58 protein-coding genes and 1 tRNA gene (2 of these 59 cut by a window edge) are annotated in these 57,671 nt (G+C 30.9%); 34 read left to right on the top strand and 25 right to left on the bottom strand.

The features are described 5' to 3' along the window. Both L988_RS04345 and L988_RS04340 read left to right on the top strand, forming a co-directional pair. Window positions 1-759 carry the 3' portion of an aminotransferase class I/II-fold pyridoxal phosphate-dependent enzyme gene (locus L988_RS04345; RefSeq protein ID WP_047381950.1) on the top strand. Its footprint begins 1,593 nt before the window's first position, so only the last 759 of its 2,352 coding nucleotides appear in the window; its start codon lies beyond the left edge, outside the window; the stop codon is at window positions 757-759. A gap of 16 nt (window positions 760-775) precedes the next feature. Continuing rightward, on the top strand, window positions 776-1,621 hold the full coding sequence (locus tag L988_RS04340) for a MurR/RpiR family transcriptional regulator (RefSeq protein ID WP_047381948.1): 846 nt from the start codon (window positions 776-778) through the stop codon (window positions 1,619-1,621). A gap of 27 nt (window positions 1,622-1,648) precedes the next feature. Here the strand turns inward: L988_RS04340 and L988_RS13600 are convergent, their stop codons facing one another. Then, entirely contained in the window at window positions 1,649-1,786 is a 138-nt protein-coding gene (locus L988_RS13600) for a hypothetical protein (RefSeq protein ID WP_156110638.1), read from the bottom strand. A 182-nt stretch (window positions 1,787-1,968) separates the two neighbouring features. On the opposite strand from L988_RS13600, the gene L988_RS04335 reads away from it, so the two are divergent. Further along, on the top strand, window positions 1,969-3,300 hold the full coding sequence (locus L988_RS04335; RefSeq protein ID WP_047381946.1) for an APC family permease: 1,332 nt from the start codon (window positions 1,969-1,971) through the stop codon (window positions 3,298-3,300). A gap of 25 nt (window positions 3,301-3,325) precedes the next feature. Here the strand turns inward: L988_RS04335 and L988_RS04330 are convergent, their stop codons facing one another. From L988_RS04330 to L988_RS04305, 6 genes are read right to left on the bottom strand one after another with little or no spacing between them, the layout of a single operon-like run. Continuing rightward, the gene (locus L988_RS04330) at window positions 3,326-4,327 is read right to left on the bottom strand and encodes an electron transfer flavoprotein subunit alpha/FixB family protein (protein ID WP_047381945.1); all 1,002 of its coding nucleotides are present in this window, start codon (window positions 4,325-4,327) and stop codon (window positions 3,326-3,328) included. A gap of 22 nt (window positions 4,328-4,349) precedes the next feature. Next, a complete protein-coding gene (locus L988_RS04325) occupies window positions 4,350-5,135 on the bottom strand; it encodes an electron transfer flavoprotein subunit beta/FixA family protein (RefSeq protein ID WP_047381944.1) in 786 nt (261 codons plus the stop codon). A 19-nt stretch (window positions 5,136-5,154) separates the two neighbouring features. Next, window positions 5,155-6,300, bottom strand: coding sequence for an acyl-CoA dehydrogenase (locus L988_RS04320; RefSeq protein WP_047381942.1), 1,146 nt, complete (start codon window positions 6,298-6,300; stop codon window positions 5,155-5,157). A gap of 20 nt (window positions 6,301-6,320) precedes the next feature. Continuing rightward, window positions 6,321-7,529, bottom strand: coding sequence for an acetyl-CoA C-acetyltransferase (locus tag L988_RS04315; protein ID WP_047381940.1), 1,209 nt, complete (start codon window positions 7,527-7,529; stop codon window positions 6,321-6,323). Window positions 7,530-7,552: 23 nt separating this feature from the next. Then, on the bottom strand, window positions 7,553-8,218 hold the full coding sequence (locus tag L988_RS04310) for a 3-oxoacid CoA-transferase subunit B (RefSeq protein WP_047381938.1): 666 nt from the start codon (window positions 8,216-8,218) through the stop codon (window positions 7,553-7,555). Further along, a complete protein-coding gene (locus L988_RS04305; protein WP_047381936.1) occupies window positions 8,219-8,869 on the bottom strand; it encodes a CoA transferase subunit A in 651 nt (216 codons plus the stop codon). Between the two features lie 263 nt (window positions 8,870-9,132). On the opposite strand from L988_RS04305, the gene L988_RS13220 reads away from it, so the two are divergent. Continuing rightward, the gene (locus L988_RS13220) at window positions 9,133-9,705 is read left to right on the top strand and encodes a TetR/AcrR family transcriptional regulator (protein ID WP_052191683.1); all 573 of its coding nucleotides are present in this window, start codon (window positions 9,133-9,135) and stop codon (window positions 9,703-9,705) included. 38 nt (window positions 9,706-9,743) lie between these two features. Here L988_RS13220 and L988_RS04295 read toward each other — a convergent pair whose 3' ends face one another. Together L988_RS04295 and L988_RS04290 are read right to left on the bottom strand one after the other, a co-directional pair. Then, window positions 9,744-10,583, bottom strand: coding sequence for a 3-hydroxybutyryl-CoA dehydrogenase (locus L988_RS04295; protein WP_047381934.1), 840 nt, complete (start codon window positions 10,581-10,583; stop codon window positions 9,744-9,746). A 19-nt stretch (window positions 10,584-10,602) separates the two neighbouring features. Beyond that, the gene (locus L988_RS04290; protein WP_047381932.1) at window positions 10,603-11,382 is read right to left on the bottom strand and encodes an enoyl-CoA hydratase-related protein; all 780 of its coding nucleotides are present in this window, start codon (window positions 11,380-11,382) and stop codon (window positions 10,603-10,605) included. A 297-nt stretch (window positions 11,383-11,679) separates the two neighbouring features. On the opposite strand from L988_RS04290, the gene L988_RS04285 reads away from it, so the two are divergent. From L988_RS04285 to L988_RS04240, 10 genes are read left to right on the top strand one after another with little or no spacing between them, the layout of a single operon-like run. Continuing rightward, window positions 11,680-13,176: a Na+/H+ antiporter NhaC family protein gene (locus L988_RS04285; RefSeq protein WP_047381929.1), complete on the top strand. Its 1,497-nt coding sequence runs from the start codon at window positions 11,680-11,682 to the stop codon at window positions 13,174-13,176. Between the two features lie 28 nt (window positions 13,177-13,204). Further along, a complete protein-coding gene (locus tag L988_RS04280; RefSeq protein ID WP_047381927.1) occupies window positions 13,205-13,591 on the top strand; it encodes a hotdog domain-containing protein in 387 nt (128 codons plus the stop codon). Window positions 13,592-13,593: 2 nt separating this feature from the next. Beyond that, window positions 13,594-14,412, top strand: a complete 819-nt coding sequence (locus L988_RS04275) for a 3-keto-5-aminohexanoate cleavage protein (RefSeq protein WP_047381925.1) — start codon at window positions 13,594-13,596, stop codon at window positions 14,410-14,412. Between the two features lie 12 nt (window positions 14,413-14,424). Then, entirely contained in the window at window positions 14,425-15,459 is a 1,035-nt protein-coding gene (locus L988_RS04270) for a zinc-binding dehydrogenase (RefSeq protein ID WP_047381923.1), read from the top strand. A gap of 51 nt (window positions 15,460-15,510) precedes the next feature. Then, complete coding sequence (ablA, locus tag L988_RS04265; RefSeq protein ID WP_047381922.1) at window positions 15,511-16,752, top strand: lysine 2,3-aminomutase; 1,242 nt, start codon at window positions 15,511-15,513, stop codon at window positions 16,750-16,752. Window positions 16,753-16,785: 33 nt separating this feature from the next. Then, window positions 16,786-17,808, top strand: a complete 1,023-nt coding sequence (locus L988_RS04260) for a hypothetical protein (protein WP_047381920.1) — start codon at window positions 16,786-16,788, stop codon at window positions 17,806-17,808. Beyond that, window positions 17,798-19,132 (top strand): hypothetical protein, encoded by a 1,335-nt coding sequence (locus L988_RS04255; protein WP_047381918.1) that lies wholly within the window; start codon window positions 17,798-17,800, stop codon window positions 19,130-19,132. The genes L988_RS04260 and L988_RS04255 overlap by 11 nt, the downstream gene beginning before the upstream one ends. A gap of 12 nt (window positions 19,133-19,144) precedes the next feature. Beyond that, window positions 19,145-20,704, top strand: a complete 1,560-nt coding sequence (locus tag L988_RS04250) for a lysine 5,6-aminomutase subunit alpha (RefSeq protein ID WP_047381916.1) — start codon at window positions 19,145-19,147, stop codon at window positions 20,702-20,704. Continuing rightward, entirely contained in the window at window positions 20,704-21,492 is a 789-nt protein-coding gene (locus tag L988_RS04245; RefSeq protein WP_047381913.1) for an OAM dimerization domain-containing protein, read from the top strand. The genes L988_RS04250 and L988_RS04245 overlap by 1 nt, the downstream gene beginning before the upstream one ends. Window positions 21,493-21,499: 7 nt before the next feature. Continuing rightward, the gene (locus tag L988_RS04240; RefSeq protein WP_047381910.1) at window positions 21,500-22,309 is read left to right on the top strand and encodes a PhzF family phenazine biosynthesis protein; all 810 of its coding nucleotides are present in this window, start codon (window positions 21,500-21,502) and stop codon (window positions 22,307-22,309) included. A gap of 24 nt (window positions 22,310-22,333) precedes the next feature. On the opposite strand, the gene L988_RS04235 is transcribed toward L988_RS04240, so the two are convergent. From L988_RS04235 to L988_RS04220, 4 genes are all read right to left on the bottom strand, one after another. Continuing rightward, window positions 22,334-23,542 carry a dicarboxylate/amino acid:cation symporter gene (locus tag L988_RS04235; protein WP_047381908.1) on the bottom strand — a complete coding sequence of 403 codons (1,209 nt, stop codon included), beginning with the start codon at window positions 23,540-23,542 and terminating at the stop codon, window positions 22,334-22,336. Window positions 23,543-23,644: 102 nt separating this feature from the next. Then, window positions 23,645-24,238, bottom strand: a complete 594-nt coding sequence (locus L988_RS04230) for an amino acid ABC transporter ATP-binding protein (protein ID WP_052191682.1) — start codon at window positions 24,236-24,238, stop codon at window positions 23,645-23,647. Next, on the bottom strand, window positions 24,238-24,864 hold the full coding sequence (locus L988_RS04225) for an amino acid ABC transporter permease (RefSeq protein WP_047381907.1): 627 nt from the start codon (window positions 24,862-24,864) through the stop codon (window positions 24,238-24,240). The genes L988_RS04230 and L988_RS04225 overlap by 1 nt, the downstream gene beginning before the upstream one ends. Further along, window positions 24,864-25,625, bottom strand: coding sequence for an amino acid ABC transporter substrate-binding protein (locus tag L988_RS04220; protein ID WP_047381906.1), 762 nt, complete (start codon window positions 25,623-25,625; stop codon window positions 24,864-24,866). The genes L988_RS04225 and L988_RS04220 overlap by 1 nt, the downstream gene beginning before the upstream one ends. A gap of 383 nt (window positions 25,626-26,008) precedes the next feature. Between L988_RS04220 and L988_RS04215 the strand changes: the two genes are divergently transcribed. Both L988_RS04215 and L988_RS04210 read left to right on the top strand, forming a co-directional pair. Then, window positions 26,009-26,254, top strand: coding sequence for a glycine zipper 2TM domain-containing protein (locus L988_RS04215; protein WP_052191681.1), 246 nt, complete (start codon window positions 26,009-26,011; stop codon window positions 26,252-26,254). An 18-nt stretch (window positions 26,255-26,272) separates the two neighbouring features. Beyond that, complete coding sequence (locus L988_RS04210) at window positions 26,273-26,719, top strand: hypothetical protein (RefSeq protein ID WP_047381904.1); 447 nt, start codon at window positions 26,273-26,275, stop codon at window positions 26,717-26,719. Between the two features lie 19 nt (window positions 26,720-26,738). Here the strand turns inward: L988_RS04210 and L988_RS04205 are convergent, their stop codons facing one another. Continuing rightward, window positions 26,739-28,679, bottom strand: coding sequence for a GGDEF domain-containing protein (locus tag L988_RS04205; RefSeq protein ID WP_047381901.1), 1,941 nt, complete (start codon window positions 28,677-28,679; stop codon window positions 26,739-26,741). A gap of 123 nt (window positions 28,680-28,802) precedes the next feature. Here L988_RS04205 and L988_RS04200 point away from each other — a divergent pair. Further along, window positions 28,803-28,889 (top strand) — tRNA-Leu (locus L988_RS04200). A 233-nt stretch (window positions 28,890-29,122) separates the two neighbouring features. On the opposite strand, the gene L988_RS04195 is transcribed toward L988_RS04200, so the two are convergent. Next, window positions 29,123-30,001, bottom strand: coding sequence for an SPFH domain-containing protein (locus L988_RS04195; protein ID WP_047381898.1), 879 nt, complete (start codon window positions 29,999-30,001; stop codon window positions 29,123-29,125). A gap of 17 nt (window positions 30,002-30,018) precedes the next feature. Continuing rightward, the gene (locus L988_RS04190) at window positions 30,019-30,426 is read right to left on the bottom strand and encodes an NfeD family protein (protein WP_047381897.1); all 408 of its coding nucleotides are present in this window, start codon (window positions 30,424-30,426) and stop codon (window positions 30,019-30,021) included. A 187-nt stretch (window positions 30,427-30,613) separates the two neighbouring features. Here L988_RS04190 and L988_RS04185 point away from each other — a divergent pair, with 187 nt between their 5' ends. The 14 genes from L988_RS04185 (at window position 30,614) to L988_RS04130 (ending at window position 43,510) form a co-directional block, all read left to right on the top strand. Further along, window positions 30,614-32,467 carry a metallophosphoesterase gene (locus L988_RS04185; protein WP_052191680.1) on the top strand — a complete coding sequence of 618 codons (1,854 nt, stop codon included), beginning with the start codon at window positions 30,614-30,616 and terminating at the stop codon, window positions 32,465-32,467. Window positions 32,468-32,554: 87 nt separating this feature from the next. Further along, on the top strand, window positions 32,555-32,692 hold the full coding sequence (locus L988_RS13595; RefSeq protein WP_156111921.1) for a hypothetical protein: 138 nt from the start codon (window positions 32,555-32,557) through the stop codon (window positions 32,690-32,692). A 71-nt stretch (window positions 32,693-32,763) separates the two neighbouring features. After that, on the top strand, window positions 32,764-34,008 hold the full coding sequence (codB, locus tag L988_RS04180; protein WP_047381895.1) for a cytosine permease: 1,245 nt from the start codon (window positions 32,764-32,766) through the stop codon (window positions 34,006-34,008). Next, window positions 34,002-35,261, top strand: coding sequence for a cytosine deaminase (codA, locus tag L988_RS04175; protein ID WP_047381893.1), 1,260 nt, complete (start codon window positions 34,002-34,004; stop codon window positions 35,259-35,261). Before codB ends, codA begins: the two co-directional genes overlap by 7 nt. Before the next feature lie 463 nt (window positions 35,262-35,724). Then, on the top strand, window positions 35,725-35,982 hold the full coding sequence (locus L988_RS04170; RefSeq protein ID WP_047381892.1) for a hypothetical protein: 258 nt from the start codon (window positions 35,725-35,727) through the stop codon (window positions 35,980-35,982). Between the two features lie 17 nt (window positions 35,983-35,999). Continuing rightward, window positions 36,000-36,383: an ankyrin repeat domain-containing protein gene (locus L988_RS04165; protein WP_047381890.1), complete on the top strand. Its 384-nt coding sequence runs from the start codon at window positions 36,000-36,002 to the stop codon at window positions 36,381-36,383. A gap of 129 nt (window positions 36,384-36,512) precedes the next feature. After that, window positions 36,513-37,805 carry a sugar ABC transporter substrate-binding protein gene (locus L988_RS04160; RefSeq protein ID WP_047381888.1) on the top strand — a complete coding sequence of 431 codons (1,293 nt, stop codon included), beginning with the start codon at window positions 36,513-36,515 and terminating at the stop codon, window positions 37,803-37,805. A 12-nt stretch (window positions 37,806-37,817) separates the two neighbouring features. After that, window positions 37,818-38,693, top strand: coding sequence for a carbohydrate ABC transporter permease (locus L988_RS04155; protein WP_047381885.1), 876 nt, complete (start codon window positions 37,818-37,820; stop codon window positions 38,691-38,693). Next, window positions 38,693-39,508, top strand: a complete 816-nt coding sequence (locus L988_RS04150; protein WP_047381882.1) for a carbohydrate ABC transporter permease — start codon at window positions 38,693-38,695, stop codon at window positions 39,506-39,508. The genes L988_RS04155 and L988_RS04150 overlap by 1 nt, the downstream gene beginning before the upstream one ends. 189 nt (window positions 39,509-39,697) lie before the next feature. After that, the gene (locus tag L988_RS04145) at window positions 39,698-40,414 is read left to right on the top strand and encodes an outer membrane beta-barrel protein (RefSeq protein WP_052191678.1); all 717 of its coding nucleotides are present in this window, start codon (window positions 39,698-39,700) and stop codon (window positions 40,412-40,414) included. Between the two features lie 114 nt (window positions 40,415-40,528). Further along, a complete protein-coding gene (locus L988_RS13590; RefSeq protein WP_156110667.1) occupies window positions 40,529-40,702 on the top strand; it encodes a hypothetical protein in 174 nt (57 codons plus the stop codon). A gap of 22 nt (window positions 40,703-40,724) precedes the next feature. Further along, window positions 40,725-42,269, top strand: a complete 1,545-nt coding sequence (locus L988_RS04140) for a glycine betaine ABC transporter substrate-binding protein (protein WP_047381881.1) — start codon at window positions 40,725-40,727, stop codon at window positions 42,267-42,269. 88 nt (window positions 42,270-42,357) lie between these two features. After that, window positions 42,358-42,726: a hypothetical protein gene (locus tag L988_RS04135; RefSeq protein WP_047381879.1), complete on the top strand. Its 369-nt coding sequence runs from the start codon at window positions 42,358-42,360 to the stop codon at window positions 42,724-42,726. A gap of 97 nt (window positions 42,727-42,823) precedes the next feature. Beyond that, complete coding sequence (locus tag L988_RS04130; protein WP_047381875.1) at window positions 42,824-43,510, top strand: type 1 glutamine amidotransferase domain-containing protein; 687 nt, start codon at window positions 42,824-42,826, stop codon at window positions 43,508-43,510. Window positions 43,511-43,566: 56 nt separating this feature from the next. Here the strand turns inward: L988_RS04130 and L988_RS04125 are convergent, their stop codons facing one another. From L988_RS04125 to L988_RS04095, 7 genes are all read right to left on the bottom strand, one after another. Continuing rightward, window positions 43,567-43,758: a YwbE family protein gene (locus tag L988_RS04125; protein ID WP_047381874.1), complete on the bottom strand. Its 192-nt coding sequence runs from the start codon at window positions 43,756-43,758 to the stop codon at window positions 43,567-43,569. Window positions 43,759-43,826: 68 nt separating this feature from the next. Further along, complete coding sequence (locus L988_RS04120; protein ID WP_047381872.1) at window positions 43,827-45,074, bottom strand: TolC family protein; 1,248 nt, start codon at window positions 45,072-45,074, stop codon at window positions 43,827-43,829. Between the two features lie 19 nt (window positions 45,075-45,093). Beyond that, complete coding sequence (locus tag L988_RS04115) at window positions 45,094-46,215, bottom strand: ABC transporter permease (RefSeq protein ID WP_047381871.1); 1,122 nt, start codon at window positions 46,213-46,215, stop codon at window positions 45,094-45,096. Continuing rightward, window positions 46,208-47,029: an ABC transporter ATP-binding protein gene (locus tag L988_RS04110; protein WP_047381869.1), complete on the bottom strand. Its 822-nt coding sequence runs from the start codon at window positions 47,027-47,029 to the stop codon at window positions 46,208-46,210. Before L988_RS04110 ends, L988_RS04115 begins: the two co-directional genes overlap by 8 nt. Next, on the bottom strand, window positions 47,026-48,156 hold the full coding sequence (locus L988_RS04105; RefSeq protein ID WP_052191677.1) for an HlyD family secretion protein: 1,131 nt from the start codon (window positions 48,154-48,156) through the stop codon (window positions 47,026-47,028). Before L988_RS04105 ends, L988_RS04110 begins: the two co-directional genes overlap by 4 nt. Window positions 48,157-48,311: 155 nt before the next feature. Next, a complete protein-coding gene (locus L988_RS04100; protein ID WP_047381867.1) occupies window positions 48,312-49,649 on the bottom strand; it encodes a sodium-dependent transporter in 1,338 nt (445 codons plus the stop codon). 25 nt (window positions 49,650-49,674) lie between these two features. Beyond that, window positions 49,675-51,072: a tryptophanase gene (locus L988_RS04095; RefSeq protein ID WP_047381865.1), complete on the bottom strand. Its 1,398-nt coding sequence runs from the start codon at window positions 51,070-51,072 to the stop codon at window positions 49,675-49,677. Between the two features lie 214 nt (window positions 51,073-51,286). Between L988_RS04095 and L988_RS04090 the strand changes: the two genes are divergently transcribed. Then, complete coding sequence (locus L988_RS04090) at window positions 51,287-52,780, top strand: ABC transporter substrate-binding protein (RefSeq protein ID WP_047381862.1); 1,494 nt, start codon at window positions 51,287-51,289, stop codon at window positions 52,778-52,780. A gap of 20 nt (window positions 52,781-52,800) precedes the next feature. Continuing rightward, window positions 52,801-53,865 (top strand): M42 family metallopeptidase, encoded by a 1,065-nt coding sequence (locus tag L988_RS04085; protein WP_047381860.1) that lies wholly within the window; start codon window positions 52,801-52,803, stop codon window positions 53,863-53,865. 52 nt (window positions 53,866-53,917) lie between these two features. Here the strand turns inward: L988_RS04085 and L988_RS04080 are convergent, their stop codons facing one another. Further along, window positions 53,918-54,904: a 2-hydroxyacid dehydrogenase gene (locus L988_RS04080; protein WP_047381858.1), complete on the bottom strand. Its 987-nt coding sequence runs from the start codon at window positions 54,902-54,904 to the stop codon at window positions 53,918-53,920. Window positions 54,905-54,923: 19 nt separating this feature from the next. Beyond that, window positions 54,924-55,967, bottom strand: coding sequence for an AEC family transporter (locus L988_RS04075; RefSeq protein WP_047381855.1), 1,044 nt, complete (start codon window positions 55,965-55,967; stop codon window positions 54,924-54,926). Between the two features lie 223 nt (window positions 55,968-56,190). Between L988_RS04075 and L988_RS04070 the strand changes: the two genes are divergently transcribed. After that, window positions 56,191-57,671 carry the 5' portion of an ATP-binding protein gene (locus tag L988_RS04070; protein ID WP_047381852.1) on the top strand. Its footprint extends 73 nt past the window's final position, so only the first 1,481 of its 1,554 coding nucleotides appear in the window; its start codon is at window positions 56,191-56,193; the stop codon falls past the right edge of the window.

Below are 57,671 nucleotides of genomic sequence, written 5' to 3'. Positions count from 1 at the left end.
ACATTTGGAGAGATGACTTATATAGATGTAGAAAAACAAAGAGAAAACTTCAATGAGTGGTCATTAAAGTATAAAAATACTATATTAAACACTTGTGAAAAGTTAGCTACAGCAGTAAATGCAGCAGTAAGAGATGGGTATAGACCAATAACTGTTGGTGGAGATCACTCTATCGCTTTAGGATCAATATCTGGAGTTGCATTAGAAAAAGAGGTTGGAGTAGTATGGATTGATGCTCATGGAGATATGAATACAGATGAAACAACAATGTCAGGAAATATTCATGGAATGCCTCTTGCACTTTTACAAGGAGCTGGAGATAGAGATTTAGTTAACTGTTTCTATGAGGGTGCTAAAATAGAAAGCAAGAATGTTGTAATCTTAGGTGCTAGAGATCTTGATGTAAAAGAGAGAGAAGTAATTGAAGAGCTAGGAGTTAAAGTAATTCCTTACGATGAGGTTGTACATAAAGGATTAGAAAATGTTTTAGATGAAATTAGAGATTACTTAAAAATTGATAATATTCATATAAGTTTTGACGTAGATTCAGTTGATCCTGAGTTTGCACCAGGAGTAAGTACACCAGTAAGAAACGGATTTACACCTGAGGAAATGTTTAAAACATTTAGATTCTTATTTAAGAATTACTCTATCACATCGGTAGATATAGTAGAGTTTAATCCAGTAAATGACAAAAATGAAAAAACGATGAATTTTGTAAATGATTTAACGGAGTTTGTATTAAATCCAAACGTATAGTTTATAGAGGTGTGAGATGAAAAAGGCGGTATTAGCTAATTTAGAGCAGAATTATTCAACGTATAGTAAAAGTTTTAAAAAAATTGTAGATTTTATAAAACATAACCAGAGCATAGTTTCATTTATTTCTATAAATGAGTTAGCTAAGGAGACAGGAACTAGTCCGGCTACAATAACAAGATTTTCAAAAAATTTAGGATTTAAAGGGTATCCTGATTTCCAAAGAGTTTTCCAAAAGGATGTTGAAATTTCGACTTCTCAAATGAAAGAATTTAGAGAAGAGATTGATTCAATGTCAGGTGATGGAATACTTTCTGAGATCATAACTACAAACATTGAGCTTTTAGAAGAGATGGATGTTACATCTATTGAAGATCAATTAGAGTCAGCAATGGAAATGATAAAAAGTAGTAGAAAGTTATATATTTTAGGAGCTAGAGGTTCTTATGCACTAGCATATTATTTATACTTTATGTTAAAGGAATTAAGAGAAGATGTAGAGTTGATGATATCAGGAGCTTCTGATTTCACAGATAAGCTATTATACTCGAGCCCAGATGATGTGCTGTTTACAATATCATTCCACCCATATACAAACTTCACGTGTCAAGTTACTGAGTTTTTTAAAGAGCAAGGTAATAAAATAATTACTATGACGGATAAGAAGGATTCTGTGTTAGGTAATATATCTGACTTAGTAATCACAACTAAAAATGGAGGAAAAGCTTATACTTTTGTTCCAGGAATAATAATTTTAAATGCGCTACTTCTGAAGTTTGGAAAGCAAAATAAAGAGGAAAGTATTGAAAGATTAGATAAACTGAAAAAAATAACAGATAGATTTAATATCTATCAAAGATAAAAAAAAAGAGAGCGAAAGCTCTCTTTTTTATCTTTGGTATTTTAACTTTAAAAATAGATTATCTATAGTTCTAAGAAGTAATCCAATTAAAAGTAGTGGAAATAGATAGAACTTTGCTGAATAATCTACAATAGAGTTATTATTAGCTCTTTTTTTGTCTAGCATTTTATTTTTTCTTCACCCCTTTTATTTACAAAAATCATTATATACCACTTTTTCTATTTATGCAAGAAATAAAAAACAGTTGTTTTAGAAGTTGATTTATGCTAAAATAATTAATTGAAAAGTGCTTTTAAATAAGTAAGTTGATACTAAAAAAATAGAACAGAATAATGAAGGAGAAAAAAATGAGTGAAAATTTAGAAAAAAGATATGGGTTTTCTGTAGCATTTTCAATGGTTGTAGGAATTGTTATTGGAATCGGAATCTTCTTTAAAGCAGGACAGATTTTAACCGCAGCAAACATGAATCCTAAAATAGCAATAGCTGCTTGGGTTCTTGGAGGAGTAATTTCTATCTTATCAGGATTAACAGCGGCAGAAGTTGGAGCGGCAATTCCTGAAACAGGTGGAATGATAGCTTGGATAAAAAGAATTTATGGTGAAAGAATTGCATTTTTAGTTGGATGGGCTCAGTTGATAATATATTTCCCAGCTTTAATAGCTTTAATAGCATATTATTTTGCAGTTTTTACAGGAAACTTTTTAAATGTAGATCCTAGTAACACAGCATTTTTAGGAGGAACAGCTTTTGTCGCAATAACATTCTTATTTGGAATAAATATATTTACAAAAAATATAGGTGGAAAAATTCAAACAGCAGCAACAGCAGCAAAAATAATTCCATTATTATTAATAACTATTTTTGGATTCTTATCTGGAGATAACTCTTCTGGAGTATTTTACATGACAGAAGTTACAAGAGAGGCAACATCATCATCGCCGTTAGTACTTCTTGGATTATCTTTGGTTCCAATAATGTTTGCATTTGATGGTTGGATATATGTAGGAACAATTGCCGGAGATTTGAAAAATGTAAAAAAAGATCTTCCAAAAGCGATTATATTAGGATTAGGATTTATTGCTGTTTTCTATGTAGCATTGAACGTAGCACTTTTAAATGTATTTACAGCTGAAGAGATTGTAAAGCAAGGTATGTTTGGAGTTGCAACAAAGTTATTTGGACCTATGGGAGCAAAATTCATATTCTTAGGAATTATGATTTCAGCTTTTGGAGGATTAAATGGAATGACTTTAGCTTCAACAAGAATTCCTTATACTTTAGCAATAGAAGGACATCTTCCAAAAAAAGAGTTCTTCTCTAAGATAGATGAAAAATATAAGCAACCAGTTAACTCGTCGATTGTTATGTATGTATTGGGAATATTTTTCTTAATTGCGATGTTAGCAACTGGAAATCCAGATATTTTTGGAGATGTTCCTGTAGCATTGTTCTGGTTATTCTATTGTCTAGTATTTTTAGGGTTATTTATCTTAAGAAAAAAAGAACCAAATTTAGAAAGACCATACAAGGTTCCTTTCTACCCAGTGGTACCAATATTAGCCTTAATTGGAGGAGCTTCTATATTTATATATGCAGCAATATCTAATCCAGCATATATGGCTATATCAGTGGCTTTAACACTAACAGGATTATTTGTTTATAGAGATAATAAATAAAAAAAGGTTGCATAGCAACCTTTTTTTATTTCTCAGCCTTAGCTTTTTTAATCTCTTCTATTAAATATGTTGCAGTTTTAGCTAGATCAGTAACTAATCCTAAATCAGCACTTCCAAAAATAGGTGCTGCCTTATCTTTATTTATCGCAATAATATATTCAGATTCTTCCATTCCCGCTAAATGTTGAATAGCTCCAGAGATTCCAAATGCAAAGTAAACATCAGGTCTTACAGTTTTTCCTGTTTGCCCTACTTGTCTATCATGGTTAACTATTCCTGCATCAACAAGAGCTCTAGAAGCCGCAGCCACTCCTCCAAGTTCATTAGCTAAAAGTTCTAAATTATCAAATCCATTAGCTGCTCCTCTACCACCTGCAACTAAAATTTTAGCTTCTGTTATATCAACTTTAGCTTTAGCTTCTTTTATTATATTTAAAACTTTAACCTTCATTTTTGAATGATTAAAGTCAACTTTAAAATTAGTTATAACCCCTTCTCTATTTAAGTCTTTTGATAATCTAGTCATAACACCTGGTCTAACAGTTGACATCTGTGGTCTGTGATCAGGGCATATGATTGTTGCCATTAGATTTCCACCAAAAGCTGGTCTAGTCATAAGTAGTTCTCTATTCTCACCTATTTCTAGCATTGTACAGTCAGCTGTAAGTCCAGTTTCTACTCTTGACGAGATTCTAGGTCCAAGGTCTCTTCCTAAAGTTGTTGCACCGATTAAAACGATTTCAGGTTTTACAGTATCTATAATTTTTGAAAACGCTTGAGTATAAGCTTCAGTATCGTAGATATCTAGTTCTTTAGAATCTACAATAATAACTTCATCAGCACCATAGGCGATAAGCTCTTTAGATAGATTTTCAATATTATATCCTAAAAGTACTGCAGTAACTTTCTCATTTAAAGATTCTGCTAACTCTTTTCCTTTTCCAATTAGTTCTAAACCAACATTTTGTAATACTCCCTCTCTTTGCTCAGCAAAAACAAGGATTCCTTTATATTCATTTAAATTCATGCTATTCTCCTTTTTTAAAGTTTTAGATTATAAATTTTTCCTTTAGCTTTTCAACAATAATTTTTGCAGCTTCTTGAGGGTCAACTTCATGAAGTTGTCCAGCAGCCTTAACTCCCTTAGTAAATGATTTTTTTACTTTTGTTGGCGAACCTTTTAATCCTAATTTCTCCTCTACAACATCAGATAATCTATCTACACCCCAGATTTCAACCTCTTTATTAAAAGCTTCAACAATATTTTTAACATTCATATATCTAGGTTTATTTGCTTCAGCTAAAACTGTCATTAGACATGGAGATTCTACTCCAAGTAGCATATATCCTTCCTCTGTAGCTCTTTTAACTGTAAAACTATTTTTTCCATCAAATTCGATATCTTTTACATAAGTGATTTGAGGAATATCTAAAAATTCAGCAATTTGTGGACCAACTTGTGCAGTATCTCCATCAATAGCTTGTCTTCCTGCGATAATAAGGTCATATTCTAACTCTTTAAGAGCAGAAGAGATTGCATGTGATGTAGCTAGTGTATCTGCTCCTGCAAACTTTCTATCAGTTAAAAGAATGGCTCTATCAACTCCCATAGCGATGGCTTCTCTAAGAGCTGCATCGGCTTGAAGAGGTCCCATAGTGATAGCTGTGATATGAGCCCCAAACTTATCTTTTAATTTTAATGCTTCCTCTAAACCACCTTTATCGTCTGGATTTATAATACTAGGGACACCATCTCTAATAAGAGTTCCTTTTATTGGATCTAATTTAATCTCTGTAGTATCAGGTACTTGTTTTATACATACAACTATTTTCATTCTCTTTAATCCTCCCAATTTACTTTAGTAATGAACCAGCAATAACCATTCTTTGAACTTCAGATGTTCCTTCGTATATTTCTGTGATTTTAGCATCTCTCATCATTCTTTCAACAGGATATTCTCTAGTGTATCCGTATCCACCATGAAGTTGAACAGCTTTTGTTGTAACTTCCATAGCTGTTTCAGCGGCAAATAGCTTTGCAGTAGCTGCATCAACAGAGTAATTTTCTTTTCTAGATTTTTTCCAAGCAGCTTTATACACAAGAAGTTTTGAAGCTTCAACTTTCGCATACATATCAGCTATTTGGAATTGTGTATTTTGGAACTGTCCTAATGCTCTTCCGAATTGTTTTCTTTCTTTTACATATTTTATAGTTTCATCTAAAGCTCCACCGGCGATTCCAAGAGCTTGTGCAGCAATTCCAATTCTACCACCATCAAGAGTCATCATAGCTATTTTAAATCCTTTACCAATTGCACCAAGAAGATTATCTTTTGGAATTCTGCAATTCTCAAATATTAGCTCACAAGTAGCTGAACCTTTGATTCCAAGTTTTTTCTCTTTTTTTCCGATAGAGAAACCAGTAGTATCAGCTTCAACAATAAAAGCTGAGATACCTTTTAAACCTAGAGATTTATCTGTCATAGCAAAGATTATATATACATGAGCATATCCAGCGTTAGTTATGAATATTTTAGAGCCATTTAAAACCCATTCGTTAGTGCTCTCATCAAAAATAGCTGTAGTTTGTTGTCCAGCAGCATCAGTTCCAGCGTTTGGTTCAGTTAAACCAAAGGCTCCAATCCATTCTCCAGAAGCCATCTTAGGAAGATATTTTTGTTTTTGATCTTCAGTTCCAAACTCTAAGATAGGAGCAACACCTAAAGATGTATGAGCTGAAAGGATAACACCAGTAGTACCACAAACTTTTGAAAGCTCTTCAACAGCCATAGTATACATGATTTGGTCTCCACCAGCACCGCCATATTGAGTAGGGATAACAATTCCCATAAGTCCAGTATCACACATTTTTTTTACAGTTTCTTCGGGGAATCTTTCCTCTTCATCAATTTCAGCAGCAAGAGGTTTTGCCTCGTTTTCAGCAAAAGCTGTGATCATCTGCTTAAAAAGTTCTTGTGATTTAGTCAAAGTAAAATCCATTTATTTCCTCCTAATATATTTTATTGAATATTTTTAACGATTATAGCTGTTCCCATTCCTCCACCGATACAAAGACTAGCAAGACCATATTCAGAATTTTTCTTTTTCATCTCATGTATCAAAGTTGTTAAAATTCTAGCTCCACTAGCTCCAACAGGATGCCCCAAGGCGATAGCTCCACCGTTTATATTTGTTTTATCTTTAAACCACTCTGGGTCAACAGAATAAATTTCAGAAAGCTCTTTAATTACTCCGAGAGCCTGAGCAGCAAAAGCCTCATTAAGTTCAAGTAGATCCATATCTTTTAAATTTAAATTTGTTTTTTGTAGAACATTTTGTATAGCTGGAACAGGTCCAAGTCCCATAAATAGAGGATCTACTCCTCCTTGTCCAACACCTATTATTTGAACTAGAGGTGTAAGATTGTATTTTTTTATGGCCGATTCAGAAGCTAGTAAAAGAAGTGCAGAACCATCATTTAAGCCAGATGAATTTCCAGCAGTGACAGAGCCCTCCTTTTTAAAAGCAGGTCTAAGCTGTAAAAGTTTTTCTAAAGATGTATTTTTATTTGGATACTCATCTGTATCTATACTAACAGTTCCTTTTCGATCAGTTATTACTATTGGAACAATTTCATCTTTAAATCTACCACTTTGAACTGCAGCGATTGCTTTTTCCTGTGAAGATATAGCAAAAGAATCTTGTTCTTCACGAGAGATAGAATATTTTTCAACAATGTTTTCTGCGGTTATTCCCATATGGACTCCATGAAAGGCGTCTGTTAAAGCATCTAAAATCATGTGATCCTTAGCAAGAGTATCTCCCATTTTAACTCCAGTTCTAAGGTTACTGTTCATAAGAAGAGGAGCTCCAGACATTGATTCTGTACCGCCAGCTAAAATAAGATTAGCCTCTCCAGATTTAATAATTTGATAAGCAGACATGACGGCTTTCATACCACTACCACAAATCTGGTTTAAAGAATATGCTGGAACAGTATGTGGAACTCCACCTTTGATAGAGGCCTGTCTTGCAATTCCTTGTCCTTGTCCAGCGGATAAAACGTTTCCGATGATAACTTCATCTAAAAAGTTTGGATCTAACTTAGTTTCTTCAAAAATATTTTTGATAACTGTTCCAGCAAGATCGCTTGGAGATACCTTGCTTAAAGAACCTAGAAACGAACCGATAGGGGTTCGTTTGGCACTAACAATATAAATTTTTTCCATTTCAATCCTCCCAATAAAGCAGTTTAAATCTCCATAGTTTTTAAATTATCATCTATTACCAATTCAGCCTCAGTAAAATTTTTTATATCTTCAATTGAAGAATATGGACTAATCTCTTTTAGAATAATTCTATTCTCTTGAACTTCCATTACTCCTTTTTCAGTGACAATAAGATTTACTTGATTAGCTGCTGTAAGTGGAAGAGTACAGTTCTTTAATATTTTAGGAGCTCCTTTAGCAGTATGTTCCATAGCGATGATAACTTTTTTAGCACCAACAACAAGATCCATAGCTCCCCCCATTCCAGGAACCATTTTCCCAGGGACCATCCAGTTAGCTAAATTCCCATTTTGATCAACTTGTAAAGCTCCTAGAACTGTAGCGTCGACATGTCCACCACGGATAATTCCAAAGGACATAAAACTATCAAAGAAACACCCACCATCAGCAATAGTGACAAGAGAACCTCCAGCATTTGAGATTCTAGAATCAGCATTGTCATCACAAGGCGTTGGTCCCATTCCAATTAAACCATTTTCAGATTGAAGTGCAACATATATCGAATTTGGAATATAGTTGGCAACTTCAGTTGGAAGTCCAATTCCTAAATTTACAACGTCGCCATCATTAAATTCTTTAGCGACTCTTTTGGCGATTATTTCTCGTATTTTTTCTTTTGTAAGTTCCATCTATTTCCCTCCTTTAACAACATAGTCAACAAATATTCCAGGAATAACAATTTCATTAGGTTCTAGAGATCCTTCTATAATTTCATCAGCTTCAACAATGACAATATCAGCAGCTGTAGCCATAATTGTATTAAAATTTCTAGTTGAACCAAAGAAAGAGATGTTTCCGAAGGAGTCTACTTTGGTACCGTAAATAAGAGCGACATCGGCTTTCAATGGTTTTTCAAGTAGATATTTCTTATTGTCTACTTCGATAATATCCTTTCCCTCTTGAACAATAGTTCCAACACCAGTAGGAGTAAGAACTCCTCCTAACCCAGCACCTGCAGCTCGAATTCTTTCAGCAAGAGTTCCTTGAGGAACAAGTTCTACTTCTAGTTCACCACTATTCATCTGTTTTCCTGTTTCAGGATTAGTACCAATGTGTGAAACAATAGCTTTTTTAACTCTTTTATTGACAATTAGTTTACCTCTTTCAAAATCAGGAAAACTTGTATCGTTTGCAATAATAGTTAAATCTTTAGTGCCATTCTCTAATAGCTTTTCAATAATCTCTTTGGGAGAACCACATTTTAAAAATCCTCCAATCATAAGAGATGAATCGTTTTTTATAAGTGAAGCTGCAAAATCAATAGAGACCAATTTTTTCATAACTCACTCCTTTTTTAAGTTAGCAAGTACATACTTGCGTATTTTCAGTATGAATATATACCTCACATAAAAAGGAAATGTCAATAGTTAAAAGAAAAATATTTTTTTCGAACATAAAAAGTATATTATAAACATTCTTGTGGTGGGAGTTTTTAAAAAATGAAAATATTTTTTTATTTTTTTTTAAAAGAATTGACAAAGAGGTCAAGAATAAGGTATATAATTGGGATAGTGGAAAATACTGGAGAAATCAGGAGGCATTGATGAAAACACGGGATAGAATTTTAGAGTGCGCACAAAAGCTTTTTTCAGAAGAGGGATTTGAAAAGGTATCAACAAAGCGAATAGCAAAAGAAGCTGAATGTAATGAAGTTACAATTTTTAGATTGTTTGGAACAAAGAATAATATTTTAGAGGAAATTATAAATAAATTTGTTGAAGAGAGCAAGATAATAAAATCTTTACATGAGAGTTTGACGGGAAACTTAGAGCAAGATATTGCAAAAAGTATTTTATTATATCAAAGTTTTTTACAGCAACATGAAATAATTTTTAGATTACAATTGAAACTATCGGATAGTGAAAATCAAAAGTTTATAAGAACGATTGATTTTAGAAATTATTTAGTAGATCATTTTATTGGAGTTTTTTATGAGAATAAAATTCAATATGCTCCAGAAATTTTTGTAAATGATATGTTGAGTAGTATTATGGGTGGATTTCTTTTAAAAATATTAACTCAAGGAAATTTCACTGGAGATAGGGATGGATATTTTTTAGAAGAGAAGATAAAATTTTATCAAAACTCGCTTAATAGATATAAAAAATTGGATTAAAAAAGAGAGAATACCAAGAGGTTTCTCTCTTTTTCTTTTTAATATTTATAGAATCCTTCACCAGATTTTCTACCAAGCTTTCCAGCACGAACCATTTTCTTTAGAAGAGGATGAGCTCTATATTTAGTATCACCAAATTCAGAACTTAAAACATCCATAATAGCTAAAACAACATCTAAACCAACTAAATCTGCAAGAGCAAGTGGTCCGATAGGATGATTAGCACCATATTTCATGGCATTATCTATATCTTCTATAGTTGCAATTCCATCAGCCAAAATACCGATAGCCTCATTAATCATAGGGATTAAAATTCTATTTACAATAAATCCAGGTGCTTCTTCACATAAAACGGGTTCTTTTCCTAATTCTTTTGAAAGAGAAAAAATAGTTTCATAAACTTCAGAACTTGTCGTGTATCCTTTGATGATTTCAACAAGTTTCATGACAGGAGCAGGATTAAAGAAATGCATTCCGATAACTCTTTCAGGATGCTTTGTAGATGTCGCTATCTCTGTGATTGAAAGAGAGGATGTATTTGTAGCAAAGATAGCTTTCTTTGAACAGATCAAATCTAATTTAGAAAAAAGTTCTTTTTTTAGAGAGATTTTTTCAGATATAGCCTCGATAACTAAGTCAGCCTCTTTTGCATCCTCTAAGTTTAAAGTAGTTTCAATTTTGCTTAAAATACTAATTTTAGTGTCTTCTGTAATTTTCTCTTTTTCTACAAGCTTACTTAAAGATTTCGTTATACTTTTTTTAGAGTTCAAAAGAGCATTTTCAGAGATATCAGTGATTAAAACATCATGCCCTCCTGTTGCAAAAACTTGAGCAATACCAGTAGACATAACTCCAGCACCAATAATAAATACTTTCATATCATTTCCTCCTAGAATTTTATTTGTTAGTAAAATTTGGTTTTCTTTTTTCTAAAAATGCAGCCATTCCCTCTTTTTGATCATCGGTAGAGAAGCAAAGTCCAAAAAGACTACTTTCGATAAACATAGATGTTGCTTCATCAACTTGGATTCCTTTATTTATAGCTTCTTTTGAATATTGAACAGCTAACTTAGCATTAGAGCTTATTTTTTTCGCCATTTCAAAAGCTGAATCCATAAGTTTGTCGTGTTCAATTACTTTATTGACTAATCCAATTTTTTCCGCTTCATAAGCATCGATTATAGATCCAGTGTAAATAAGTTCTTTTGCTTTTGCTAATCCGACAAGTCTAGGTAATCTTTGTGTTCCACCAGAACCTGGAGTTATACCTAGCGCAACCTCTGGTTGGCCAAGTTTAGCTTTGTCAGAAGCCAAACGAATATCACAAGCCATTGCAAGTTCACAACCACCGCCAAGAGCAAATCCGTTTATAACTCCAATAACAACTTTATTGATATTTTCAACTGCGTTGAATGCATTAGTACCTAAAATACCAAACTCTTTGGCTGCTTTTGTAGTTAAATCTTTCATAAAAGATATATCCGCTCCAGCAACAAAAGATCTTCCTTCACCAGTTAAAAGAATAACATCAATATCACTATTTTTTTCAAGCTCTAAAAAACACTCATAAATCTCTTTGTATGTTTTTTCATTTAAGGCATTTAAAGATTCTGGTCTGTTTATTTTCACAACACAGATCTTTTCATAAAACTGAATTATAATATTCTCAAATACCATTTTTTCCTCCTTATTTTCGAAATCGTAATTAAAAAATATTTAACGGTCCCTTATTACCTCGAAATAATTAAATTTGTCAAATTTTTTTTAAATTCAAAAATATTTTTTTAACTCAAAAGTGTCTGTAATATGTAGTTTTAGAACTGAAATGAGACTTTAAAATATTTTTTTTGAAAAAATGACTATTGACTTAGGAAAAAAGGTGGGGTATATATAGCTAATGACAAAACTAAAGTAAGCACTCACTTACATCCTACTTGAAATTTTATGAGAAAATAAACATTTTAGGAGGAAGATATGGGAACGGTAACGGCGATAATAAAGCTCAGTCCAGTTTTAGTTTTAGCAGGACTGATGATGAGTGGGTATGATGCATTATTAGCAGCACCTTTAGCAACAGTTTATGCGGCATTGGTAGCAGGTTTAGTAGCAAAGAAGAAAATAAATGAGATTATCGATGCGTGTATAAAAAATGCAAGAGAGATGCAAATAGCCTTTTTTATCCTAATGATGGCATATGCAATGGCCGAAGCTTTTATGGCTACGGGGGTTGGAGCTTCTATTATAAATATAGCTTTAGGATTTGGATTGACAGCAAGAACAGTAGCAGTAGTTGGAATAATCGTAACATCAATTCTATCAATTGCGACTGGAACAAGCTGGGGAACATTTGCAGCATGTGCACCAATATTTTTATGGCTGAATCATATAGTTGGAGGAGATATGTATTTAACTTTAGCAGCTATTGCTGGAGGAGCATGTTTTGGTGACAACATAGGTCTTATTTCAGATACAACAATCGTAAGTTCAGGAATTCAAAGAGTTGAAGTTGTAAAAAGAATAAGACATCAAGGAGTATGGTCGGCACTTGTATTGGTTTGTGCAGTAATAACTTTCTATGTAGTTAGTGTTGCTATGGGATTACCAACTGAGGTTGGAAGTCCAGTTGAAGCTATAAATCAAATACCTGAATCAGCATGGGCCGCTCTAGCAGAGAAAAGAGAGAGTGCAGTTGCATTACTTAACCAAGTTAAAAGTGGAGTGCCTTATTATATGGTTATTCCTCTAATATTAGTTTTAATTTCAGCTTTTAAAGGAGTAAATACTTTATTATGCTTATTCCTTGGTATATTTGCATCGTTTATATGTGGTATGTTTGCAGGAACTGTAGAGAGTCCAGGAGCTTTTTTAGACTTAATTTATACTGGTTTTGAAGGAGCGGGATCTTGGGTAATTGTAATGATGATGTGGGTTGCAGCGTTTGGTGGAATAATGAAAATTATGGATGCGTTTAGACCAATATCAACTTTGATTAAAAAGATTTCTGGAAATGTTAGACAACTTATGTTCTATAATGGAGTTTTATCAGTTTTAGGAAATGCAGCATTGGCTGATGAGATGGCGCAGATAGTTACAATAGGTCCAATTATAAAAGAGCTTGTGGAGAAAAATGTTAAGGGAAGTCCTGAAGCAATCGAAACTTTGAGATTAAGAAATGCTACTTTTAGTGATGCACTAGGAGTTTTTGGATCTCAGTTAATTCCATGGCACGTTTATATAGGATTCTATTTAGGAATTGCAAACGCAGTTTATCCATTGGCATCGTTCACAGCAATGAGTATTATAAAATTTAATTTTATGGCTTATATAGCTGTGGGAAGTATCTTGATACTGACTTTAACAGGGTTAGATAGACTTATTCCACGATTTGCACTTCCAGCAGAACCAGAAGTGAGTTTGATGGGTGAAAATGAAGAGATTGATATGATGGTAGAAACAGAGGAGTTAGTATAATAAAAAAAGAGTAAAGGAGATAGGAGTTATGACAAAATCGATGATAAGACTAAGAATGAGTACAGCAGACGCTCATTATGGTGGGAATTTAGTAGACGGAGCAAGAATTTTACAGTTGTTTGGAGATGTAGCAACAGAGCTATTGATAAAACATGATGGGGATGAGGGTTTATTTAAGGCTTATAGTGAGGTAGAGTTTATGGCTCCTGTTTATGCTGGAGATTATTTAGAGGTTGTTGGAGAGATTACAAAAATTGGAAATACATCTAGAGTTATGTGCTTTGAAGCAAGAAAGGTAATAGTTCCAAGAGTTGATATATGTGATTCAGCAGCAGATTTTTTAGAAGAACCTATTGTAGTATGTAAAGCAGTTGGGACATGTGTAGTTCCAAAAGCTGTTCAAAGAAAGGGGTAATTATGGAGAAATTAATAATAACAGCCGCAATTTGTGGAGCTGAGGTTACAAAGGATCATAATCCAGCTGTTCCATACACAGTAGAAGAGATAGCTAGAGAAGCTTATAGTGCATATAGTGCGGGGGCGAGTGTTATTCATCTTCACGTTAGAGAGGATGATGGAACTCCAACTCAGAGAAAAGAGCGATATGATGAGTGTATAAAAGCCATCAGAGAAAAGTGTCCAGATGTAATTATTCAACCATCGACAGGAGGGTCAGTGGGGATGACTTCAGAGGAGAGATTGGAGCCAGTTTATCTAAATCCTGAGATGGCAACATTAGATTGTGGTACTTTAAATTTTGGTGGAGATGAAATTTTCGTAAACACTGAGAATATGATAAAAGAGTTTGGAAAAAAGATGATAGATTTGGGTGTTAAGCCAGAGGTTGAAGTTTTTGATAAGTCGATGATAGATATGGCAGTTAGATTATCTAAAAAGGGGTTTATTAAAGAACCGGTTCACTTTAGTTTTGTAATGGGAGTAAATGGTGGAATCTCAGGAGAGTTAAGAGATTTTATCTTTTTAAAAGAAAGCATTCCATGTGGATCTACATATTCGGTTGCAGGTATAGGAAAATTTGAATTCACTCTTGCGGCGGCTTCTATAATTTCAGGAGGTCACGTAAGAGTTGGATTTGAAGACAATATATATATAAGTAAGGGAGTTTTAGCAAAGAGTAATGGAGAGTTGGTTGAAAAGGTTGTGAGAATTGCAAAAGAGTTTGGAAGAGAGATAGCAAATCCAACTGAAGCAAGAAAAATATTAGGTTTAAACTAGGAGGATATTATTATGAAAAAAGGATGTAAATTTGGAACACACAGAGTAATAGAACCAGTTGGATCACTGCCACAAGGAGCTTTAAAAATTTGTAATAGCATGGATATTATGTCTAATGAAGTTTTAATTAACGTTCAAACTTTAAATATAGATTCAGCTAGTTTTACACAAATAAAAGAAGCTTGTAATAGAGATGAAAAAAAGATGGCTGAAATGATAGAAAACATAGTTGCAGAAAGAGGAAAAATGCAAAACCCTGTAACGGGATCTGGTGGAATGTTAATAGGAACAATTGAAAAGGTTGGAGAGGATTTCCCAGATAAAAATCTAAAAGTTGGAGATAAAATTGCGACATTGGTTTCATTATCATTGACACCTTTAAAAATAGAGGAAATAAAGAATGTAAATATATCAAATGATCAAGTTGATGTAGATGCAAAAGCAGTACTTTTTGAAAGTGGAATATATGCAGTGTTACCAGAGGATATTCCAGAGAAGTTAGCACTTGCAGCTTTAGACGTAGCTGGTGCACCAGCTCAAGTTGAAAAACTAGTAAAGGAAGGCGATACAGTTTGTATAATAGGAGGAGGAGGTAAATCTGGAATCCTTTGTTGTTATCAAGCTATGAAAAATGTAGGGAAAGATGGAAAAGTTATAGTATTTGAATATTCTGAAAGTAACGCTGCAAGAATAAGAGATTTAGGATTAGCTCATGTTGTATTAGTGGGAGATGCAACAAAGCCAGTGGAGATATATAACAAAATAAATGAGATTACAAATGGGGAACTTTGTGATGTTGTTATAAATAATGTGAATGTTCCAGGGACAGAGATGTCATCAATTCTTATAGCAAAAGATGATGGGGTTGTATATTTCTTCTCAATGGCAACTTCATTTACAAAAGCAGCATTAGGAGCAGAAGGAGTGGGGAAAGATGTATCTATGATTGTTGGAAATGGATACACGAAAGGTCATGCTAATTTGACATTAGAAATCATAAGAGAATCAAAGGCGATTAAAGAACTATTTGAAAAATTATATGTTTAGTCAATGTTAAAAAATAAAAAGGGTTAAATAGAAAATTTGGAGGAGTCTAGTATGATGAATTTGAGAGAGAGATTTAATGTAGCTGATGAGCAGTGGAATGATTGGAAGTGGCAGATAAGAAACAGAATTGAAAACATGGAACAGTTAGAAACTATGATGACTTTGACTGATGAGGAAAAAGAGGGAATAGAAAAGTCGTTAGAAACAATAAGAATGGGAATTACACCATATTATTTAAGCACTATGGATTTGAACGACCCAAAGTGCCCTGTGAGAATGCAAGCTGTTCCTTCAATAAATGAACTACATAGATCAGAAGCGGATCAATTAGATCCTTTGCATGAAGATGGAGATTCACCAGTTCCAGGATTAACTCATAGATATCCAGATAGAGTGTTATTACTAGTTACAGATATGTGTGCAATGTATTGTAGACACTGTACAAGAAGAAGATTTGCTGGTCAAACAGATCAAGCTGTTCCTATGGAAAGAATTGAAAAGGCGATAGAATATATTAGAAATACTCCACAAGTTAGAGATGTATTGCTTTCGGGAGGAGATGCTTTACTTTTATCGGATGAAAAATTAGAGCACATTATAAGTAAACTTAGAGCTATTCCACATGTAGAAATCATTAGAATAGGATCAAGAACTCCTGTTGTTATGCCACAAAGAATTACACCTGAGCTTTGTGATATGTTAAAAAAATATCATCCAATCTGGTTAAATACTCATTTTAATCATTCAAAAGAGATTACACCTGAAGCGAAAAAAGCTTGTGAGATGCTTGCTAATGCGGGAGTTCCATTAGGAAACCAATCAGTGTTACTAAAAGGAGTAAATGACTGCGTTCATGTTATGAAAGAGCTAGTTCATAACTTAGTAAAGATGAGAGTTAGACCGTACTATATATATCAATGTGATTTATCAATGGGAATTGAGCACTTTAGAACTCCAGTTTCAAAAGGAATTGAAATAATAGAGGGATTAAGAGGACATACATCAGGATATGCTGTTCCAACATTTGTTGTGGATGCTCCAGGAGGAGGAGGGAAAACTCCAGTTATGCCAAATTACATAATTTCGCAATCACCAGATAAAGTTATATTAAGAAACTTTGAAGGAGTAATAACAACATATACTCAACCGACAAACTATGTGAATACATGTGAATGTGAAGTTTGTAAAGGAGAGGTTAAGAGAAAACAAGTTGGAGTAGCAGGACTTATGAGCGGATGTGAGGAAACATTAGAGCCAAGACAACTTGATAGAAAACAAAGAAACGCTCATTAAAAATATAGAAGATTCATTTAAAGGAGGAAAATCATGCCCTTTATAAAAGATATAAAAAAATATAGAAGTGTAGCAACGATTGGACTGGAAAAAAATGTGGGGAAAACAGAAACTATGAATTATATCTTAAAGAGATTTAATACTGAAAGGGTTTTAGCGGGGGTTACATCTATAGGTATAGATGGAGAGACAGTGGATATAGTTACAGCTACATCAAAGCCAGAGATAACAATATATGAGGGCATGGTTTTCGTAACAAGTGAAAAACACTATTGTAAAAAAAGATTTGAAGCAGAGATTTTAAATGTGAGTGAGAAATCGACAGCTTTAGGAAGAGTTGTAACTGCACGAGCACTTGGAGAAGGCAAGGTTTTACTCTCTGGACCCTCGAGCAGTTCTTGGATAAAAGAGATAATAGATGAGATGTTGGAAAAAGGTATGGATTGTGTTTTAGTAGATGGGGCCCTGTCACGAATGAGTGTGGGGTCTCCTATTATTACAGAGGGGATAGTTTTATCTACAGGAGCTTCAGTTTCAATAAATGCAAAAGAGGTTGTAAAGAAAACTAAACATGTTATAAATCTTTTGAAACTAGAAAGAGTTGATTGGGTAAATCGAGATGAAATTTTAAGATTGAAGGATGGAATATACAAAATAGTTTTAAATGGAGAGATTATAAACAAACTTCCAATAAGATCAATTCTAAATTTTTCAGAATTAGAGGAAAATATATTTGAGGAACCATGTACTCTTTACATAACAGGAGTTTTAACTGAAAGGTTCGTAGAGAATATGATAAAACAGAGCTTTATAGAAAATGTTGAAATTTTAGTTAAAGATTTTACAAAAATATTTTTATCACCAGATGTTCTAAATAGATTTATTCGACGAGGTGGAAAATTGAAAGTTCTTTTAAATACAGAGTTAGTTGCGATTACTGTAAATCCAGTATCTCCAACGGGATATGTTTTAGATTGGAAGGAGCTTGTAGAAGATATTAAGCAATTTACAGATGTTCCAGTTGTAAATCTAAGGGAGGAGGGATATGAAATTTGAAAAAGTAAACTTTGATTATATTTTAGAAAAATTAGATATTAGTAGTAAGCTTGGAAAAAAAAGAGTAAAAGAGATTCAGTTTTCAAATGATCCTCTCTTATTGGAGAAAGAGTTTTATAATTTAGAGATTGTAATAGATCTATTAGAAAAAAATCAGAAGATATACTCTGTAATGAAAAGGAAACTATCTAATCTAAAGGATATAAGCAGTATAGTTGAAAGAGTTACAAATGGATATGTATTAGATGATGTTGAACTTTTTGAGATTAAGATTTTTTCCATGATTTCCCAAGAAATCTACGAATTGTTAAAAGAAAATTATAAAGATCTAGCTCCACAAAACTTAGAAAAAGTTATAGATATTTTGGATCCAGATAAAATCAGAATCGCTAGTTTTCATATTTATAGCTCATATTCTATTGAATTGAGGGAGATAAGAGAGAAAATAAAGGAAACAAAAGATGAAAGTTTATATGATAAAGAGATAGAGTTGGAAGATGATGTAAGAAAGGTTATTAGTAAAAAGTTATTAAACTATAACCAAGTTTTAAAAAGTTCAATAAAAAGATTAGGGTATCTAGATTTTGTTCTTGCAAAAGCTTATGAGGCAAAAAGATTGAATCTGGTAAAGCCAACTTTTGGCAATAAAACAAAAATTAAAGGGATGTTTAACCCAAAAGTTTTAAAATCGTTAGAAGATAAAGAGAGAGTTTATCAAAAGATAGATATATCTTTAGGAGAGAGAGTTACTGTTATAACAGGAGCTAATATGTCGGGGAAAACCTTGACCTTGAAAACCTTGGGATTAATTCAAGTGATGGCTCAAACAGGATTCTTTGTTTCAGCAGAGTCAGCAGAACTTCAACTACTAGATGATATCTATTTATCTATCGGAGATTCACAATCTTTAGAAGAGGGATTGTCATCTTTTGCAGCTGAGATGTTAGAGATTGACAATATAGTAAAAAAAATAAAAAAAGGTGTAAGACCCTTAGTTCTTATTGATGAGTTAGCTAGAACTACAAATCCAGAAGAGGGACGAGCACTTCTAAAATCTGTTGTAAAAATTTTGGATAGATATTCTATTGAAGCTATTATAACAACGCACTATGATGATATTGGAAAGGATGTCACAAAACTTAGGGTTGTAGGAATAAAAAAAGATGTGCTTGAAGAAAATATAGACTATAAAAATATAGAGAATTTTATAGATTACTCTTTAGTAGAGGTTGACGATGGGGATGTTCCAGAAGAAGCTCTCACAATAGCTAAATTACTTAAGATAGATGATGAAATTATACAAAACGCATATGAGTATTTATAGGGAGGAAAATTCATGTTTAAAAGTAAATTGGGTTTAGATTTTAATAAAGTTCAGAAAGCTAGAGGACTTGCAAAAGATATAGCTATGGATGTTCAAAAGTTTGTGGATTCATATACAACAGTAGCAGTTGAAAGAACTATATGTAGACTTCTAGGAATAGACGGAGTTGATATAGATGAAGTTCCTCTACCGAATATAGTTGTGGATCATCTAAAAGATAAAGGAGTTTTGTCTGAGGGAGTTATGTATTTTATAGGAAATGCTATTTTAGAAACTGAATTGTCTCCGCAAGAGATAGCGGAAAAAGTGAGTGCAGGAGAGTTAGATTTAACAAAACTAAATCAACATTCGAAAGATGAAGTAGAAAAAGCTATTGAACCACTTGTGAACTCTTCGGTAGATAGAATAAAATCTAATAAAGAGAAAAGAGATGAATATTTAACTAGAATAGGAGAGGGTCCAAAGCCTTACCTTTATGTAATAGTAGCAACTGGAAATATATATGAAGATGTAATACAAGCTCAAGCTGCAGCAAGACAGGGAGCTGATATAATCGCAGTTATAAGAACAACAGGACAAAGTTTGTTGGATTATGTGCCGTATGGAGCTACGACAGAGGGATTCGGTGGAACTTTTGCAACTCAGGAAAATTTTAGAATTATGAGAAAAGCTTTAGATGAGGTTGGGGAAGAGGTTGGAAGATATATAAGACTTTGTAACTACTGTTCAGGATTGTGTATGCCAGAGATAGCTGCAATGGGAGCGTTAGAAAGATTGGATGTAATGTTAAACGATGCTCTTTATGGAATTCTGTTTAGGGATATAAATATGCAAAGAACACTTGTAGATCAATTTTTCTCAAGAGTTATAAATGGCTTTGCAGGGGTTATAATAAATACTGGAGAGGATAATTACTTAACAACGGCGGATGCAGTAGAAAATGCTCATACAGTTTTAGCTTCAGATTTAATAAATGAACAGCTTGCTTTTATGGCTGGATTGCCAGAGGAGCAGATGGGACTTGGACACGCCTTTGAGATTGACCCTGAATTAGAAAATGGATTCCTTTTAGAGTTATCTCAAGCTCAGATGACAAGAGAGATTTTCCCAAATGCACCATTAAAATATATGCCGCCTACAAAATTTATGACTGGAAATGTTTTTAAAGGTCATATTCAAGATGCTCTATTTAATCAAGTTGCAATAATGACAGGTCAAGGATTACAACTTTTAGGAATGATGACAGAAGCGATACACACACCGTTTATGTCTGATAGATATTTAGCAATAGAGAACGCAAGATATATATTTAATAATATGAGAGATTTTGGAGCTGAGATAGAGTTTAAAACTGATGGAATAATTCAAAAAAGAGCTCAATCTGTACTAGAGGAATCAGTGCAACTTTTAGAAAAAATGGTTCATGATGGATTATTTAATTCTTTAGAAAAGGGAACGTTTGCAGATATAAAAAGAAGTAGAACAGGAGGAAAAGGGTTAGCTGGTGTTGTTGGAAAAGGAGCTAACTATATTAATCTATTTATTCCAAAAATGTTGGGAGAGGTGAAATAATGAGCGGTGGATTATATTCAATGGAAGAGAGAAGTTTTGATACAACACTGGATTTGAAAGCTGTAAAACCATATGGAGATACAATGAACGATGGTAAAACACACCTTTCATTTACATTACCAGTTCCTGCAGGAGCGGAGGGAGTTGAGGCAGCAAAACAGTTGATGAAGAAGATGGGATTTTTGAATCCACAGGTTTCATACTTTAAAGAGTTAACAGAGGGATTTACATTTTTTAACTGTTATGGAAGTTGTACTCATACCGTAGATTATGAGTCAATATACGTTCCAAAGGTTGAGTCGACAACTTGGTCGATGGAAGCAACAGATAAATTTGTAAAAGAGAATATAGGTAGAAAGATTGTAGTTTTAGGAGCAAGTACAGGAACGGATGCACATACAGTTGGAATAGATGCAATTATGAATATGAAAGGGTATGCAGGGCACTATGGATTAGAAAGATATGAGATGATAGAAGCTTTAAATATGGGAAGCCAAGTCCTGAATGAAGATTTTATAGCAAAAGCTATTGAGATAAAAGCCGATGTACTTTTAGTTTCACAAACTGTAACTCAAAAAGATGTTCACATAAAAAATTTGGTAGAACTTATAGAGATGATAGAAGCTGAAGGACTTAGAGATAGAATGTTAGTTATATGTGGTGGAGCTAGAATAACACATGAATTGGCAAAAGAGTTAGGGTATGATGCTGGATTTGGAGCGGGAACTTATGCTGATGATGTAGCTTCGTATGCTGTTCAAGAGTTAGTTAAAAGAGAGATAAAATAAAAATATTATGATAGAATACATAGTAGATGTTTTTACTCATGAAGGAAAAGGTGGGAATAAAGCTGGTGTAATTATATTAACTAAAGATTTATCTCAAGAAAAATGTCAAGAGATAGCTGCCAAACTTCATTTTTCAGAGACAGTTTTTATAAAAAAGATGAGTGACAAAATCTTTGAGTTAAAATTTTATACACCAGAGTGCAGAATAGAGTTTTGTGGTCATGCTTCTTTAGCAGCATTTTATATTTTAAAAAAAAATAAAATTATTGAAGATGGAGAGTATATAGAAAGATTAGATTTTAAAGATTTAAATGTTATCGTGCAAAAAGATAAAATATTTTTGGAACAGGATGATTTTAAAATAGATTATAATTTAGATTCAAAAGAGGTTTTAGATTCACTAGATATAGATAAAGATTTTCTATACGAGGATCTTAAACCAGTTATAGGTTATACAGGATTGAGAGATATTCTTATTTCTGTTAAAAGCAGAGAATTGCTAAATGGCTTGAACTTAGATTATAATAAGATAAAAGAGATATCTAAAAAATATGATGTAATAGGGTATCATATATATACTTTTGATAACAACAAAATATATTGTAGGAATTTTGCTCCACTTTATGGAATAAATGAAGAAGCTGCAACTGGAAGTTCAAATGGAGCTCTCTTTGCCTATTTAAATACCTTTGATAGGTTTAGAAATGAGTGTGTAGAATTTTTTCAAGGGGAAAATTATGGTGAAATTTCTAAAATAATAGTTAAATTTATTAAAGATAAAATATATGTTGGAAGTGAATTTAAAAGAGTTGAATAGATATCTATTCAACTCTTTTTAAGTTTAGCTATTTGATTTTTTCAAAATATTTTCCATAATAACAGCACATGAAGCATCTCCTAAAATGTTTGTAGATGTTCTCATCATATCCATAATTCTATCTATTCCAAAAACTAATGGAAGAGCAACAACAGGTATTCCAGCAGTGGCTAAAACAGCCACAACAAGTAGAGAGGGACCCGGAACTCCAGCAGTTCCAACTGCTCCAAGAACAGATGTTAAAACAATTCCAACATATTGAGCTGGTCCGAGCTCAATATTAAACATTTGAGCAAAGAACATAGCTAGAAGTCCATAAAGCATAGAGTTTCCATTCATATTAACAGTAGCCCCAAGAGGTAGAACAAATGAAGCCGTAGAGTTTTTAACTCCAAGTTGTTTACAACAATCTGTATTTACAGGTAGAGTAGCCATAGAAGAAGCAGTAGAGAAAGCTAAAATCTGGGCTGGTGTTGTTTTTTTAATGAACTCTATTGGAGATACTCCACCAAGTATTTTAACAAGCATAGGCAACATTACAAAATGTATAATACTCAGAGCTAGTGAGAACACTAAGAATAGTTTTGTGACAAGTAAGATAATCTCTATTCCGAACAAAGCTATTGAGTTAGCCATCAATCCAAAAACTCCTATGGGAGCAACTAAAAGAATTTTTTCCACCATTTTTATTAAAGTTTCATTTATTGTTTCTAAAATATCAATTATTGGTTTTTGTTTTTCGTCAGAAAGTTTAGATAAACATATTCCAAAGAAAAGAGAGAAGAATATAACTTGAAGAATATTTCCCTCAATCAATGATTTAAATGGATTATCTGGAATCATACTTAAAATTGTACTCCAGAAACCAGGGCTTGAAGTTGAAGCTGCAAAAGCACCATCTTTTGCTAGCAGTGATGTTGGAACGACTATTCCAACTCCTGGATTAAATATATAACCAGCTCCTATTCCAATAGCAACCGCAATACATGATGTGACAAGATAGTAACTTAAAGTTAAGAAACCGACTTTTCCTGCTGATTTTGTTTTTCCTAGAGATATAGCTCCAAGGATGATATTGAAAAATACTAATGGAACTATTAACATTGTAATTAGTTTTAAAAAAAGATCTCCTAAAGGTGCAAAGATGATTGCTTTTTCCTGTAAGAAAATTCCTGATACTATACCTAATACCATAGAAATGATTATTGTTGTACTACTACTAAGTTTTTTCATAAAATTTAATCTCCTATTTATATTATTCTTGTTAATTTTATCACAACAAATATAAAAAGTAAAATTTTATTTTCAACTTTCATGAAAAAACTTTTTCAAATATTAAAATTCAATTATTCTTGTTGAAACTTTTTTAACAAAATCCATTTCGTGACTGACAATAACCATTGTAATATCGCTACTATTTTTTAAATCTTCTATAACTTTAAGAACTTCACTTGTCATAAAAGGATCAAGAGCTGATGTAGGCTCATCAAAAAGTAAAACATCTGGCTCTTTAGCAAGTGCTCTAGCAATAGCGACTCTTTGTTGCTGTCCTCCAGAAAGATACTTAGGATACGAATCTTTTTTATCTTCTAACCCAACCTTCTGTAAAAGAGAGATAGCACGCTCTTTAGCGATGGTTTTATCTAGTTTATCAACTAAAACTAAAGGTTCTACTATATTTTGTAGAACAGTTTTATTTTGAAAAAGATTGAAGTTTTGAAAAACCATTCCCATTTTTTTTCTATTGCAGATAATCTCACCTGAATCAAACTCTTCGAGTCCGATTACGCATCTTAAAAAAGTTGATTTTCCTCTTCCAGAAGGACCAATAATAGAGATGATTTCACCTTTTTCAATCTCTAGATTTAAATTTTTAAAAACAACGCTATTTCCAAAATTTTTATTTAAATTTTTTACTTTAATACCCATTATACATTCACCTTTTTTTCAATATTTTTTAATATAAATATAATAACTGTCGAAAGAATTAAATAAATTCCAGCACAAAGGATAAAAGGCGTTATACTGAATTCTCTAGTTACAATCTCTTTCGAGTTTCTCAAAATCTCTGCCATACCGATAGCTGATATCAAAGATGTATCTTTAACAAGAGAGATAGCTTCGTTTGAAAGCGCGGGAATAGCTGTAACTAAACTTTGAGGAAGAATTACTTTGAACATTGTTTGCCAATAGTTATAACCTAAAACTTTAGCAGCTTCATACTGTCCCTTATCTATTCCGAGAATACTTCCTCTAAAAATTTCACATGTATAAGCTGAGTAGTTAATTATAAAAGTTAACAATGCAGCTGTAAATGGCTCCAGAGTTACTCCAACTACTGGTAGACCGTAGTAGACAAAGAAAAGTTGAAGTAAAAGAGGTGTTCCTCTAAAAATCCAAGTATATATTTGAATACTATTATTTAAGATTTTAGATTTAGAAACTCTTCCAAGTGATAGTAAAATACCAAAAGGTAGTGCAAAAATCAGTGTAAAAAAGTAAAGTTTTAATGTAAGGTTTAAACCTTTTAGTATATAGATTAAGTTATTTTCCATTATTTATCTCCAAACCATTTTGTATATATCGCTTTAAATGTTCCGTCAGCTCTCATATCATTTAAAGTTTTGTCAATTTCATTTTTCAAAGAGACATCCTCTTTTCTAAGTCCAACTCCCATTTTTTCTTTGGCTATTGGTTCACTTAAAACACTAAATCCATCTTTTTTAGCAATATAGTATCTTCCAACAACAGCATCCATAATTACGGCATCTGATCTCCCCGCTTCTAAATCTAAAAGAGACTCAACATTTGTAGAGTATTTTTTGATCTCTTTAACATCCTTTGAATATTTTGAAGCTTCAAAAGCGAAATATGATGTACTACCCATTTGAACTCCAATATTTTTAGATTTTAAATCATCTAAAGTTTTGATAGAGTCATTTTTTACGATAACGATTTGATCATCATCAAAGTATGGCTCAGAGAAAAGAATCTGCTTTTCTCTAGCAGGTGTTATTGTCATCCCATTCCAAACTAAATCGATTTTTTTACTTTTCAAATCAAAGACAATTCCATCCCATTCACTTGGTTTAAACGTAGCTTTAACTCCCATTCTTTTAGCTACTTCGTTAGCTAAATCGATATCAAAACCAATGATATTTCCATTCTCATCTTTAAATCCCATAGGTGCGAAGGTATCATCAAGTCCAATGATAATCTCTCCTTTTTTCAAAATATTTTCTAAAGAGTTTTCTTTAGAAAAAGTCGTAGTAAAGATAGTAAGTGTTAAAAATAAAAGTTTAAATAGTTTTTTCATGATATTAACCTCCGTATAAATTTATAAAAACAAAAAAGCCACCTAGACGTATCTAGATGGCTTCAAGAAAATATGTTTACTTTCTTCGTTATACACACACCATAGATACAGACTCAAGTCAAAACAACAAGAGTCTGTATCTACGAAAATTCATAGTAACAAACTCTAATATCTATGATGATGATGTAATGTGTTTAAATTAACGAACAGTTGTGACATATTTTCCTCCTAAGTTTTTTTATTCATTAATCATAGTATTAAAATGTTTAAAAGTCAAGAATTTTTTTCTTAATGAAAATTAAAACTTATTTTTAGAGGAAGAGTTATTTAGATTTAGTAAAAGATTTTAGGATTTATTATTTTTTTTATTAGAGGAGGTTTTTATGCTAAAAAGATTGGTTTTTCTTTCAGTTTTAATCTCTATTTTAGTTGGATGTTCTGCTTCTTATAATACACCTTATGTTCGAAGAAATGCAGTAGGTGGAGCTGCTGTTGGAGCTATTGCTGGACAGCTTATAGGTAGAGATACAACGAGTACATTAATAGGAGCCGGAATAGGAGCTCTAGCAGGATCGGCAATAGGTCATGAAAGACAAAAGAACTATTATAGAAGAAGATACAACTATTAATATTCTAGGAGGAAGTCTATGAAAAAAATATTTTTGTTTTTGTTCTCACTAACACTATCTCTAAGTGCATTTGCAAGTGGTGATAATTACAATTTTCCAACTTTAAAGCAAAAGATGGAGAGTAATGGATATAAATTAGAGTATGCAACTGAAAAAGTAGGATTTAATTTTAAGAAAGCGAATGCTCATACTGAAGTTGTAGAGTATAAAAGTTATGCTGAATTAAATACAGCGATAGCTAATTCTATAAATCTTTTGGAAGAGAAGGGATTCAATTTAGTTCCGGCAGAATGCGATTTTGGAAATGGAATTTTAGTTTTTGCAAATCCTTCGATTAAAGATTATGCATTTGTTTTATCAGCAAACTATAAAAATAATATAATGCTAAATACAGGTGGATCACCTAAAGAGTTAGAGTTCTCATTTAAAACTTTAGAAGAAACTTTAAGACCGACAAAAAAATAGAAAAAAGGCCGTCAAATATTTAAATTTGATGGCCTTTTTTATTTTGAAATTTTACAAATGAGAAACCAGATATTTTTTTAGCAGCATACATTGCTTTATCGGCTTTATCAAATGCTACACTAAAATTTTCATCTATAGCTTTTTCATAATATCCGATACTGAAACTAATATTATACTGTTTTAAAATTTCTGAATTCTGTCCATTAGCAACAATATTATTTAATTTTTTCAAAATGAATTTATTTGAACAATGAATATAAAATTCATCTCCAGAAATTCTAAAGATCTCTCTTTTTTCAAATGTATCTAACAAAAGTTTAGCAACTTCAATTAATATTAAATCACCAATTTGGTGACCAAAAGTATCATTAGCAGATTTGAAATTATCTAAATCGATGACGATAAAAATATTGTGGTCATTTTTATGTGGAGACTTCATTATCTTATCAAAAATAAATCTATTTTGTAATCCTGTTAGTTGATCGTGTTTTAGTTTTGTTGCAGTTTTACGTTGAGATATTATTTTAAATGAAAGGTAACCGCACGTAAGAATTATTACAAAAAAAATAAGGAATTCGTTTTTTTGTTTTTTATTATAAGAGTAAAGAAGCATCCGTCGATCTTTTTCAATAGTTTCTTTAATTTTTATTCTGCTTTCCTCATCAATGACATCAAGAGCTTTATTCAGGATATTTAATAAAATTTTATTATCTTTTTTAACAATAAAATTTAAAGGAATATCTTTAATTTTTTTTTCACGATATTCATCAAGATAATCGTTATCGTATCCTAAAAATGGAGTAATAATATAACGAACATCACCTTTGAGAAAGGATTTTTGAAGCTCTTCACTTGATGAAAATATTTTTATTTCATTTGATGAAAAATAAGTTTCTCCTACTTTTTGTGAAAAGGCTTTATTAATAACTCCAATAGATGTGGTTTTCTTTTTATGGTTATTTAATAAAAAAACAGGAATATAATCTATTTTATTTGAAATAAGAAACTCAGATAAAAAATCATGTTCTTCAGAAGAAGTTAGAAAATCGTAATTTTTATTAGTTAGATTTTTAAGTGCACTTGATTTAGAATCTCTACTTGAAATAACTATTGGAGTTTCAATAATTTTAGAGATAAGTGATATATATTCGGGAAGTATTCCAATGTATTTTTTGTGAGATTTAATATATCTACTTAGTGTTGTATTAGACTCTAGAAAAACAGAGAGTTCTTTTTTATTTTTTAACCATTCGTACTCTTCTGAAGTTAAACTTTTTTTGAAATTTTCTTGCTGATAATAAAGTGTCAAATTTAAAAGATGCTCAGTAATCATATCGCCATATTTTTCATCTAGTAGTTTATTAATCTTTGGAATTAAATCTTTATGAATCTTGTTTACTCCTATACTAACAGGACCTAAATAAGATACAAAAAGTTTGTTTTTAGATCGGAGTGATGTAAACTCAGAATTTAGATAGTAATCATCTCGGTATTTAGTTGTGTTGTTAACAAGAACTATTTTTGCAGTTATGTTATTTTTATCTAAAAAATATCGTAGTTTATCAAGTGATTCTTTATCGTCTCGATAAGAGTAGATTATTTTATTGTTTAAGTCATTAATTGATTTAAGAGGTTTTGTATCTGAAGTTATGTATAGATTCTCGTTAAATATTGGTCTAGAGAGAAAAATATTTTGACTAGGTTTATTGACTAAACCTAAAGCATCTATTTTTCCGGTATCAAGATTTTGATAAGATTTTTTCCACTCACCTTTGATAAAAACAGGTTTAAGTTTTAATTCTTTTTCAAAAATCTCTATGATGATATCGTTTATTGATGTTCCGTCTATTTTTTTATTTGTATCTGGATAATCTTGAATACCAAGATTAAAAGTATTACCAAAACAAATATTAGAGAAGATTATTAAAAAAAATAGATAGAATTTAAAATTAGATTTCAAGTTAAATTCCTCCATAAATATTAGATTCTATAAGCTTTATATTTTATCATTCATTCAAAGTTAAGTCAAGGATAAAAATATTGTTGACAAAGCTCTCTAATTGGTATAGAATGATATCACAAAGCCTGAGTGACGGAATTGGTAGACGTAGCGGACTCAAAATCCGCCGGTGCTAACACCTTGGGGGTTCGAGTCCCCCCTCAGGCACCATTTATTTTAAATCATATATATTTTTAATTTATTTAGAGATTTATTTAAATAAGTTAAAAAGATATATGATTTTTTTATTTATCTATATTTTTATATAAAAAAAAGCTCTTTTTTACAAGAGCTTTTTTCATATTTGTTTGATTGTTGGAAAAAGTTAAAAAATTTCTTACTTCTTGAATTATAATTCAAAAAACTTAATAAGTCAAGAAAAAATTTGAATCTATATTCAAATTTTATTTTTTAGCTTCATGGAATAGTTCACTTAAAGTCACAATGTTTTGTAATTCACTAGGAATTATAATTTTTGTAGCTTGTCCATTTGCAACCTTTTCAAAAGCCTCCATTCCTTTAAGAGTTAGAACGCTCTTATCAGGCGCAGCTTCTTTTATAAGTCTGATAGCTTCAGCTTGAGCTTTTTGAATACTTAAAATAGCTTCGGCCTCTCCTTCGGCCTCTCTAATGGCAGCTTCTTTTTTAGCTTCGGCTCTTAAAATAGCAGCCTCTTTTTCTCCTTCAGCAACAAGGATAGCCGCAGTTTTTTGTCCTTCCGCTCTAAGAATAGACTCTCTTCTTTCTCTTTCAGCTTTCATCTGCTTTTCCATAGCGTCTTGAATCTCTGCTGGAGGAATGATGTTTTTAAGTTCAACTCTATTGATTTTGATTCCCCAAGGATCAGTAGCCTCATCTAAAATAGCTCTCATTTTAGTATTGATAGTATCTCTAGATGTAAGAGTAGCATCTAATTCCATCTCTCCAATAATATTTCTAAGAGTTGTTGCAGTAAGATTCTCAATAGCATTCAGTGGATTTTCAACACCATAAGTATATAACTTAGGATCAGTTATTTGGAAGTATACAACAGAATCTATTTGCATAGTTACATTATCCTTTGTTATAACGGGCTGTGGCGGAAAGTCGATAACTTGCTCTTTCAAAGATACTCTTTTAGCAACTCTATCAATAAATGGTATTAATACATTAAGACCAACATCCCAAGTGTTTAGGTAAGCTCCAAGTCTTTCAATAACGAAAGCTTGAGATTGAGCAACAATTCTAACATGTGTTCCAATTAAAAATATTGCAATAAAAATCAAGATAAATAAAAATAGCATAAAACCCTCCCTAAAATCTATATTTTTTTAATTAAAAATAGTTTGTTTCCGACAATTTTTTGAACAAAGACTTTATCACCAATTTTAAAATTCTCAGAAGAAATAGCTTCCCAAATTTTCCCGTCTAGATACACAGTATAAATTTGTTGATTTCCTTTTAAAGTAATCTCTTCGATAGTTACTTCTTTTTCTGTGATACGGTTTAATTCTTTTGAATTGGTTTTGAAATATTTTAAAGCAATTTTCCTAACCAAGATTAAAGAAAGAAGTGATGTACCCACAAAAATGTAAAATTGATGCTCTAAAGCCAAATTATGAAATGGCATTGTTAAAAAAGCTCCAAGAGCAAACCAGATAGAAATAAGTCCAAAAGTTAAAAGTTCAACTCCTAAAAGTACTAAACCTGCAATAAACCAGATTAACATAGCGGCTCCTTTCTTAAAAAAAATTAAAAATGTTGTTAAGTAGAGTATACTCTTTAAAGTCAAGATTGTCAAAATAGAAAAGATAATCTTATAATTTTAACGCGTTATTTACTTAGAATAAAGCCAGTTTTAACTTTGGTATTATATAATAAGAGAAAACAATAAAAAGTACAGCAAGAGGGGAACTATGTTTAGTGTAAAGAAAAGTTTAATAGGAATATTAGCAATGGTAGGAGCGACAATGTTAAATGCTCAAGATGAATATAAGGTTGCATTTGTATCAGATGTACATTTTCATGATGTATATGGAGATTTTAAAGGGGATTTTAAAGGGTTGAAGAGTGAGGTAACAGGGAAATATGCAACAATAAGAACAATGGATTCTCAAATGAATTCGACAAGATTATTTAACGAAAACTATTTTGCATTTATAGCTGTTTTAGATGACTTGGTAAAAAAGGATATAAAATATATTGTTCTTCCAGGAGATTTTAGTGATGATGGACAAGAGGTTCATATAGAAGGATTGAAAAAGATTATGGATAACTATACTAAAAAACATGGGATAAAGTTTTATATAACGTTTGGAAACCATGACCCTGTTATGCCAATGACAGTTGATAAAGGAAAGATGGATTATCTTGGAGAGAATGGAAAAGAGCAGCCTATTTTCAGTAAAAATTCAAAGATAAAAGAAAAAGATGGAATGAATCCGGTTATATTCTCAGAAGTTGTTAAAGAGCAAGGGTATGAGGATATAATGAAACAGATAAATAGTTTTGGATTAGTTCCTGAGAAAAGTGATATCTACTGGGAGACTCCGTTTTCAAAATACAGTTATGAGCAGTATAGCTTTGAAAAAGCTTTAGAGGATAGCTCTTCTAAAAATAGAAAATATGAAATCTCTTATGAGGGCTCTGGAGATAAACTAGGAAATGAAAAATTTGAAATTGTTGATGGAAGCTACTTAGTTGAACCGACAAAAGGGTTGTGGCTACTTGCAATAGATTCGAATGTATATGTACCGACAGAGGATGGAAAAGGATTTACTTCAGCTTCGAATGCTGGATATAATAGAGTTTTAACACATAAAAAACATCTTATAAATTGGGTTGAAAAAGTTGCTAAAACAGCTGAGGAAAAAGGAAAAACTTTAGTTACATTTAGTCACTATCCAATGGTAGATTTTTATAATGGTGCTTCAGAAGAGGTAGAATCTATATTTGGTACAGGTAAATTTGAATTGAGAAGAGTTCCGACAGATGAGGTTGCTAAAACTTTTGCTGACGCGGGAATAAAATTACACTTTGGTGGCCATATGCATTTCAATGACACTGGAGTTAAAAAGAATGAAAATGGTAATTTTTTAGTAAATGTTCAAGTTCCTTCGATAGCTGCGTATGTACCAGCTTATAAATTATTATCTATAGATAATAAGAAAGGTGAAGCTTTAATACAAACAGTTAGAATAGATGAGGTTCCAAGATTTAATGAGTTGTTTGAGCACTATGAAAAAGAGTATGTTCAATTAGAAAAATCAGGAACGAAAAATATTTGGAATAAAGATATCTTAAAATCTAAAAGTTATAAAGAGTTTGCAAATTGGCATATTCAAGAGTTAGTGAGACTTAGATTTTTACCAAAAGATTGGCCAGAGGATATTAAAGAAAATATAATACCAATGTCAGGAAAAGATATGTTTAATCTTCTAGCAGTAGGAAATGAGAAAAGTGCAGAGAAGATTTTAAAAGAAAATGGTGTTAAAGTGAGTGATTTAGAAAAATGGAATGGAACAGATTTAGTTACAGATTTATATCGTTTTAGAAATGCTGGAAATTTAGCTTTAAGTGATGTTTCGACTCAACGTGTGAAAGAGTATAAAGTTATTTATGAGATATCTTTAAATAACAAAACTGAAGAAAATAAAGTTACAGATAGAGTGAAAGTTTTATTTAGTATTTTAAATAGATTTATCAATGATTATCCAGATACAGACTTTATAATCGATATGAAATCAGGGGATTTAAAAGTTAAAATATAGAGAAAAAATTAACAAAAAAATTCTTGACGAGATATTTTTTTTATGATAGAATTCTTTCTAGTGTAAAAAAAGGAGGTGAAGTATAAAGTGAGAAAGAGGAAGAGAGAAACTGGCGGAATAAACATATTGTTGTCGTTTTTATATTCTTTATCTATTTCATCTTTTATATTTTCATCAAACTTTAATATATTTTATTTAAAAAATAGAGTGGTTTCTGCAGCATAGGTTGCAGTGGCTATTCTATTTTTTTTTTAGGCAAAATCAAAGAAGACTTAATTAAGGAGAGGGAGATAACTATGGCAAAAAATTATGATTCAGACTTTTCATTTGGAGCAGTAGCAGAGAGTGATAAAAGAGGGCTACTTTCAATGTTTGTAATAATGTTAGGATTTACATTCTTTTCGGCAAGTATGTGGACAGGGGGTACATTAGGAATAGGACTTACAGGAGCAGAGTTCATACTAGCAGTACTTTTAGGAAATTTAATTCTTGGAATTTTCACTGGAGCTTTAGCTCACATTGGTGCAAAGACAGGGTTATCTACACATCTTTTAGCTAAATACTCTTTTGGAGAGAAAGGATCATATTTAGGTTCGTTCTTACTAGCTTTAACACAAGTTGGATGGTTTGGTGTGGGAGTAGCGATGTTTGCTATACCTGTAAATAAAGTAACAGGAATAGATATGAAGCTTTTAGTTGCTGTATCGGGAGTACTGATGACATTCACAGCGTACTTTGGAATTAAGGCTGTTACAATTCTATCAGCAATTGCAGTACCAAGTATAGCAGTTTTAGGTGGAACTTCAGTAGTAAGTGCCATAAATCATGCTGGTGGATTGAAAGAAGTGATGAATATAGCTCCGATAAATTCAATAACAGTTATGACTGGAGTTGGAATGTGTATAGGTTCATTTATAAGTGGAGGAAGTTTGACAGCTGACTTTGCAAGATTCTCAAAGAATAGTAGAGTTGGAGTTATAAGTACACTTGTAGCATTTTTCCTTGGAAACTCTTTAATGTTTATATTCGGGGCTGTTGGAGGAAAAGTTTTCGGAACAGCGGATATTTCAGAAGTTATGTTCTCACAAGGGATTATAATTCCAGCAATTATCGTTTTAGGATTTAATATCTGGACAACAAATGACAATGCTCTTTACTCATCTGGATTAGGATTCTCAAGTATCACAAAGTTACCAAAAAGTAAGATGGTTATGTTAAATGGAGTTTTAGGAACAGCATTTGCACTTCCAATTTATAATAACTTTGTAGGATGGCTAAATCTTTTAAATACTCTTCTTCCAGGAATTGGAGCGATTATAATTTGTGATTACTTCTTTGTAAAAAAAGGTGAGTATGATAAAATAGAGAATATGGAGTTCTTAGGAGTAAATGTGACTGCGATATCAGCTTGGGTTATTGGAATAGCTGCTGCGAAATTTATTCCAGGAATAGCACCTATAAACAGTGTTATCTTTACAATGGGAGCTTACTATGTAGGAACTAAAGTGATGGAAACAAAAAGAAGGAGTGAGGCATGTTAATTAAAAACGCAAAATTAAGAGATAGAGACGAACTAGTTGATATTCTGATAGAGAATGGAAAGTTCGTTAAAATAGAAAAAAATATTGAGAGAACTAATGTTGAGGTTATAGATATAGAAGGAAACATCTTAATGGAACCTTTTGTTGAACCACATATCCATTTAGATACTACGATGAGTGCTGGTGAACCAAGATGGAATAGAAGTGGAACGCTTTTTGAAGGGATAGAGTGTTGGGGAGAAAGAAAGGCTATGCTTAGCCATGAGGACGTAAAGAGAAGAGCTAAGAAAGCTCTAAAATGGCAAATCTCAAACGGTATTCAATTTGTAAGAACTCATATAGATATCACAGATCCAACTCTTATGGCACTGAAGGCGATGGTAGAATTAAGAGAAGAGATGAAAGAGTTTGTGGAGATTCAAATAGTTGCGTTCCCACAAGAGGGAATTCTTTCTTATCCAAATGGAGAGGCTCTTATGGAAGAGGCTCTAAAATGTGGAGCGGATGTTATTGGAGCTATTCCTCACTTTGAGTATCAAAGAGATTGGGGAGTAGAATCTCTGAGAAAGATTATAAAACTTGCTCAAAAATATGATAGATTAGTTGATGTACATTGTGATGAGATTGACGATGAGCAATCGAGATTCTTAGAGGTGTTAGCAGCTGAAGCATGGGCAGCTGGAATTGGACACAAGGTAACAGCGAGTCATACAACTGCGATGGGTTCTTACAATGACGCTTACACTTATAAGTTATTTAGACTGCTGAAGCAATCTGGAATAAATTTTGTGGCGAATCCACTTGTAAATATTCATTTAGGTGGAAGATTTGATACTTATCCAAAGAGAAGAGGAGTTACGAGAGTTAAAGAGCTTTTAGAGGCGGGAATAAATGTAGCTTTTGGACATGATGATATATTCGATCCTTGGTATCCACTAGGAAATGGGAATATGCTACAAGTTTTACACATGGGATTACATGTTTGTCATATGATGGGATATGATGAGATTTCAAAGTCTCTTGATATGATATCGAAGAACTCAGCTAAAGCTCTTTGTCTTGAAGATAACTATGGTATAGAAGTTGGAAAAGCAGCTAACTTTATAGTGCTGTCTGAAAATAATGATTTTGATGCTGTGAGATTACAAGCAGCTGTAACTCACTCTGTGAGAAATGGAAAGTTGATAGCTATATCTGTTCCAAAAGTTTCTAAGTTATTCTTAGGTGAAGAAGAGATGGTTACATTTAAATAGATTTGATGAAAACCGTGGGTGAGAGCCTACGGTTTTTTTTTGAAAAATTGGAAAAATAATGGCAAAAAGTGGTATAATTAAGAAAAGTTAAGAGATTTTGATTAAATTAATAATTTTTTATAAGTTGAAAAAATACTTCAAATATTGTATTATTTTGAATAAAGTACTTTTTTAGGGGTCTTTTTTGGGTGATAAATTTAAAATTACTAGAAAAAGGACAAAAGTTCGTTAAAATGACGCTTTTATTTTAATTTTAAGGGGTTGCTAAAAAAAGAGCCTTATTCTAGATATAGCTGCAAAAATATCCCTTTAGAGAGAGTAAGATAGGGTAAAAAAACGTTTAAAAATCTTTTGAAAACGATTGGTTAGAGAGGATTTTGAATAGAAAAGTTAAGCTTGAAAGGTATTAGTTTTCTAGAAATTTAGAAACTCTAAAAAGAAAAGTTCTGACGGAGGAAATAAAATGAAAAAAACACTATATATAAAAGAAGGTTTGGAAGAGTGTCAAAAAGTTAAAGATTTTTTTCTGAATAGAAAAGATGTGAACATCATTACATCTGAAGAGTTGTTAGAGAAAAATGATATAAAAGTAACACCGACCTTAGTTGTAGAAACTTGGGAAGAAGTTCTAATTTTTACTGGATTTGAAAAAATAGAAGAGTATTTGAATGATGAACCTACACCAGACTATCCATGTGTTTGTTCAGATGTAGAAAATTAATAAGAGGGGGAAGAGAGATGTTAGAGTTTAAAAATGCATTAAAAAATTGTGATTTAGAGGTTTTAAAGATTAAATTAGATGAAGGCATTGATGTTAATGATAGAAGTGGAGAGTATAGATATCCAATTCATAAAGCAGCATTGTTAGGGAATGTATCAATAATTGAGTTGTTCCTTGAATATGGAGCAGATATAGATACTGTAGAACCTTTACAAGGAAATACATCTATCAATCTAGCTATTTTTAACAAAGATTTAGAGATGGTAAAGTTTTTGAAAAAAAAAGGTGCTAACTTGGATATAAAAAATAGTTGGGGAATGACATCCATAGAGTACGCAATGTATTTAAAAGATAATATGGATTATAAAGATATTTCTGAGATAATAGAGGTATTAAAATAAGTTTTGAAAAAAGCTAATAAAAAATTTGAAATTTCAATAAAAATAGAGTAATAATATATTGTTATTTTGTACCGCTTTTATAAATTATACATTTTAATACACAACTATATATAACCAAGGAGGATTTTTATGAAGAAGAAATTATCACTTATTTTTTTAACAGGTCTTACTTTAATATCTTGTGGAACAAATGAACAAAAAAATGAGGCTTCAAAACCAAGTGGAGAGACAAAAAAATCACTGACGGTATGGGCTTGGGATAAAAATTTTAATATTCCTATAATGGAGAAAGCTGCAAAAATATATTCAGATAAAAATTCTAATATTGAAATAAAAGTTGTTGATCATGGAAGAGATGATATAGAACAAAAAATACATACAAGTTTATCTGCTAATGCTATTAATACACTTCCAGATATTGTATTAATAGAAGACTATGCAGCACAAAAATTTTTAACGTCTTATCCAGATGCATTTCTGCCTTTAAATGAAGTTATTAATTATAATGATTTTGCAAATTATAAAATTCGACCAATGACAGTTGAAAATAAAATATATGGTGTTCCTTTTGATAGTGGAGTAACAGGTTTGTTTTACAGAAGAGATTATTTAAAAGAAGCAGGACTATCGGAAGAAGCTTTAGAAAATATAACTTGGAATGAACTTATAGAGATTGGAAAAGAGATTAAAGCAAAAACAGGAAAGCAGTTAATGGCAGATATGGCGTTAAATGATCCAGGAATAATTAGAGTTATGATGCAGTCTGCAGGAGCTTGGTACTTTAATGATAAAGGAGAGATAGATTTTGTAAATAACGAAGCATTAAAAGAGTCTATACTAACAGTTAAAGAGATGTTCAATTCAGGAGTTGTTAACTCTGCTACAGCTTGGGGAGAATGGGTTTCTAATTTTACGTCTGGAAATGTTGCGACAATTTCAACGGGAGCTTGGATTATTGGAAGTATAAAAACTGAGGAGGCTCAAAGTGGAAAATGGGGTGTTGCACCAATTCCAAGATTAGCTAATGTAAAATCTGTAAATGCTTCAAATTTAGGTGGTTCTAGTTGGTATATTTTTAATAAAGGAAATAAAGTTGAAGCTTCAGAGTTTATGAAAACTATTTTTTCTGAAGATAAAGAGTTTTATAATGAGATTTTAACGGAAAGAGGAGCAATCGGAACATTTTTACCATCACAAAGTACAGTAGCATATGAAGCAGAAGATCCATTTTTTGATAATCAAAAAGTATACAAAGATTTTTCAAATTGGATGAAAGAGATACCAGCTGTAAATTATAGTGTGTATGTAAAAGAGGCAGATCAAGCTATAGTTAGTGTTTTAAAATATATAGTTGAAGGTCAAATGACAGTAGAAGAGGGTTTAATAAAAGCAGAAGCTCAACTTAAATCTCAAATACAGTAGTAGGTGATACTGATGCTGAAAAAATTATGGAAGAATGGTAAAGAGGGATGGTTATTTATATCGATTGCATTAGTTCTGTTTTTATTTTTTTCTCTTTATCCAATAATTGATTCGTTGATACTTTCTTTTTATTCTTCTAAAGGTCTTGTATATACTTTTACAGGCTTAGGAAATATAAGGAGATTACTTAGTGATCAAATGTTTTTAATCGCTTTAAAGAATACTTTAATATATTTGATTGTGCAGGTTCCAATAATGTTAATTCTAGCGATTTTTTTAGCAACACTTTTAAATTCCGCTCGTTTGAAGTTTAAAGGGGTTTTTAGAACATGTATTTTCTTACCATGTGTGACATCGTTAGTTGCATACTCAGTTTTATTTAAGATGATTTTTTCTGAAAAAGGATTAATTAATAATGTGTTGATTAATTTGAGTTTAATAGAAAATGGAATTCCTTGGTTAACCGATCCATTTTGGGCAAAAGTAACAATTATTTTAGCTCTTCTTTGGAGATGGACTGGATATAATATGATATTTTTCTTAGCAGCTTTACAAAATATTCCAAAAGATATGTATGAAGCAGCTGAAATTGATGGAGTAAATAAGTTTAAACAATTTTTTTATATAACAGTTCCTCAATTAAAACCAATACTTTTATTTACAACAATAATGTCAACAATAGGAACTCTACAGCTTTTTGACGAACCTATGAACTTGACAATGGGAGGTCCAGCCAACTCAACTATGACAGTATCTCAATACATATATAATGTTTCATTTGTATATGCACCTAATTTTGGATATGCAGCTACGATATCATATAGTGTTGTTCTTATGATTGCGTTGCTGTCATATGTTCAATTTAAATTTGCTGGAGAGGATGCTTGATGAAAAGAAAAATAAAAGTTAGCGAAATTTTTCAATATATATTTTTGGGAATAGCTTCATTTATATCAATCTTTCCATTTTATTGGTTGTTAGTAGGAGCAACCAATAGTAATAATGATATTTTGAATGGTAAATTAACTTTAGGAAATGCATTTAGTCAAAACTATAGTAGTTTAGCCAATTTTGGTGGATTTGAAATAGCTTTTTTAAATACTTTAAAAGTTACGATTGGTTATGTAGTTTTGACGCTGCTAATAACATCTTTAGCAGCTTATGGATTTGATAAATTTAAAACTTTAAGAACAGAGATTCTCTATAAAATATTTTTACTTTCAATGATGGTTCCGTTTGCAGCTATGATGATTCCTTTGTTCAGAATAATGGTGAAATTGAGATTGATAGATAGTTTATTTGCAGTAATCTTACCGGGTTTATCATCGATATTTTTAATTTTCTTTTTTAGACAAAGTTTAAAGAATTTTCCGATGCAAATAATTGAATCAGCACGAATAGATGGTGCTAGTGAGTTAACAATATTTTTTAGAATAGTTTTACCTCCAATGAGATCAACACTTGCAGCAGCAGCTATTTATGCATTTATGACTCAATGGAATAACTATATGTGGCCTCTTGTTGTTCTAAGAACTAATGAGAGTAAAACTCTAACGTTGACATTGTCATCGATGTCTTCAGCATATTTTGTTGACTATGGGATGCTGATGCTTGCCATAGTTATAAGTACAATTCCGATGATTATTTTATTCTTCAGTATGCAGCGTAGTTTTGTACAGGGAATGACAGGATCTTCAAAATAGAGAAAATAAAAAAGCCCAAGAAAAATTAAGCTTATTAAAGTGAAATTTCTTGGGCTAATATTAATTTTATTATGATTTAAATTTATTTATATATTTTGAATTGAAAAAAGAGGAAAATAGAAAAAATTTTGTAAATAATCTTGTCATTTGTGGTCCTACATTGTACTATAAAAATGAGGTGATTAAATTATGAGAAGATTAGGTTTCATATTAGGAGTTGTCTTGACGATGAGCTCTTTATCCTATACAAAAGAAGCACCAGAAAAACTTATAATACTTGAAGAAAATTTATTGGGATATACACCGATTTACAATATATATACTAAAGCAGGATTAGATATAAAATCAGAGTATGAAGAATGGATGTTAGATGAGATAAAAATTAATAAGAAAGAAACTCATAGATTAGGATTTGAGGTAGGATTTGAAGCGACTAGGAATATAGATCATAATTTCGAATTAGGAATTGGAGGTGCTTATCAAAATCATACGAAATTTAAAGCAAAGATATACACTGATGAAACGTATGATATGCCTAAATTTGATTCAATTCCTCTTTATGCAGTAGCGAAATATAAGTTTGAAACAGAAACAATCTGGAAACCATATTTAAAATGTACATTAGGTTATTCATTTAATTTTAAAGATAAGGATACAGAGAATAAATCTTTATATATAGACGAAAGTAATATATTTGAAAATTTGATAAAATTTGACACAGATTTAAGTGATGACTTGTATTATGGTTTTGGAGCGGGAGTGGAGTATAATAGTTTTTTTGCAGATTTAATGTATAAAGTTAATGAAGCAAAAGCAAATTTGGAAGAGGATAAAGAGATTTTAGGAAAAAAAGATTTTGATTATTCAAGAATTACATTGGGTTTTGGTTATAAATTTAGTTTTTGAAAAATCAAATTCTTAAAATAAAAAATTAGATTCAGAAAGCCTACGGATATTTATTATTCGTAGGCTTTATTAAATATGCTATAATATAAAAAAATTACAGTAAAGGAAAAGAACATGAAAAAAGAAATTTTAAGTTTTATAGCTCTTAATATTTTTACATATATTATGATGGCTATTTTTAATCCTATTTTAAAAAAGATATTTAATAAAAAAGAGTATAAACATAATAATCAAAAATTAAATAATCAAAAAGTTATTAATCAAAGAATAAATAAGATAAAAAGTTAATTTAAATTATGGGGGGTATAAAATGAATGTATTTTTTAATTATTTTATTTCAAGATTACCTGAGATTGGAAAACTTCTCAATCAACATCTTCAAATATCAGGAATAGCAGTTTTAGTTGCAATAATGATTGGAGTTCCAAGTGGAATAATGATTACAAAAAATGAGAAAATTGCAAAAGGCGTGCTTAGTATTGCCGGGGTTTTTCAAACGATTCCTAGCTTAGCTTTATTTGGATTAATTATTCCATTTTTGGGAATTGGTGCAAAACCTGCGGTCTTTGTATTATTTCTTTATTCATTATTGCCAATTGTTACTAATACATATATAGGTTTGAAAAATGTTGATAACGCTACAATTCAAGCTGCTATAGGTATGGGAATGACAAATTTTCAAGTTTTGTTAAAAGTTAAGTTACCCATAGCTCTTTCTGTTATCATGGGTGGAATTCGAATAGCAACAGTTTCTATGATAGGAACAACAACAATAGCAGCTTTGATTGGTGCTGGAGGATTAGGAGAACTTATTTTTAGAGGCATAGCAACAAGTAACAACAATTTAGTTCTTTGTGGAGCTATTCCAACAGCAATATTAGCTTTTGTAGCAAATTATTTTTTAGGTATAATTGAAAAAGCCTTAGATCCTCTTGTAAATAAAAATCTAAAAATAAAAAATAGAAAAAAATTGGCTCTTGCATCAATTTTATTTTTTATTTTTGGTTTTTTTCAAATTCAAAAATATATATCTAAGAATAGATATATTACTGTAAAAATAGGGCATAAAACTTTTACAGAGCAAAGAATTTTAGGAAATATGATAGCTATAATGATTCAAGAGAAAACTCCTTATAAAGCAACAATAACAGAATTAGGAGGAACAAATATAAATTTCGAAGCGATTAAAAATGGTGAAATTGATATTTATCCAGAGTATACGGGAACATCTTTTTTAGCAATTTTAGGAGAAAAAGAGATGTTAGCACCTAGAGATATCTTTTATAAAGTTAAAAATATTTATAATGAAAGATTCGAACTAGATATTTTAGAACCATTAGGTTTTGAGAATACATACGCACTAGCTGTGAATAGAGATTTTTCAGAAAAATTTGGAATAATAAAAATATCTGATTTGAAAAAAATCTCAAAAGAATCATATTTGATAGGTGGTCATGAGTTTATGGAAAGAGTAGATGGACTTAAAGGTATGATTGATACTTACAATATGGAATTTAGAAGAGTAAACTCTATGGAGCCAGGATTGATTATTCCAACGATTCATTCAAAAAAAGCAGATGTAGGAGTTGTTTATTCAACTGATGGATTACTTGAAAAATATGACTTAGTTGTTTTAGAAGATGATTTGAAATTTTTTCCTCCTTACGAGGCAGTTATAACAATTTCAAATAAACTTAAAAAAGAGCATCCTATGATAGAAAAAGAACTGAACAGATTAAATAATATGTTTACAAATAAGGATATGCAAAGATTGAACTTGAGAGTGACTGAAGGAATTGATAGCGAATACAATACTGCAAGAGAAGCTTTAAAGTCAAAAGGATTGATAGATTAGCTAATCTCTACCAAAACAGTTGACAAAATATTTAAATATGATAAAATTCTTTTTATAAATAAAAAAAGTTATTGAAACGAGGAGAGAAATGAAGAAAGTAGTTTTAGCAGTAATGATTATGTTGTCAGCATTGGTTTTTGGAGATTATTTAGAAGATAAATTAGAGATGAAACTTATGAGAAATTACCCAAGATTAACAGATGGGATAAATAAAATGTCTATAAAAGAATATGATGTAGATGTAAAAAAAGATAGAGTTGAAGTTGAGATAAAAGTTCCAAAAGAACAGGCTAGAGAGGAATTTGCAAAACTTGATAGAGATGGATTAGAAAAAGAGTTAGAAAAAATGGTCGCAGATATCAGAAAAGAATTGAATGATAATATTCCAGTTAAGGTAGAAATTGAGATTGAGAAAGAGTCATCTTCATCAAAAAAATTATATAGTAATTATTTATAACTCCATATAAATAGACTTATCTGAATGAAGGATTTGTTTTTTATAATTAGTATATTTATTATAGATTACAAAGCTTTAGTTTTTTGGAGGTATTTTTATGAAAAAAGTATTATTTGTAGTTACATCGCATGATAACTTAGGAAAAACAGAGAGAAAAACAGGAGTATGGCTATCTGAACTTGTAGAGCCTTATTTTACATTCAAAAATAGAGGAATAGAAATTACAATAGCTTCTCCAAAAGGAGGAAAAATACCCATAGATCCAGCGAGTTTAGAAGACTCACATACTAATCCTTTAGTAAAAATATTTTTAGAGGATGATATGGATATATTAGAGAATAGTATAAGCTTAAATAAAATTGATTTTCATCAATATGACGCTATTTTTTATCCTGGAGGACATGGTCCAATGTGGGATTTATCAGAAAGTGAAGAGAATGCAAAACTTCTATCAGATTTTTTTAATAATGGGAAGATAGTTGGTGCAGTATGTCATGGAACAGCAGCATTATTAAAAGGAATAAATCATAGAACAGGAGAAGCACTAATTAAAAATAGAGATATTACAGGTTTTTCAAATTCTGAAGAGAGAGCTGTTGGTTTAGAAGATATCGTTCCTTTTCTTTTAGAAAGTAAGATTGTGGAGTTAAAAGGGAACTATTCCAAATCAAATAAAGATTTTGATCCATATGTTGTTGTAGATGGTTCAATTTTTACGGGACAAAATCCAGCATCTGGAATACCACTTGCTGAAAAAATTATAGAGGAACTTTACTCTAGATAAAGAAAATAGCAGCTCACAAATTAATGTGAGCTGCTATTTTTAAGAAAAAAATTAATTTAAATAATCTCTTGAACTCTTCCAACAGTTCCATCAATTAGTCTTACTTTTATTCCGTGAGGATGGTTAGCAGAGTTTGTAAGAATATCTTTAACAATACCCTCTGTTAATTTCCCTGTTCTTTGATCCTCTTTTTTAACCACTTTTACTGTTATACCAGCTTTTATATCTTTTCTATTTTTACCGTTCATGACTTCTCCTGATATTTTTCTATAATTATAACATTAATTTCATTTTTTAAAAACTCTTTATTCAAAGGTTAAATTAAAAGAGAACGATATTTCTCTAGAGCATTATATTGAATCAATCTAATATTTTCATATTTTATTTTTGAATCAGTGAGCATCTCTTGAGATTTTAGAAAATCTAATATAGTAATCATTCCTTTTTGAAATTTTAAAGTATCTTTTTTATAGTTTTCATTAGCTTGTTCAAATGCTTTTGAGTATGCAATCTCAAGTTTATTTAATCGTATTAACTCTAGATAAGCTTTTTTTAGATTTATTTCGATATTATTATGAGTAATTTTTTCTTGTGATTTGGAATTTTCGATATTTAATTTACTCGCTTCATAGTTATCATAATCTTTTCCAAATTGAAATATATTCCAACTGACAAGGACTCCTCCTCCCCATGAATTTTCTGTTCGATGGTCTTCAGTAACATATTCTTTACCAATAAATCCTTTTACTTGAGGTAACATTTCAGCTCTTGCAATCATTTTTTCGACATCAGCTTCTTGAATATGAAGTTTCGCAAAATTAGCTGCTATTCCATTATTTAGTGCTTCATCTAAATCAATATTATAATTAATTGAATCGATAGCCTCTCTGTAAACATAGAAATTTTCTATATCAATCTCCTCAGACGATGAAAAATTAAGTTTTTGTTTTAAAGTTAAAAGACCAATTTCTATTTCGTTTTGAATATTTAAAATAGAGGTTTCAATATCTAGAAGCTGGTACTCAGCTTTTAGTAGTTCTACATTTGTTATTTTTCCAAGACGTTCATTTTCTTTAGCAAAATTTAAAGCTTCATTTAGTTGCATTTTAGATGTGTTATAGACTTCGAGAGTATTTTTAGCTAAAATAATCCCAGTATATATAGATATAACTTCAAGTCTTGTATCTCTTGTTTGTTTTAAAAGAGCCAGAGTATTTTTTTGTTCTTCTATTTTCGCTTTTTTAACTTTAGCAGCAATAGAACCGCCTTGAAATATCGGTTGAGATATTCCAAGAAAATTTATATAGCCACTCTTGGCTGTTTGGATAGGAGTATTTTCTAAAAAAGCGCCATCTGTTTTTAAATATCCTCCGGTATAAAAAATGTTAGGTAGAGCTGTTTTAAATGCAGAGTTTAACTGTTTTTTTGAAATAATTAACTCCCTATTAGCTATATTATTTTCCTCTCCATTTTGAATAGCCAAATCGATGGCTTCATTGATTGTTATAACTCTAGCAAATAGAGAGAATGAAATAGTAAAAATCATAAAAATTCTTAGTTTCATAGTTCGTTTCTCCTTCTCTTTAATCTAATGTTTTTTTGAACTTTTTAATCGAAACTACAATTATAATAATAATTAAAGTCATAAGAGCAGCTATAGGATGAAGAAGCTCTCGTATTCCAACACCTTTTAATATGATGCCTCTGAGTATTTCATTAAAATAAGTTAAAGGAATGAAGCAACTTATAAAATAGATGATTTTAGGCATAGCTTCTCGAGGAAAAACAAACCCCGAAAGAATAACGCTAGGAAGAAGATATGCTAGGGATAAATGCATAGCTTCAAGTTGAGTATTTGATATTGTAGATATAAATATACCGATGGCTAATGAAGATGTTAAAAATATAGTTCCTAGAAAGATTAAAAGAATTAAACTTCCTTTTATGTCAACACCAAATATAATTTTCCCAAGAATCAAAGTAACATCTAATTCAAAAAAAGCAATAAAGACATATGGTGCAATTTTTCCGATTACAAGTTCTAAAGGAGAGATAGGAGTCATGATTAATTGTTCAATAGTCCCTTTCTCTTTTTCTCGAACAATTGAAAAAGCAGTTAACATAATTGTTATATTTTGTAAAATTAGACCGATAATTCCAGGGATATTAAATTTACTACTCTCTAAAGTTGGATTGTATAAAAGTAGATTATAAGGTTTTATAAGAGTTTCCTTATTTTTTGAACTATAGTTTGCCAGTTTTAGTTGAGAGTAGTGATTAATAATCTGTGAAGAGTATGATGCTGCAGTTTTAGCTATATATGGATCTGATCCATCTATTAGAAATTGAACATCTGTTGACTCTCCTCTTCGTAATTTTTTAGTAAAATAATCGGGAATGATAACGCCTATTTTTGTTCTACCATAATCAAGACTTTTTTCGACAGCATCCGGAGTATCAACATACTCATACACTTTTAAATAAGTTGAGTTATTCAATTTATTTATAAGTTCTCTACTTTCAATAGTTTTACTTCCATCATAAACAGAGAGTTTTAAATTATCAACATCAGAACTTACAGCAAAGCCAAACAGAAGCAAAAGAAAAATGGGTAAAATTAAAGCTATAACTAAACTTGCACGATCTCTTTTTATATGGATAATCTCTTTTTTAGCAATAGTTAGAATACGATTTATATTAATCATTTTTATCCTCCACTTTCTCATCTTTATGCTTTAGTTGATCAAAAGAGGAGATGACCTCTTTATGAGAGAGTTCTTTAACATAGATAATGAAAATATCTTCAAGATTATCAGTATTATATTTCTTATATAAATTTTTAGGAGTATCAATAACAACTAGTTTCCCTTCGAAAATAAAGCCAATGATATCACAAACAGAAGCTTCATCCATATAGTGAGTTGTAGCTAGAACAGTAATATCTCCATATTTGATAAGATCTTTTATTGTGGTCCAAAACTCTCTTCTTGCAACAGGGTCAACTCCAGCTGTGGGCTCATCAAGAATAAGAAGTTCTGGTTTATGAATAATAGCACATCCTAGAGCTAATCTTTGTTTCCAACCTCCAGAAAGATTTTTGGATAAGACATCTCTTTTTTCGTTTAGATTTAACATCTTTATAACTTCTTCAATTCTTTCGTTTAGATGTTCTTTTGGAATAGAGTAGATTTCTCCATAAAAAATTAGATTTTCCTCAATAGTTAAATCTTCGTAAAGACTGAATTTTTGTGACATATACCCAATTTTTGATTTTATTTTTTCAGGATTACTTTTTAAATCGTAGCCTAAAACTTTACCTTCACCAGATGTAGGAGTTAATACCCCACAAATCATTCTTATAGTTGTAGATTTTCCACTTCCATTAGGTCCAAGAAATCCAAAAATAACTCCTTTAGGAATATTAAAACTTAAAGAATCAACAGCTGTATATTTCTCAAATTTCTTAGTTAAGTTTTTAATTTCTATTGCATATTCACTCTTTAGATTTTCAACACTCATAATCCTAAATCAACTCCTACAAGCATTCCACTTTTTAATTTATCATCACCATTCAAAAGTTTAACCTTTAATTCATAAACTAATTTTAAACGGTCTTTTTTTGTAACTATATTCATAGGAGTAAATTCTGAGTCGGATGATATGTATATAATTTCTCCTGCATATTCTTTATCTATAAAATCGCTATTCAATTTAACTTTTTGCCCTAGTTTTACAGATGGAAGAAGTTTTTCTGGGATATATATTTTAGTCCAGATATTACTGTTATCAAGCATAGTAATAGCAGCTACACCAGGACTAATAACTTCACCTATTTTTAGATTAACAGTTTCTACGATACCGTCAATAGGTGCTACGAGATTGTTTTTTTCAGCATATATCTTAGTCAATTCTAAGTTTTTTTGAGAAGAGGCGATTTTTAATTTATCTGCCTCAATATCTCTTACAGAAAATCCATTAATCATATATCTAAGATTATCTTCAGCAGAATTTTTTTGTGCATGAAGAGCAACTAAATTTTGGTTACCATTTTCTAAATTGTTTTGAGCAATAGTAAATTGATTCTGTGCATTTTCAAAATTTAATTTTGCAATGTCAAATGCGTATTGACTTTCAAATTTTTTTTCAAATAGATCTTTTGTGTTGAAATATATCTTTTTTTTATTTTCGAAATTAGAAATAGCAAATTTATAAGCACTTGTAAGTGCAACTAGGTTTTGTTTTCCTTGATTAACTTGACTTTCTAATTGTTTAACAATCTCTTTTTGTGAAGAGATTTGCTCTTCCCGAGTGCCATCTAATGTTTTTTGAAGTTGATTTTCAGAAGATTTTACAGAGATTTCACTATTTTCAATCTTCAATTTATTTTCTTTGTCATTTATAGAGATTAGTTTTTGTTCTTTTTTTACAAATTCACCATCTTTGACATAAACTGTTTCGATTTTTCCAAGTAGCTCTGAAGAGATGTTTAGTTTGTCAACCTCTAAAACTCCATAGTATATTTTATCCTCTTTTTTACTGAGAATATAATCTCCAATAAAATAGAAAATAAGAGTTAGTATTCCTACTCCAAATAGATATTTTACATCTATTTTTTTGAATCGTTGTAAAAGTTTAATCGCATTCATGACTCCACCTCGTGTTTTTTATTATTTAAATTTATTGTTATTTTACAATCTCTTCTTACCTAATCTTAATTGTTTTTCCTGTTTTAAAATAAAAAAAAGACACTTTTTCAAATTAAGAATAAAAGTGTCTTTTGAATTTAATATATTAAATTTAACTATCCAATTCCTCCATAGAAGATTCCCAAGATATAAACTGCAATTGCAATACCACAGAAGAAATATTTTGTAACAGGTTCAAACCATGCACCGATTATTTTATCTCTTCCTATTTGGGCTTGCTCTCTTGCAAAACCTGGATTACAAATCCAGTAGATAACGATCCCTGCAAGAAGGGCTCCTAAAGGGATAACATAGATTGAAACAAAGTCCATCCAAGGTGAAAGATGATCCCCATGTAAGAAAACTCCGACAACAAATGCAATAATGGCAACAATAGAGATTGAATTTCTTCTAGATAATCCAACTTTGTTTTGTAAGGCTTCTATGGGAGTTTCAAAAAGATTCATAAGTGATGTTACTCCTGCAAATAGAACAGCTATAAAAAATATGATGGCAATTAGTTGTCCACCAGGCATATTTTGAAAAACCATAGGTAATGTTACAAACATAAGTCCAGGACCAGCCCCAGGCTCTAATCCGAAAGCAAATACTGCAGGGATAACTACAAGAGCTGCTAGCATAGCAGCACAAGTATCAAAAAATGAAACATTTAAAGCTGAGTTTACAATATCTTCATTCTTACTTAAATAGCTTCCATAAACTACAGTACCAGATCCAGCAAGAGAAAGGGAGAAGAACGCTTGTCCTAGAGCAAAAATCCAAGTTCTTATCTCTAAAAGGGCTGACCACTCAGGCTTAAAAAGATAAGCATAACCGGCTTCAGAACCAGGTAATGAGTATATTTTAAATGCTAAAAATATAAATAGAAAAAAGAAAGCAGGCATTAAAATTTTATTAACTTTTTCAATACCGCCAGCAATCCCCATAGACATTAAAAAAAATGTAATTGCTAAACCAGCTATATGCCAAGGGATACTTCCAAAATCAGAAGCTAACATACCAAAATATGGTCCAGCTTCAACATTTATTAAAGTTCCTGAAATAGATGAAATACAATATCTCAATATCCATCCAACTACAACGGCGTATCCGATAGCTATAGCCAATGAACCAATAACAGGTATAAATCCAATAATAGTTCCACCTTTTAATCCTCTTTGTTTGAAAGCTTTTTCAAAAGCTCCAAGAGGTCCAGTTTCCATAGAACGTCCAAGTGTCATCTCGCCAATAACTCCAGAAAATCCAATTAAAAGAACAAATGTAAAATACGGAATAAGAAAAGCTGCTCCTCCAAACTGTCCAACTCTATATGGAAACATCCAAATATTTCCCATTCCAACTGCTGAACCAATACAAGCTAAAATAAATCCAAATTTTGAATTAAAACCATCTCGATTATTTTCATCTATTAAAACCGTTTTTACATCATTCATAAAAATATAAACCTCCCCTAATTATTTATTCTTCAATAATTTCTAGGGATGCTTGGAAGTGTCTTAATATAGGTGGTTCCCATGTTATTTTATATCCTCTTTTTATTTCGTGAGCTCTTTCTTTTATTGCAATTAATGCATCCGCAATAACATCTAAATGAGCTTGAGTATAAACTCTACGTGGAATTGCAAGTCTTGTGAATTCGAAGTCTGCTTCTAATTGTTCATTTGTATCAGGATCATTTCCTAACATATATGAACCAATATCACAGCTTCTAATTCCAGCTTCTTTATAAAGTTCTATTGCTAAAACTTGTCCAGGAAATTCGTTATAAGGTATATTAGGGAAAATTTTAGAAGCATCTACGAAAACTCCGTGCCCTCCAACAGGTGATTGATAGATAATTCCAGCATCATCAAGTCTAGAAGCTAAATATTCCATCTGTCCAATTCTGTATCTTAAGAAATTTTCATCGATTCCTTCTAATAAGCCGATAGCAAGAGCTTCTAAATCTCTACCAGAAAGACCTCCATATGTTGTGAATCCCTCATAACTTATACAGTTGGCTTTTATTTTTAAAATCATATCGGCATTTTCAAGAGAATTTTTAACTCCGATAAGTCCTCCCATATTAACAATGGTATCTTTTTTAGCTGACATAGTAAAGAAATCAGCATATGAAAACATCTGGTTAATAATCTCTTTTATAGACATGTCTTTACATTCTTCCTCATCTCTTTTAATGAAATAAGCATTTTCAGCATAACGTGCAGCATCAATATTTAGAGGAATGTTATATTTTTTACAAATTGCAGCAACCTCACGAGCATTTTTCATAGAAACTGGCTGTCCACCAGCTGAGTTATTTGTGATTGTCAATACAACTAGACCAATTTTTTCAGGTCCGTATTCTAAGATGAGTTTTTCCATTTTTTCTACATCCATGTTTCCTTTAAATTTCGATCTTTTTGCAGGATCTTTAGCTTCTGGAACAACACAGTCTAATGGTCTTGCTCCTGCTAGAATAACGTGAGCTCTTGTTGTATCAAAAAACATATTTGAAATAGCATATTGCCCAGGTTTTAAGAAGGTAGGGAATAAAACTTTTTCTGCTGCTCTTCCTTGATGAACAGGTTGGATATACTCATATCCAAAAATTTCTTGAGCAGTATTTACTAATTTGAAATAACTAGAAGCACCAGCATAAGCTTCGTCTCCTCTCATAACACCGGCCCATTGATCTTGGCTCATTGCGTTTGTACCAGAGTCAGTTAATAGATCGATATAAACATCTTCTCCCTTAAGGTTAAAAAGGTTATAGTTTGCCTCTTTAATCTTTTCTTCTCTTTCCTCTGGTGTTGTCATCTTAATTGTTTCAACCATTTTAATTCTAAATGGTTCTGGAATATACTTGATAGCCATAAAAATCCCTCCGTTTTTAGTCTACCCCGGTCATCTTTTCAGATAGGCGGACGGTATTTCCTTAATTAGAATTTTTTCAATTCCAATATAACTATATACTTCATGATATTTGCTTTGTCAAATTTAAATATTTTTTTAAAAAAATGAAAAATAAAAATTGATTTTCGAAAAATAAAATAGTATTATTTATTAAATACTTTTTTGGGAGGTTCGGATGAAAAAAATATTAGTTATTACATTAACATTGATTTTGACATTATTGGGAGGATGTGAGGAGAAAAAAATCGAAAAAAAAGATAAACTTACTTTTGCGCAGTTGAGTGATCCGAAAACATTGGATCCACAAAATTCAACAGATAATTATTCTCAGATAGCCATAACTCAGATATATGATAGATTATTTGAAATAGATGAAAAAACAGGAACTCCAATTCCTAGTTTGGTTGAAAGCTATGAGAGAGTAAACGATAAAATATTAGATATTAAATTAAAAAAAGATGTAAGATTTACAAATGGAGATGTTTTAACTTCTGAAGATGTAAAGTTTACAATAGAAAGAGCAAAAGCTAATCCAAAAGTATCTCATCTTTATAAAATGATAAATAATATTGTTATACTATCAGATAACGAGTTTCAAATAATAACTGAACAGGCATTTTCACCTTTATTAAATCATTTAAGTCACAAATCTTCATCAGTTATAAATAAAAAAGAGGTTCTAAAAGATGAAAGTAAGTATTTTGAAAACCCAATAGCAACAGGGCCTTATAAAGTTGAAAGTTGGGCAATAGGAGATAATATCACTTTATCATCAAATCAAAATTACTATAAAGGAATTCCAAGTATAAAAACTATAGTTATAAAAGCTGTTCCGGAAGAAAATAGTAGGGTAATAGGACTGGAAACAGGAGAGATAGATATGTCTTTAGATATTCCTGCAATCTCTTGGAATGATTTAGAAAAGGATGGAAAGATTAGAGTATATTCAGCCCCTTCAACTACAACTGGATATATAGGATTGAACACAAATTCTTCTATACTATCAAATAAAATTTTAAGACAAGCTATTGCTTTAGCAATTGATAAACAAAGTATAGTTGATACTATATATTTAGGAAAAACAAAAGTGGCTAATCAATTTTTAGCTCCTCCAGTTTTTGGATATAATCAAAAAGAGAGTGATGGAGAGTTTAATCCAGAGAAAGCAAGAAAAATATTAGAGGATAATGATTTAATAGGAACTAAACTTAAAATTGCTGTAAGTAGTCCGGAAAGAGTTCAAGTAGCAACAATAATTCAAGATCAATTGAAAAAAATAGGGATAAATTTAGAAATAGAATTATTAGAATGGGGAGCTTTTTTATCACAAACAGGATCTGGAAATACAGATATGTTTATAATGGGATGGGGACCATCAACTTATGATGCAGATTACGGATATTACCCTAATATTCACAGTAGTCAATTAGGAAGTAATGGAAATAGAACTTTTTATTCAAATTTAAAAGTGGATGAGTTATTAGAGATGGCAAGAAAAGAGAGTGACAATGAAAAAAGAAAAGGGTATTATATAGCTATCCAAAAAATATTAAATGATGAAGTTCCATTAATACCACTATATCATGGAAATGTTGTTTATGGAGCGAGTACATCTCTAAAAAATGTTTCAGCAACAGGATATCCAGAGTTTTATAAATATGAGTTTTGAATTTAAGGGGAGTGAAAAAAATGAACAAGATTAAATTACTAGAAGAATTATCAAATTTACATGGTGCACCAGGACATGAACATGATGTTGTAGAGTTTATAAAGAAACAAATGAAAGGTTTTAATTGTAAAAGAGATTCTATAAACAATCTATATATTCAAACTGAGAATCAAGGGGATTCAAAACCAGTTGTTGCTTTAGATTGCCACAGTGATGAGGTTGGATTCATTGTGGAGGGAATTAAATCTAATGGAACACTAAGTTTTTTACCATTAGGAGGTTGGCATATAGCAAATATTCCAGCTCATTCAGTAGTTATAAAAAACTTCAAAGGTGAATATATAAGAGGGGTTGTTTCATCAAAACCACCTCACTTTATGACGGCAGAAGAGAAAGCTAGATTACCTAAAATAGATGAATTAGTAATAGATATAGGAACAAGTTCGTATGAAGAAACAATAAGTTTATACGGAATTGAAGTTGGAAACCCTATAACACCGGATGTACAGTTTTCTTATGATGAGAAAATAGATGTTGTAAGAGGAAAAGCTTTCGACAATAGAGTTGGATGTGCAATTGTAATGGAGATATTAAAAGAAGTAAAAGATTGTAAATTAGATGTGATTCCGATTGGAGTTATAAGTTCTCAGGAAGAGATTGGATTAAGAGGGGCACAAGTAGCTGCGAATACAATAAAACCAGATTTTGCAATTATATTTGAAGGATCTCCAGCAGATGATACATTTAAAGATAGTTTCTTATCTAAAGGAGCGATAGGAAAAGGAGTTCAATTTAGAGTTTTAGATGCAGGAATGGTTTCTAATCCTAGAATTCAAGAGTTTGTAAAAACAATAGCTACTGAAAATAACATAAAATATCAAGTTATAGCAAGAAGTGGTGGAAGTACAAATGGTGGAAAATATCATGTAGCTGAAAAGAGCATTCCAACTGTTGTTATAGGAATACCAACAAGATATATACATACTCACTATACTTATGCTTCTGCTAAGGATTATAGAGATGCGATTGTTTTAGGAAGAAAAATATTAGAAAATTTAACGAATGAAGTAATAAAAACCTTTTAAAAAATGCAGGGCATCATGCCCTGCATTTTTTAAAAATTATAACTAAAATAATTTACAATTGATTTTCACAAACGCCTTTTTTAATAAATTCATCAAGATTCTCATACGAAATCTCAATCATATTTGTTAAAGCTTCATCTGTGTATGATCCAATATGGGGAGTGATTAAAACTTTAGGATAGAAATCTAAAAGTTTTTGAATAGTAGTATCAATCTCTTTATTTTTCATATCTTTGAAGAAGAAATCTTTTTCATTTGTAAATACGTCGCTTGCGTATCCACCAACTTTCCCAGTTTCTAATCCTTTAAGGATAGCTTCAACATCTTGTAACTCTCCTCTTGCAGTATTGATTAGAATAACATCTTTTTTAGCTTTTGAAATTAATTCGTCATTGATTAGGTTATCATTTTGTCCTTTGATATATGGGCAGTGTAAAGTAATAATATCTGAATTCTTTATTAAATCATCCATTGAAACATACTCTAAAATATCTTTAGCATTTTCATTAGGATAGATATCATAAGCTAAAACTTTAGCTCCTAGACCTTTGAATAGTCTAGCTGTTGTAAGACCTATTTTTCCAGTTCCAACAACTCCTACAGTTAGGTTTCTAATCTCTCTGCTGAACATGAATTCATCAACAACAAAGTTTTTTTCTCTAGATCTGTTAATCATATAAGTCCCTTTTCTAACTAAGTTCATCGCAAATGTAATTGCAAGCTCAGCAATTGCATTTGGAGAATAAGTGGGAACTCTAGCCATTTTGAATCCCATCTCTTTAGCAGCTTCTAAATCGATATGATTATATCCAACAGTTCTAGTTAGTAGATATTTTACACCATAACTTTTTATGATTTCTAAATTTTTTCTATTAGCAGGACAATTCGCTCTTAGCATAACAGCTTCATGTCCTTTAATCAGATGTATATTATCATCGTTTAATAATGCTTCAACAAGAGTTAACTCATATCCAAATCTATTTAATTTTATGAAGAACTCCTCTTCTACTTTTCTAACACCAAAACATATTAATTTCATTTTTCCTCCTAAAAAATTATTATCCAAATATCTCTAAAGATTTAATAACCTCTAAAATTACAATCCATAACGGCATACATATTACACTGAAAACTGTAGATAGTAAAGAACAATTTGAAGTCATAAGTGATTCTTTATCAAATTTAATTGCGTAAGCTGCAGCAACAGTGGCAGTAGGTGTTGCCATCATTATAACAACAGTAGCAAGTCCAACAAAAGATATAGGTAAAATATTTGTTACGTTTAAGATATATAAAGCTACTATATTTATTGCAGGAACCCCTAAAACTTTGATGAAGCTATATATCCAAGAATCTTTAGATGAGAATGCTTCTTTAAGAGATATATCAGCTAATTTTGCACCGATAGATATCCAAGCTAATGGAGAGCAAAGAGCTGCTAAGTATGTCATAGGTCTAAATAACCAGAAAGCTGTTTTATCGATTCTTAAAAATGCATACTCTTTACCAGCAACTGTAATTTGAGGTAGAGAACTTTGGAATACCCAGATAAACATCCCTAAGAAAGTAGCTAAAACAATTGGATTTAAAAACATTTGAGCTACATTTTTCTTATCAACTTTAACACCAGACATTTTGATATATCCATAAGAGTAAAGGAAAACTCTGTAAGCAATATTAAAGATAGAAGCATACATAACTCCAAGCTCACCGTAAACAGCTGCAATGATTGGAATTCCAAAGAATGTAGTTGAACCGAAAATAGTTAAAACTTCAAGAACAGCTTTTTTATCTCCTTTATACTGAATATATAAAACTTTTGTTAAAAATATTAAGATGATATATATTGCAAATCCCCAAATTAAAAGATTTAAACCTTGTTCTAGGCTGTTTTTATTTATATCTTGCATAAATGAATTGAACGCTAAAGCAGGTAAAGATGCTGAAAGAATAACGTCACTAAGTGTTTTAGATGTACTTGCTGTTAGAACCTCTTTTTTTCTTAAGTAGAAACCAAAAAGTATAATTAAAACCGACGAAGAGATAGCTCCAACAATACTATTGTTACTTAGAATACTTGAAAAAATTTCACTAAAATTCATAAAAATCCTCCTAATTATAATAAAAATTGTTATTTAATAAATACTTCATAACTACTATAAATCTTTTTAAATAGATTTACAATTTTTTAAACTTTATAAATAGTTTTTAAACTTTTTTAAGTAAAATTAAGAGAAAATAGGTGTGAGTTAGATAAAAAAGTTATCATAGTTTGTATAATAATTTAATTTTACGAACTCTTTTAAATATGGTAGTATATCAGTTATGAAGAAGTTAAATTTTAAAAATAAAATAATGGTTTGGGTTTTAATAATAAATATGATTCCTTTGATATTTTCATATACAATATTTTTAAACGAGAAAATAAAAAGTGATGAAAATAATATAACCAAAAATCTTTTAGAAGCAGCAAAGATAGTTAGTACAAATAAAGAGATAAGAAATAACTTAGAGTTAAGTTATGAAAAAAATAATATAGAAAAAAAGGTTGATGGTTTGATTGAGATATTTAGAGATATTGATATTATTGTGGTCGCAAATATAGATGGAATAAAATATTCGCACCTAGATAAGTCACAAATAGGAGATAAATTTGTTAATCCTGTAGAGTGGGAAAAAATAAAAAAAGGAGAGGGATATTTCTCAAGAATGCTTGGTTCGATGGGAGTTACTTTTAGAAGATTTGAACCAATATATGATAATAAAAATAAAGATATTATTGGATTTGTAATGGTGGGGAAATATTACAAATCAATTTTAGATATGAATAGAAAAACAACTTTGATGTTAGTGTTTTTATTTATAACATCAATAACACTATCTACTATTTTAGCAGCAAATTTTGCAAAAAAAATAAAGAAAAGTTTATTTGGTCTTGATCCAGAAGAGATAGGAAGATTGTATATAGAAGAGCGTTTAATAATAGATAATTTAGAATCTGGGTTAATAGCTTTAAATACAAAAAATGAGATATTGAAAGTAAATAGTGTTTTTTCAAAAAAATATGTAGAGCTTTGTTCTGAGATGGTTTTAAAAAAAGTGAGTCATTATTTGGAAAAGAAAGAGAATACCGCTAGAAATATTGAGGTTTTAATAGATGGTGGATATTACTATGTTAAAATACTACCAATTTATAATTTAAATGAATATTATGGAACAATCTTACTTATAAAAACAAAAGATGACGTAAATAGATATGCAAGAGAGATTACAGGGATAGATCAATTAGTGGATGGAATGAGAGCTAATATACATGAGTTTAAAAATAGATTGCATGTTATTTTAGGGTTGATAAATTTAGACAAAATTGAGATGGCAAAAAAATATATTCTTGAGATTCAAGATTTAAATGAATATGATTTCAAAAAATTTATAAATATAAAAAATCCATTTTTAAAAGCAATATTATTAGGAAAGGATGCTATTTGTAAAGAGAGGAAAATTCAATTTTTAGTAAATGCAGAGTCTTTAGTTTCAACAGAGATTAGAATTCCAATTTTTGAAGATATTAGTACAATTATTGGAAACCTAATAGAAAATTCAATAGAATCATTTAAAGAGTATAATATTAAAGATAAGAGAATAGAGATAAAAATAATAGAAACAGAGAAAGAGATAGAATTTGAAGTATGGGATAATGGAGAACAGATTCCACAAGAAAATTTTATTAAAATATATGAACAAGGATTCTCAACAAAAGGAAGTTCGCGTGGAGTAGGATTGAATATAGTAAAAAATAAAGTTGA

Origin of the sequence: Cetobacterium sp. ZWU0022 (assembly GCF_000800875.1) — a bacterium.
Lineage (GTDB): Bacteria > Fusobacteriota > Fusobacteriia > Fusobacteriales > Fusobacteriaceae > Cetobacterium_A.
This window is presented reverse-complemented; position numbering and strand designations above follow the sequence as displayed.

Bases quoted from the DNA above. Each gene is read 5' to 3' on its own strand.
- L988_RS04340 (WP_047381948.1), top strand. From the start codon at position 776: ATGAAAAAGGCGGTATTAGCTAATTTAGAGCAGAATTATTCAACGTAT.
- L988_RS13600 (WP_156110638.1), bottom strand. From the start codon at position 1,786: ATGCTAGACAAAAAAAGAGCTAATAATAACTCTATTGTAGATTATTCA.
- L988_RS04335 (WP_047381946.1), top strand. From the start codon at position 1,969: ATGAGTGAAAATTTAGAAAAAAGATATGGGTTTTCTGTAGCATTTTCA.
- L988_RS04330 (WP_047381945.1), bottom strand. From the start codon at position 4,327: ATGAATTTAAATGAATATAAAGGAATCCTTGTTTTTGCTGAGCAAAGA.
- L988_RS04325 (WP_047381944.1), bottom strand. From the start codon at position 5,135: ATGAAAATAGTTGTATGTATAAAACAAGTACCTGATACTACAGAGATT.
- L988_RS04320 (WP_047381942.1), bottom strand. From the start codon at position 6,300: ATGGATTTTACTTTGACTAAATCACAAGAACTTTTTAAGCAGATGATC.
- L988_RS04315 (WP_047381940.1), bottom strand. From the start codon at position 7,529: ATGGAAAAAATTTATATTGTTAGTGCCAAACGAACCCCTATCGGTTCG.
- L988_RS04310 (WP_047381938.1), bottom strand. From the start codon at position 8,218: ATGGAACTTACAAAAGAAAAAATACGAGAAATAATCGCCAAAAGAGTC.
- L988_RS04305 (WP_047381936.1), bottom strand. From the start codon at position 8,869: ATGAAAAAATTGGTCTCTATTGATTTTGCAGCTTCACTTATAAAAAAC.
- L988_RS13220 (WP_052191683.1), top strand. From the start codon at position 9,133: ATGAAAACACGGGATAGAATTTTAGAGTGCGCACAAAAGCTTTTTTCA.
- L988_RS04295 (WP_047381934.1), bottom strand. From the start codon at position 10,583: ATGAAAGTATTTATTATTGGTGCTGGAGTTATGTCTACTGGTATTGCT.
- L988_RS04290 (WP_047381932.1), bottom strand. From the start codon at position 11,382: ATGGTATTTGAGAATATTATAATTCAGTTTTATGAAAAGATCTGTGTT.
- L988_RS04285 (WP_047381929.1), top strand. From the start codon at position 11,680: ATGGGAACGGTAACGGCGATAATAAAGCTCAGTCCAGTTTTAGTTTTA.
- L988_RS04280 (WP_047381927.1), top strand. From the start codon at position 13,205: ATGACAAAATCGATGATAAGACTAAGAATGAGTACAGCAGACGCTCAT.
- L988_RS04275 (WP_047381925.1), top strand. From the start codon at position 13,594: ATGGAGAAATTAATAATAACAGCCGCAATTTGTGGAGCTGAGGTTACA.
- L988_RS04270 (WP_047381923.1), top strand. From the start codon at position 14,425: ATGAAAAAAGGATGTAAATTTGGAACACACAGAGTAATAGAACCAGTT.
- ablA (WP_047381922.1), top strand. From the start codon at position 15,511: ATGATGAATTTGAGAGAGAGATTTAATGTAGCTGATGAGCAGTGGAAT.
- L988_RS04260 (WP_047381920.1), top strand. From the start codon at position 16,786: ATGCCCTTTATAAAAGATATAAAAAAATATAGAAGTGTAGCAACGATT.
- L988_RS04255 (WP_047381918.1), top strand. From the start codon at position 17,798: ATGAAATTTGAAAAAGTAAACTTTGATTATATTTTAGAAAAATTAGAT.
- L988_RS04250 (WP_047381916.1), top strand. From the start codon at position 19,145: ATGTTTAAAAGTAAATTGGGTTTAGATTTTAATAAAGTTCAGAAAGCT.
- L988_RS04245 (WP_047381913.1), top strand. From the start codon at position 20,704: ATGAGCGGTGGATTATATTCAATGGAAGAGAGAAGTTTTGATACAACA.
- L988_RS04240 (WP_047381910.1), top strand. From the start codon at position 21,500: ATGATAGAATACATAGTAGATGTTTTTACTCATGAAGGAAAAGGTGGG.
- L988_RS04235 (WP_047381908.1), bottom strand. From the start codon at position 23,542: ATGAAAAAACTTAGTAGTAGTACAACAATAATCATTTCTATGGTATTA.
- L988_RS04230 (WP_052191682.1), bottom strand. From the start codon at position 24,238: ATGGGTATTAAAGTAAAAAATTTAAATAAAAATTTTGGAAATAGCGTT.
- L988_RS04225 (WP_047381907.1), bottom strand. From the start codon at position 24,864: ATGGAAAATAACTTAATCTATATACTAAAAGGTTTAAACCTTACATTA.
- L988_RS04220 (WP_047381906.1), bottom strand. From the start codon at position 25,625: ATGAAAAAACTATTTAAACTTTTATTTTTAACACTTACTATCTTTACT.
- L988_RS04215 (WP_052191681.1), top strand. From the start codon at position 26,009: ATGCTAAAAAGATTGGTTTTTCTTTCAGTTTTAATCTCTATTTTAGTT.
- L988_RS04210 (WP_047381904.1), top strand. From the start codon at position 26,273: ATGAAAAAAATATTTTTGTTTTTGTTCTCACTAACACTATCTCTAAGT.
- L988_RS04195 (WP_047381898.1), bottom strand. From the start codon at position 30,001: ATGCTATTTTTATTTATCTTGATTTTTATTGCAATATTTTTAATTGGA.
- L988_RS04190 (WP_047381897.1), bottom strand. From the start codon at position 30,426: ATGTTAATCTGGTTTATTGCAGGTTTAGTACTTTTAGGAGTTGAACTT.
- L988_RS04185 (WP_052191680.1), top strand. From the start codon at position 30,614: ATGTTTAGTGTAAAGAAAAGTTTAATAGGAATATTAGCAATGGTAGGA.
- codB (WP_047381895.1), top strand. From the start codon at position 32,764: ATGGCAAAAAATTATGATTCAGACTTTTCATTTGGAGCAGTAGCAGAG.
- codA (WP_047381893.1), top strand. From the start codon at position 34,002: ATGTTAATTAAAAACGCAAAATTAAGAGATAGAGACGAACTAGTTGAT.
- L988_RS04170 (WP_047381892.1), top strand. From the start codon at position 35,725: ATGAAAAAAACACTATATATAAAAGAAGGTTTGGAAGAGTGTCAAAAA.
- L988_RS04165 (WP_047381890.1), top strand. From the start codon at position 36,000: ATGTTAGAGTTTAAAAATGCATTAAAAAATTGTGATTTAGAGGTTTTA.
- L988_RS04160 (WP_047381888.1), top strand. From the start codon at position 36,513: ATGAAGAAGAAATTATCACTTATTTTTTTAACAGGTCTTACTTTAATA.
- L988_RS04155 (WP_047381885.1), top strand. From the start codon at position 37,818: ATGCTGAAAAAATTATGGAAGAATGGTAAAGAGGGATGGTTATTTATA.
- L988_RS04150 (WP_047381882.1), top strand. From the start codon at position 38,693: ATGAAAAGAAAAATAAAAGTTAGCGAAATTTTTCAATATATATTTTTG.
- L988_RS04145 (WP_052191678.1), top strand. From the start codon at position 39,698: ATGAGAAGATTAGGTTTCATATTAGGAGTTGTCTTGACGATGAGCTCT.
- L988_RS13590 (WP_156110667.1), top strand. From the start codon at position 40,529: ATGAAAAAAGAAATTTTAAGTTTTATAGCTCTTAATATTTTTACATAT.
- L988_RS04140 (WP_047381881.1), top strand. From the start codon at position 40,725: ATGAATGTATTTTTTAATTATTTTATTTCAAGATTACCTGAGATTGGA.
- L988_RS04135 (WP_047381879.1), top strand. From the start codon at position 42,358: ATGAAGAAAGTAGTTTTAGCAGTAATGATTATGTTGTCAGCATTGGTT.
- L988_RS04130 (WP_047381875.1), top strand. From the start codon at position 42,824: ATGAAAAAAGTATTATTTGTAGTTACATCGCATGATAACTTAGGAAAA.
- L988_RS04125 (WP_047381874.1), bottom strand. From the start codon at position 43,758: ATGAACGGTAAAAATAGAAAAGATATAAAAGCTGGTATAACAGTAAAA.
- L988_RS04120 (WP_047381872.1), bottom strand. From the start codon at position 45,074: ATGAAACTAAGAATTTTTATGATTTTTACTATTTCATTCTCTCTATTT.
- L988_RS04115 (WP_047381871.1), bottom strand. From the start codon at position 46,215: ATGATTAATATAAATCGTATTCTAACTATTGCTAAAAAAGAGATTATC.
- L988_RS04110 (WP_047381869.1), bottom strand. From the start codon at position 47,029: ATGAGTGTTGAAAATCTAAAGAGTGAATATGCAATAGAAATTAAAAAC.
- L988_RS04105 (WP_052191677.1), bottom strand. From the start codon at position 48,156: ATGAATGCGATTAAACTTTTACAACGATTCAAAAAAATAGATGTAAAA.
- L988_RS04100 (WP_047381867.1), bottom strand. From the start codon at position 49,649: ATGAATGATGTAAAAACGGTTTTAATAGATGAAAATAATCGAGATGGT.
- L988_RS04095 (WP_047381865.1), bottom strand. From the start codon at position 51,072: ATGGCTATCAAGTATATTCCAGAACCATTTAGAATTAAAATGGTTGAA.
- L988_RS04090 (WP_047381862.1), top strand. From the start codon at position 51,287: ATGAAAAAAATATTAGTTATTACATTAACATTGATTTTGACATTATTG.
- L988_RS04085 (WP_047381860.1), top strand. From the start codon at position 52,801: ATGAACAAGATTAAATTACTAGAAGAATTATCAAATTTACATGGTGCA.
- L988_RS04080 (WP_047381858.1), bottom strand. From the start codon at position 54,904: ATGAAATTAATATGTTTTGGTGTTAGAAAAGTAGAAGAGGAGTTCTTC.
- L988_RS04075 (WP_047381855.1), bottom strand. From the start codon at position 55,967: ATGAATTTTAGTGAAATTTTTTCAAGTATTCTAAGTAACAATAGTATT.